At 38.7% G+C, this 57,671-nt stretch carries 56 protein-coding genes; 15 read left to right on the top strand and 41 right to left on the bottom strand.

Going from position 1 to position 57,671, the window contains the following annotated elements; all coding sequences use genetic code 11:
* The first annotated feature begins 225 nt into the window (after window positions 1-225).
* The gene (locus tag BLP44_RS14185) at window positions 226-618 is read left to right on the top strand and encodes a response regulator transcription factor (RefSeq protein WP_091133859.1); all 393 of its coding nucleotides are present in this window, start codon (window positions 226-228) and stop codon (window positions 616-618) included.
* A gap of 9 nt (window positions 619-627) precedes the next feature.
* Here the strand turns inward: BLP44_RS14185 and BLP44_RS14180 are convergent, their stop codons facing one another.
* From BLP44_RS14180 to BLP44_RS14125, 12 genes are all read right to left on the bottom strand, one after another.
* Window positions 628-1,512: a hypothetical protein gene (locus BLP44_RS14180; protein WP_091133857.1), complete on the bottom strand. Its 885-nt coding sequence runs from the start codon at window positions 1,510-1,512 to the stop codon at window positions 628-630.
* Between the two features lie 24 nt (window positions 1,513-1,536).
* Entirely contained in the window at window positions 1,537-2,190 is a 654-nt protein-coding gene (locus BLP44_RS14175) for a hypothetical protein (protein WP_091133855.1), read from the bottom strand.
* A 13-nt stretch (window positions 2,191-2,203) separates the two neighbouring features.
* Complete coding sequence (locus BLP44_RS14170) at window positions 2,204-4,024, bottom strand: ATP-dependent helicase (RefSeq protein WP_091133853.1); 1,821 nt, start codon at window positions 4,022-4,024, stop codon at window positions 2,204-2,206.
* Entirely contained in the window at window positions 4,024-5,952 is a 1,929-nt protein-coding gene (locus BLP44_RS14165) for an ATP-dependent nuclease (protein WP_091134429.1), read from the bottom strand. The genes BLP44_RS14170 and BLP44_RS14165 overlap by 1 nt, the downstream gene beginning before the upstream one ends.
* A gap of 445 nt (window positions 5,953-6,397) precedes the next feature.
* Window positions 6,398-7,201, bottom strand: coding sequence for a PRTRC system ThiF family protein (locus tag BLP44_RS14160; RefSeq protein ID WP_091133851.1), 804 nt, complete (start codon window positions 7,199-7,201; stop codon window positions 6,398-6,400).
* A complete protein-coding gene (locus tag BLP44_RS14155; RefSeq protein WP_091133849.1) occupies window positions 7,201-7,911 on the bottom strand; it encodes a PRTRC system protein B in 711 nt (236 codons plus the stop codon). Before BLP44_RS14155 ends, BLP44_RS14160 begins: the two co-directional genes overlap by 1 nt.
* Window positions 7,912-7,921: 10 nt before the next feature.
* Window positions 7,922-8,827: a hypothetical protein gene (locus BLP44_RS14150; protein WP_244511777.1), complete on the bottom strand. Its 906-nt coding sequence runs from the start codon at window positions 8,825-8,827 to the stop codon at window positions 7,922-7,924.
* Between the two features lie 266 nt (window positions 8,828-9,093).
* On the bottom strand, window positions 9,094-9,312 hold the full coding sequence (locus BLP44_RS14145; protein ID WP_091133845.1) for a PRTRC system protein C: 219 nt from the start codon (window positions 9,310-9,312) through the stop codon (window positions 9,094-9,096).
* Window positions 9,313-9,335: 23 nt separating this feature from the next.
* Window positions 9,336-9,938, bottom strand: a complete 603-nt coding sequence (locus tag BLP44_RS14140) for a PRTRC system protein E (protein WP_091133843.1) — start codon at window positions 9,936-9,938, stop codon at window positions 9,336-9,338.
* 12 nt (window positions 9,939-9,950) lie between these two features.
* Window positions 9,951-10,145 carry a hypothetical protein gene (locus BLP44_RS14135; RefSeq protein ID WP_091133841.1) on the bottom strand — a complete coding sequence of 65 codons (195 nt, stop codon included), beginning with the start codon at window positions 10,143-10,145 and terminating at the stop codon, window positions 9,951-9,953.
* 49 nt (window positions 10,146-10,194) lie between these two features.
* Window positions 10,195-11,268 carry a DUF932 domain-containing protein gene (locus BLP44_RS14130; protein ID WP_091133839.1) on the bottom strand — a complete coding sequence of 358 codons (1,074 nt, stop codon included), beginning with the start codon at window positions 11,266-11,268 and terminating at the stop codon, window positions 10,195-10,197.
* Window positions 11,269-11,312: 44 nt separating this feature from the next.
* Window positions 11,313-11,705, bottom strand: coding sequence for a single-stranded DNA-binding protein (locus BLP44_RS14125; RefSeq protein ID WP_091133837.1), 393 nt, complete (start codon window positions 11,703-11,705; stop codon window positions 11,313-11,315).
* Window positions 11,706-12,425: 720 nt separating this feature from the next.
* Here BLP44_RS14125 and BLP44_RS14120 point away from each other — a divergent pair.
* Window positions 12,426-13,208 carry a hypothetical protein gene (locus BLP44_RS14120; RefSeq protein ID WP_091133834.1) on the top strand — a complete coding sequence of 261 codons (783 nt, stop codon included), beginning with the start codon at window positions 12,426-12,428 and terminating at the stop codon, window positions 13,206-13,208.
* A gap of 100 nt (window positions 13,209-13,308) precedes the next feature.
* Here the strand turns inward: BLP44_RS14120 and BLP44_RS14115 are convergent, their stop codons facing one another.
* The 3 genes from BLP44_RS14115 to BLP44_RS14105 all read right to left on the bottom strand — a co-directional run bounded on the left by BLP44_RS14115 (window position 13,309) and on the right by BLP44_RS14105 (window position 16,829).
* Window positions 13,309-14,451, bottom strand: coding sequence for a tyrosine-type recombinase/integrase (locus BLP44_RS14115; protein WP_091133833.1), 1,143 nt, complete (start codon window positions 14,449-14,451; stop codon window positions 13,309-13,311).
* On the bottom strand, window positions 14,448-15,011 hold the full coding sequence (locus BLP44_RS14110) for a helix-turn-helix domain-containing protein (protein WP_091133831.1): 564 nt from the start codon (window positions 15,009-15,011) through the stop codon (window positions 14,448-14,450). The genes BLP44_RS14115 and BLP44_RS14110 overlap by 4 nt, the downstream gene beginning before the upstream one ends.
* A gap of 789 nt (window positions 15,012-15,800) precedes the next feature.
* On the bottom strand, window positions 15,801-16,829 hold the full coding sequence (locus BLP44_RS14105; protein ID WP_091133829.1) for a rod shape-determining protein: 1,029 nt from the start codon (window positions 16,827-16,829) through the stop codon (window positions 15,801-15,803).
* Between the two features lie 231 nt (window positions 16,830-17,060).
* Between BLP44_RS14105 and BLP44_RS14100 the strand changes: the two genes are divergently transcribed.
* A complete protein-coding gene (locus BLP44_RS14100; RefSeq protein WP_091133827.1) occupies window positions 17,061-17,279 on the top strand; it encodes an OmpA family protein in 219 nt (72 codons plus the stop codon).
* Window positions 17,280-17,366: 87 nt separating this feature from the next.
* Here BLP44_RS14100 and BLP44_RS14095 read toward each other — a convergent pair whose 3' ends face one another.
* The 20 genes from BLP44_RS14095 to BLP44_RS14000 all read right to left on the bottom strand — a co-directional run bounded on the left by BLP44_RS14095 (window position 17,367) and on the right by BLP44_RS14000 (window position 34,373).
* Window positions 17,367-17,750, bottom strand: a complete 384-nt coding sequence (locus tag BLP44_RS14095; protein ID WP_091133825.1) for a hypothetical protein — start codon at window positions 17,748-17,750, stop codon at window positions 17,367-17,369.
* Between the two features lie 174 nt (window positions 17,751-17,924).
* Complete coding sequence (locus tag BLP44_RS14090; RefSeq protein ID WP_091133822.1) at window positions 17,925-18,263, bottom strand: helix-turn-helix domain-containing protein; 339 nt, start codon at window positions 18,261-18,263, stop codon at window positions 17,925-17,927.
* Window positions 18,260-18,577: a hypothetical protein gene (locus BLP44_RS14085; RefSeq protein ID WP_091133820.1), complete on the bottom strand. Its 318-nt coding sequence runs from the start codon at window positions 18,575-18,577 to the stop codon at window positions 18,260-18,262. The genes BLP44_RS14090 and BLP44_RS14085 overlap by 4 nt, the downstream gene beginning before the upstream one ends.
* A gap of 12 nt (window positions 18,578-18,589) precedes the next feature.
* Entirely contained in the window at window positions 18,590-19,726 is a 1,137-nt protein-coding gene (locus tag BLP44_RS14080) for a hypothetical protein (protein WP_170830243.1), read from the bottom strand.
* Window positions 19,727-19,761: 35 nt separating this feature from the next.
* Window positions 19,762-20,604, bottom strand: a complete 843-nt coding sequence (traN, locus tag BLP44_RS14075) for a conjugative transposon protein TraN (RefSeq protein WP_091133818.1) — start codon at window positions 20,602-20,604, stop codon at window positions 19,762-19,764.
* Between the two features lie 12 nt (window positions 20,605-20,616).
* Window positions 20,617-22,161, bottom strand: a complete 1,545-nt coding sequence (gene traM / locus BLP44_RS14070; protein ID WP_317040788.1) for a conjugative transposon protein TraM — start codon at window positions 22,159-22,161, stop codon at window positions 20,617-20,619.
* A 7-nt stretch (window positions 22,162-22,168) separates the two neighbouring features.
* Entirely contained in the window at window positions 22,169-22,789 is a 621-nt protein-coding gene (traK, locus tag BLP44_RS14065) for a conjugative transposon protein TraK (protein WP_091133816.1), read from the bottom strand.
* Between the two features lie 24 nt (window positions 22,790-22,813).
* On the bottom strand, window positions 22,814-24,016 hold the full coding sequence (traJ, locus tag BLP44_RS14060) for a conjugative transposon protein TraJ (RefSeq protein ID WP_170830242.1): 1,203 nt from the start codon (window positions 24,014-24,016) through the stop codon (window positions 22,814-22,816).
* A gap of 3 nt (window positions 24,017-24,019) precedes the next feature.
* Window positions 24,020-24,655: a hypothetical protein gene (locus BLP44_RS14055; protein WP_091133814.1), complete on the bottom strand. Its 636-nt coding sequence runs from the start codon at window positions 24,653-24,655 to the stop codon at window positions 24,020-24,022.
* 11 nt (window positions 24,656-24,666) lie between these two features.
* Window positions 24,667-25,281 (bottom strand): hypothetical protein, encoded by a 615-nt coding sequence (locus tag BLP44_RS14050; RefSeq protein WP_091133813.1) that lies wholly within the window; start codon window positions 25,279-25,281, stop codon window positions 24,667-24,669.
* 13 nt (window positions 25,282-25,294) lie between these two features.
* The gene (locus BLP44_RS14045; RefSeq protein WP_091133811.1) at window positions 25,295-25,978 is read right to left on the bottom strand and encodes a conjugal transfer protein TraI; all 684 of its coding nucleotides are present in this window, start codon (window positions 25,976-25,978) and stop codon (window positions 25,295-25,297) included.
* Between the two features lie 9 nt (window positions 25,979-25,987).
* Complete coding sequence (locus BLP44_RS14040; protein WP_091133809.1) at window positions 25,988-28,459, bottom strand: TraG family conjugative transposon ATPase; 2,472 nt, start codon at window positions 28,457-28,459, stop codon at window positions 25,988-25,990.
* 33 nt (window positions 28,460-28,492) lie between these two features.
* Window positions 28,493-28,807: a DUF4133 domain-containing protein gene (locus BLP44_RS14035; protein ID WP_091133807.1), complete on the bottom strand. Its 315-nt coding sequence runs from the start codon at window positions 28,805-28,807 to the stop codon at window positions 28,493-28,495.
* Window positions 28,807-29,145: a DUF4134 domain-containing protein gene (locus BLP44_RS14030; protein ID WP_091133804.1), complete on the bottom strand. Its 339-nt coding sequence runs from the start codon at window positions 29,143-29,145 to the stop codon at window positions 28,807-28,809. Before BLP44_RS14030 ends, BLP44_RS14035 begins: the two co-directional genes overlap by 1 nt.
* Window positions 29,146-29,275: 130 nt before the next feature.
* Window positions 29,276-29,719 (bottom strand): hypothetical protein, encoded by a 444-nt coding sequence (locus tag BLP44_RS14025; RefSeq protein WP_091133803.1) that lies wholly within the window; start codon window positions 29,717-29,719, stop codon window positions 29,276-29,278.
* A 373-nt stretch (window positions 29,720-30,092) separates the two neighbouring features.
* Entirely contained in the window at window positions 30,093-30,977 is an 885-nt protein-coding gene (locus tag BLP44_RS14020) for an FISUMP domain-containing protein (protein ID WP_091133801.1), read from the bottom strand.
* Window positions 30,978-31,208: 231 nt separating this feature from the next.
* Entirely contained in the window at window positions 31,209-31,409 is a 201-nt protein-coding gene (locus BLP44_RS14015) for a YqaE/Pmp3 family membrane protein (protein ID WP_211516882.1), read from the bottom strand.
* A 114-nt stretch (window positions 31,410-31,523) separates the two neighbouring features.
* Window positions 31,524-32,741, bottom strand: coding sequence for a hypothetical protein (locus BLP44_RS14010; protein ID WP_139159204.1), 1,218 nt, complete (start codon window positions 32,739-32,741; stop codon window positions 31,524-31,526).
* 34 nt (window positions 32,742-32,775) lie between these two features.
* Complete coding sequence (locus BLP44_RS14005; RefSeq protein WP_091133795.1) at window positions 32,776-33,660, bottom strand: helix-turn-helix domain-containing protein; 885 nt, start codon at window positions 33,658-33,660, stop codon at window positions 32,776-32,778.
* Between the two features lie 29 nt (window positions 33,661-33,689).
* On the bottom strand, window positions 33,690-34,373 hold the full coding sequence (locus BLP44_RS14000) for a hypothetical protein (RefSeq protein ID WP_091133792.1): 684 nt from the start codon (window positions 34,371-34,373) through the stop codon (window positions 33,690-33,692).
* Window positions 34,374-34,698: 325 nt separating this feature from the next.
* Between BLP44_RS14000 and BLP44_RS13995 the strand changes: the two genes are divergently transcribed.
* Both BLP44_RS13995 and BLP44_RS13990 read left to right on the top strand, forming a co-directional pair.
* A complete protein-coding gene (locus BLP44_RS13995) occupies window positions 34,699-36,369 on the top strand; it encodes a helix-turn-helix domain-containing protein (protein WP_091133790.1) in 1,671 nt (556 codons plus the stop codon).
* 75 nt (window positions 36,370-36,444) lie between these two features.
* On the top strand, window positions 36,445-36,621 hold the full coding sequence (locus BLP44_RS13990; RefSeq protein WP_091134422.1) for a histone H1: 177 nt from the start codon (window positions 36,445-36,447) through the stop codon (window positions 36,619-36,621).
* A gap of 57 nt (window positions 36,622-36,678) precedes the next feature.
* Here BLP44_RS13990 and BLP44_RS13985 read toward each other — a convergent pair whose 3' ends face one another.
* A complete protein-coding gene (locus BLP44_RS13985) occupies window positions 36,679-36,921 on the bottom strand; it encodes a helix-turn-helix domain-containing protein (protein WP_091133788.1) in 243 nt (80 codons plus the stop codon).
* 521 nt (window positions 36,922-37,442) lie between these two features.
* Here BLP44_RS13985 and BLP44_RS13975 point away from each other — a divergent pair.
* From BLP44_RS13975 to BLP44_RS13965, 3 genes are read left to right on the top strand one after another with little or no spacing between them, the layout of a single operon-like run.
* Window positions 37,443-40,466 (top strand): SusC/RagA family TonB-linked outer membrane protein, encoded by a 3,024-nt coding sequence (locus BLP44_RS13975; RefSeq protein WP_091133784.1) that lies wholly within the window; start codon window positions 37,443-37,445, stop codon window positions 40,464-40,466.
* A gap of 10 nt (window positions 40,467-40,476) precedes the next feature.
* A complete protein-coding gene (locus tag BLP44_RS13970; RefSeq protein ID WP_091133782.1) occupies window positions 40,477-41,859 on the top strand; it encodes a RagB/SusD family nutrient uptake outer membrane protein in 1,383 nt (460 codons plus the stop codon).
* Between the two features lie 12 nt (window positions 41,860-41,871).
* The gene (locus BLP44_RS13965) at window positions 41,872-44,529 is read left to right on the top strand and encodes a prolyl oligopeptidase family serine peptidase (protein WP_091133780.1); all 2,658 of its coding nucleotides are present in this window, start codon (window positions 41,872-41,874) and stop codon (window positions 44,527-44,529) included.
* Window positions 44,530-44,587: 58 nt separating this feature from the next.
* Here the strand turns inward: BLP44_RS13965 and BLP44_RS13960 are convergent, their stop codons facing one another.
* From BLP44_RS13960 to BLP44_RS13940, 5 genes are all read right to left on the bottom strand, one after another.
* The gene (locus BLP44_RS13960) at window positions 44,588-44,863 is read right to left on the bottom strand and encodes a DUF6520 family protein (RefSeq protein ID WP_139159203.1); all 276 of its coding nucleotides are present in this window, start codon (window positions 44,861-44,863) and stop codon (window positions 44,588-44,590) included.
* Window positions 44,864-44,987: 124 nt separating this feature from the next.
* Window positions 44,988-45,257, bottom strand: coding sequence for a DUF6520 family protein (locus BLP44_RS13955; RefSeq protein ID WP_091133775.1), 270 nt, complete (start codon window positions 45,255-45,257; stop codon window positions 44,988-44,990).
* A gap of 87 nt (window positions 45,258-45,344) precedes the next feature.
* On the bottom strand, window positions 45,345-46,877 hold the full coding sequence (locus BLP44_RS13950) for a MauE/DoxX family redox-associated membrane protein (protein ID WP_091133773.1): 1,533 nt from the start codon (window positions 46,875-46,877) through the stop codon (window positions 45,345-45,347).
* A 299-nt stretch (window positions 46,878-47,176) separates the two neighbouring features.
* Window positions 47,177-48,238 carry a DUF932 domain-containing protein gene (locus BLP44_RS13945; protein ID WP_091133771.1) on the bottom strand — a complete coding sequence of 354 codons (1,062 nt, stop codon included), beginning with the start codon at window positions 48,236-48,238 and terminating at the stop codon, window positions 47,177-47,179.
* A 30-nt stretch (window positions 48,239-48,268) separates the two neighbouring features.
* Window positions 48,269-48,691 (bottom strand): single-stranded DNA-binding protein, encoded by a 423-nt coding sequence (locus BLP44_RS13940; protein ID WP_091133769.1) that lies wholly within the window; start codon window positions 48,689-48,691, stop codon window positions 48,269-48,271.
* Window positions 48,692-49,231: 540 nt separating this feature from the next.
* Between BLP44_RS13940 and BLP44_RS13935 the strand changes: the two genes are divergently transcribed.
* From BLP44_RS13935 to BLP44_RS13905, 7 genes are all read left to right on the top strand, one after another.
* Entirely contained in the window at window positions 49,232-49,624 is a 393-nt protein-coding gene (locus BLP44_RS13935) for a plasmid mobilization protein (protein ID WP_091133766.1), read from the top strand.
* Window positions 49,612-50,856: a relaxase/mobilization nuclease domain-containing protein gene (locus BLP44_RS13930; RefSeq protein ID WP_091133764.1), complete on the top strand. Its 1,245-nt coding sequence runs from the start codon at window positions 49,612-49,614 to the stop codon at window positions 50,854-50,856. The genes BLP44_RS13935 and BLP44_RS13930 overlap by 13 nt, the downstream gene beginning before the upstream one ends.
* A 196-nt stretch (window positions 50,857-51,052) precedes the next feature.
* Window positions 51,053-53,053 carry a synaptonemal complex protein 1 gene (locus BLP44_RS13925; RefSeq protein WP_091133762.1) on the top strand — a complete coding sequence of 667 codons (2,001 nt, stop codon included), beginning with the start codon at window positions 51,053-51,055 and terminating at the stop codon, window positions 53,051-53,053.
* Window positions 53,054-53,231: 178 nt separating this feature from the next.
* Window positions 53,232-54,410, top strand: coding sequence for an ATP-binding protein (locus tag BLP44_RS13920; RefSeq protein WP_091133760.1), 1,179 nt, complete (start codon window positions 53,232-53,234; stop codon window positions 54,408-54,410).
* A 201-nt stretch (window positions 54,411-54,611) separates the two neighbouring features.
* Window positions 54,612-54,827 carry a hypothetical protein gene (locus BLP44_RS13915; RefSeq protein WP_091133758.1) on the top strand — a complete coding sequence of 72 codons (216 nt, stop codon included), beginning with the start codon at window positions 54,612-54,614 and terminating at the stop codon, window positions 54,825-54,827.
* Between the two features lie 6 nt (window positions 54,828-54,833).
* Window positions 54,834-55,970, top strand: a complete 1,137-nt coding sequence (locus tag BLP44_RS13910) for a hypothetical protein (protein ID WP_091133756.1) — start codon at window positions 54,834-54,836, stop codon at window positions 55,968-55,970.
* Window positions 55,971-56,319: 349 nt separating this feature from the next.
* Window positions 56,320-57,318 (top strand): hypothetical protein, encoded by a 999-nt coding sequence (locus BLP44_RS13905; protein ID WP_091133754.1) that lies wholly within the window; start codon window positions 56,320-56,322, stop codon window positions 57,316-57,318.
* Window positions 57,319-57,671: the final 353 nt, after the last annotated feature.

Raw genomic sequence — 57,671 nt, 5'->3', positions numbered from 1 at the left:
CTTTGTAGCAACATATAGAAAAATCTTAAAGTGTTTTTACTTTAAGTCCCACATTGAAAACTGGTAATTTTTAGACAACGGGACAATAAGGAAGAACGCTCATGCCATAGGCGTGGGCGCTCGCTTATTCGTTGTCGGGTATACCAGTACCTCAATGTGCGGTAAGTGTAGTTGCCTGCGCTTCTTTTTTGCAGGGCTACATCAACTTTTAAAAAGTATGATGATATGGAAACTGGTACCTCCCGACAAAAAATCGACCTAGCATTTATCAATGATAAAAGCCCAATTTTAGATATTATTTGCAATGACCTCATTGATTCAGGATTTGACGTGTTGTTTCGGACGGAAAATATTGAGGATGGGCTATCCAAATTATCCACTTTAAAAGCTTTTCCTAAAGCCTGTATTATAGATCTTGATTTTTACGACAAGAGCATACTGAAACAGCTACGGAAATTGAGATCAGAATATCCAAAAGTTAAACTTATTGCTCATAGTGATATCGACAATGAGAAGGTAGGAAAAGCTCTTTTGGATATGTGTTTTTCAAGTTTTTTACTTTTAGGTAGTAACACGATTGATTTTAAGAAAGCTATCAAAAAAGTTGTAGGAAGTTAATGGTTATATTTAGTCAATATCTAACCTTTCATGCATTTCATGCCATTCTTTTCCAAATTGTATACTTTCTAATGCCGCTTTTAGATTTTCTTCTGGTAAACAGGCAATACAGGTTGGATACTGAAATCCTTTGTAATGTTGCTTACATTGAGGGCATAGTTCCATTTTTTTGATATCAAAGTTAAAGGCACATTTTCTGCAGGCAGTTATTGCGTCTTTAAATGAAAGATATTTTATACAGTCATTTACATGGAGTAAAAAAGCTTCTTTTTCAATCTGTTCTGTATCCTGATTTTTTGCACGCTCTCTTTGTTGCCAATATCGGATATTAGATAGGTTATTCTTATTTTTCCATTTATCCTTTGAAACAAAACATTTGTCTTGAACTTCGTATGCATCTTCATTTTCATAAAAAATAGAAATGAGTTCATTCGCCGATCTAAAAATTGCTTCATCAAATTCGTGCTTACAATCTGCGCAACGATATTTTGGAGTTTTTCTCACCCTTAAGCTTGGATTTTTGTTATTACAATTTGGACACAGTGGAACGGCGTAATAATCATATTTTTTAAACACATAATCTGTAAAATCAGATTTACTTATTTGCTGATTGGTGTCTATATATTCTTTAGTATATCCTCTTGTAATTTCTCTTAAATAGTCCGAGTATTTTCTTGGATGAGATTGATGTTGTATTGTTAATGTTTCTGAGCTATTGCATATTTCACATTTATCTTTAAGAAATTCCAATCTTCTTTCTTTCCAATCTTTTGTATGCCAAGAGCGTTGTTCTTCTTTGGAGTCATTCCAATACAGTGCCTTTGCAAATTCTAATTGAATTTCACCATTTGCTAATTTGTCCCGCAGACCTATGAGTTCGTTATATGTTAGCATATATTTTTTCTAATTTTAATAGCACTATTTTGGTAAATACTTTTTTTGTAAATAATCTATTCTTTTACTATCTCTTTCACAATCTTTTTGAATGGTCATCGAGTGGCATCTGCTATAGGGCTTTTTACTGTTACAAAAACAATTTTGTGACATACTCCCTCCATAAACCAAAAATGAGTAGTAATAATTGTTTAAATTTTCATATCTGTAATATAAGGTTTCCATATATTTTGGAATTTCAATGTAGTCACCTTTTCTAAAAGCCGTATTAAAAATTTTACTCCTTAACGACGATATTATAATCCAATGATCAACTACCTCATTTTTCGTTTTATTAATTCTTACGTTGTCAATAAATTGTCCTTTATAATTCAATTCTTGTGGAATAAAAAAAGTAAAATCCAAATTTTGTGTACTTGGGGTAATATCTACTAGTTCATCATTAGGTGATTTCCAGACAGCATGTCTTTCTGCTTCCATTAAGAAATCTCCATTTAGGACAGACCAGCCATAAATAATTGTACCTCCGTCAGTTTTTACTTTTTGCTGTACGTTTAGAAAACAATTTCCTGGTTTAGCGTATTTTTCCACCTTAACAGATACAAATAATTCTTTATGATTGCTTCCAATTTTTTCAATAAGTTGTTCTGTATATATTTTTAAGCTATCATCAAACATATCTTAAGTGCTGTTAAATCAATTCTTCTTGTGTCACTATTCTTATTCCTTCACCAAATTTCTCTTTGATATCTATATCTGTTATCGTGTCCGGGAATGCCATTGCTAAAAGATGTCTTGGTCGAGATAAAGCCACATAGATTAATCTTTTAGTCTCGTCGGGAAAAACGTTGTCAATATTTGATATGTTTTCAAATATGATATTATCCTTATGCTTTCTTTCATTGAAAAAAACAAGAATTGAATCCAATGTTTGCCCCTTTACTTGATGTATTGTAGTTATAGGGATATTGAAAGCTGAAAAAGACTTTTTAAAATGTTGGCTCACGCTTTCTGAAAGAGTAGCTTTTTCTAAATATTTTGATTTTCTATTACGTAAATTAAAATCAATATCATAACTAAGTTCTAATTTGTTTTTTAAAAATTCCTGAGTTTCAACTGTCCAATCTTGAATTGTTTTACTAAATTCTGGTAATTCATCTAGAATAGTAATCATCAATGAGTTAAAATGAGGGTCTAAACTCTTTTCTTTCTCAACTTCTTTTAATGTGTGGTAATCTGTTGTATCGGAGTGAACGAGTGGAATACAGATTGCTCTAATTTCTTTTATTGCGTTTTTAATATCACCACTCGTATAAAGATTTTTAGCATAAATAATGCTTTTAGGCAAATCAATCCCCCAAGGCCTCTGTTCTGTTTTTTTTCCCAACAAGGAATCTTTTAATGAATTTCCTCGAACAACAATACAGCTACTGGCGTATTTTTTCAAAGCACAACGATCATCATAATGTTTGATAATCAATTGATGATTGTCGCTAGAATATTTATAAACTAAAATTGACTCTTCAAAATCTTCACAATCTACGCTGTTAATTTTTGTGTCAGCCGGTCGTCTTACTTTTGAGAAAACATCAATTATGCTTTGAGGCGAACGGCGATTATCCGTCATATCATATGATTGCCAAGTATGGTCGCTTTCATATTTCCTTAAAAATTCAGTCGGTTTTGCATCTCTCCACTCATATAAGCTTTGATATGGATCTCCAATCAATTCAATATTATTTAACCCCTGTTTTATTAATTCTTCAAATATGGCATGTTGCATTAATGAATTGTCCTGTGCCTCGTCAATTATGATAAATGGAAATCTTAAACTAAGCCATTCGCAAATTTTAGGATTATTTTTTAACAAGTGAAGAGCAATGAAAGCAGAATCTCCAGTAGATATAAGTCCTTTTCGAAATTGAGTATTCTTAATTAGTTTACAATAGTTTTCAAAGTTGGTTTTATCAACTTTTTCCGATGATGGTTGATTTCCATTAATAGAAAAAGTTCCATTTGGCTCAATTCTTATTTCACTTGGAGGATATAGATGGAAAACACTTCTATTATTTTTTGCTTTATATTCTGTGTTATTCAGAGGTCTTAATAATCCCTCAAGTGTTTTGCCATTCTTTACATATGTAGTCTTCCACATGTCATCCAAGATGGTTGTATGGTCTAGTATCTTTGGCCTATTAAAATCACGATTAAGCAAATTATAAAACGGAAGTGTTATATATTTATTTATAAAACTATCTATTGTCGATACATGGTTAGGAAATTGAAGTGATTTACCACTCAACTTTCTGTACGCTTCATTAATTTCGTCTTTTGCAGAGTTAGTAAATGATAAACAAGCAACTCCAGAATGACCTCCGATTTCTTTCGAAATCTCTAGATTTAATATCTTCTTTGCGATAGTTGTTGTTTTTCCACTACCAGGACAAGCATTTAAAATAACTTTCCCTCTAGCTTGTAAGTAAGCCAGTCTTTCCTCATTTTCAAAATACATTACAATCCGTTTTTTAAATGAGTTAGGGCATTCAGTATATATATCGGAACGATAAATGATGCTTTTGCATCTTCCAAGTTATCAAGTAAATGAATAGAAAAGTCTTGCGCGAATTCAGCTTTAGCAGGTAATACTTTCCATAAAAGAATTGCGACTTTTCTTCTTTCCTCATCTGACATCAGATCATTTGGAAACGTTGACATATATGTAACAATTTTATTGACTTTATCACTTTCTACTATATCAAGATATTTTACTAAAAAGTTGTCCTTAAAAATACTTCTGTCATGACTCACATTATGCAATGCTATTTCATATTCTAAGGTTTTAAATGACTCAAAAATCTTTATATTGTCGGCATTGTTTTTAACAGAATTCAAATTCTTGATTCTTGATACAGCACTACCTTTTTGGATAGAGTCATCTAATGAATCCAATACCGTTGTGTCACTTACCAAATTGTTGAAGCTATACTCAGTTTTTTTTGATTCTGTAAATCTGTCATCATCTGTAATGATAGAAATGGGCTTATTTATTCGCTTTGATATATTGGAGTGGTTGAAAAGATACAGAAAAGGATAAAATGAAGTTCCCTTTACGTTAACAATTTCTGTTCTGTAATCTTCAAGTTTATAGTCCTCCAAAAGAGTAAATGCTGAAATCAAGAGTTCTTCCGATATTCCTTCAATAAATAAAATTGATTTTGCGAATAGAAGCTGTGATTTGGTTACATCGATATACCTCTGAAGTTTCTTCATGCTATTTACAAAATCTGTATCTAACAATTCTCTACTTTTGGTAGTATCTTCGATTATTTTTTCAGATTCCCTATTTTGAAATTGTTCATCAAGTTTTGTTGCTTTTCCACAATCTAACAATATGAGATTTTTTAGAGGAACTTTCGAGGTTAAAGTTGGTGAGTGCGTAGTTATAAATAATTGACTATTTTCGGTAGCATTCGCATTATTTAAAAAGTTATAAAGACTTAGTTGCAATTGTGGATGAAGGTGAGATTCTGGTTCTTCAATCAATAATGCAAAATGTGGTAGACCATTATCTTTAATTTGTTCTTTTATATCACCTAGGACAACAGCAATATAAATTAGATTGTTTAAACCTAAACTGTTTTGCCACAAATGGAAACCCTCATCAACCAAGGTAGTTCTATCATGCGGAAGATAAGGTTTGATTGCGTTGACTATATACTCTGTTTTTGCTTCTTCAATTCTTACACCAATTTTATTGTCAATAACCTTTTTAAAAATACTCTCAAGATTAGTGTTAACACCATCCCGAGTATTTTTAACCTCATCACGATCTAATAATTGTGAATTTGCATCTTTTATAATTTGCTCTATTTGTGATTCAGAATTTTCTCTTTTCACAAATCGTCTTATAACTTTTCCTAAAATATTATTTCTGGTACTCAGTAAATCTTTAGTACTATCTCTTAATGCTCCTAAATAATAGTGTTGAAATAACTCAAACGTTTTATAATCGGCTTTTTGACCGTCGATATTTCCAGTATTGTAAGTGAAATGCGGATATTTTCCGTCCTTATCCTCGTAAGAAATTATGATTTTAGCATAATCTTCTTCAATCTTATTGGGATCGATTACCATATATTCATAAAAAGCCCCTTTTTGTGCAGTTGATAGTCCCTTAAAAATATATGTAATAGTTATTAGGGAAGACTTTTGAACGACTTTACTTCTGCCATTGTCTATAGATTTTTGATGAAAATCATCAAATGAAACGGAAAGTTCCCTAATCGGTTCGCCAATATTATATAATAACCTTATGGCATCAATGATTGCGGATTTACCGCATCCATTTTCACCAATAATTATGTTCAGTTTCGGATCGAATGCTGTTTCAATCACTTCGCTACCTTTATAATTTTCTATTCTGATATATGCTAAATGCATTTGTGTTAATTTGGTTTTATAATAAGACATTAGCTCGAGTCTAGTAATATCCCAATTAAATGAAAAAGTATTTTTAATTTAACTGAAACATATATAGAACTTTAAGGCATAGGCTAATTTAAATAAAAAACGTTAAAGAATAATGGAAGAAAAGGAAATTTAAGCGAGATTTAGAAGTTGCTAATAGCATCAAAAATCTAGTGCTAATTTAGCGACGTTCTTTTGCTTCTTTTCTTTGGTCGCAGATGTGGAAAGAAAAAAAGTTTGGTACGACAAAAAAAGGGATAAAGAATATCCCTGAAAGCTGATCGCAACCTATTTGAGAAAAATAGGGAAATGAAAGAATGAAATGGAAGATTTTTAGCAAAGTGGTTGCACCTTTAAATGCAAAAATGCGTTTCCGACCGTAGCAAGGAATTGCATTTTTGCCGCCCGATTTTGGCTATCAGGCGACTGGAATGGGTTGTGAACGGAAATCTTTCAGATTAAGGAAAAAGCCCCTGTTTTCGGTCAATCCATTGCGGAACAAGCCCCACAATAACGAACTTCCCATTTGAGCCAATGTAGAATTGATAAACAAATCCTGCTTTTCTAATGCTTCTGCCAAACTGCAAGTTGGCGTATCATCTTCCTGCTCGGACTGTTTCAGCAGTTCGCCAAATTCTTCTGTTACCATTGGCAGATTGGCAACGGTTTCAAATCGCTCTGAATTTGGTTGCTTAATATCGCCTATGGTAGATAACAAAACCTGTCCTGTATGCTGGCTGTTGCCATAATCCATCCAATATTTTGGTCTGTTGTGGTGATATTTTCCGTTATCCATTTCATTCAGTATTTCGGCAATACCAAACCTTGCCTGTACACTATCTACACAGGTAATAAAAATCGTAGCCTGTGCGTTTTCAAGTTTGCCTAAACTATCTTTTTCAAACTTCTGTGTTTCGGCTTTCCAATTCGTACCCGAAAAGCGGTTGGCTCGGTTGATTAGGGCAACGGATTTATATAACCCAACTTCGCATTCTGCAAATCGTTGTCTACCCAAATTTGCTTCGGTAATAACGTCATCATCCCAAAGGCGAACCAACAATCCTGTGTGTCCCAATGCAATCAAGCTGTGGTTCATTTCCATCAAGGCGGTCAGAACCTTTGAGCCTGTGCCACCTGCACCGATAAGGTTAACAGATATTGGATTGGTAGGGTTTATCAAACTATTGTCTGTAAAATGGACTTTTGTTTTTTGTGTGTTCATCACAATATATTTTTTAAGGTTACATTACTTTTCGTCAAAACTTCCATTGGAAAGAATTCGCCTGTGGCGATTAGATTTTCCCAAAGGCTTACGCAATTTCCTTTTATTGGATTGTAATCGTGCATTAGGTGACTGAAATAGCTGTTAAAGAAAAAACCTTCCCATTCACTTATAAATCCCTCCAATGAAGCGGTTTTCTTTATCCGTACATCTACCGTTCCCATACATACATTTCCATCCTCATACACATTGAAAAATGGAGCATTGTACAGTTTCGTTTTTTCAGTCGGTCTGCGGTCGCCTTTCAAAGCAAACACCGCTAAACCGTTGCGGTTAGCTATCCATAGCATAGGCGGTACACTTGCAATGCCTTTAGAGATGCCCAAACTTTCTGTAAAATGTAGTTCCCTTTGCATTGCTTTTGTAAACCACACCACCTTATTTGCATTAGGGTCAAAATGTAAAATATGGCTTCCAATAATGCCCTGGGGTTTCAATAAAGGGTCTTTATCCTCTTTTGCAGTATTCAATGCCTTTGCCAGTCGGTTGGCTTCCTGTATGGTCAAAGGATGGGCATTTATCGGCGTACCATTTTTGTCCATATCAAAATGTTCTACATACGTATCGTTGCCCTTTCCTGTGTTCTGATAAAATACCAAAGCCGATTTGGGATAGTATAGCGTTCCGAAATCCTGTGTTATATCTTTCATCGCTTCTGATTTAAAAATTGTTTAAAATGTAGGTCAGTTCGTCAATCATCGATAACAAACGGTTCTCAAATTCCAATGTATTAGCAATTATGTCGCTTCCGTCAAACCGTTTGATAATTATGGGTTCTTCCATCTGTCCGTATTCCTGCAATTCGTTATTAACCGACTGTACCAAATTATCCATCAGCCATCCTTTGCCATCGGCACAGAAAGAAATGTATTTCTGCATTGAAATGATGTTATCCATATCTTCTTCATTTGCTTCTCCGTTCGGTTTTGCATTGCGGAATATGCTTTCACTGGGGTACTTCTGATAAATGGCGTAGGCTTCCTGCGCCACTTTTAAGCAATCAATATCTATTTTATCCTTAACTTTAAAGCGGTCAATACGGTCTTTAAAATGCTTTAGGTTGGCATTATTGTATATTTTCTGTTCCATACGGTCGCCAATCCATTCGGCTTGTGCAAATTCACGGAGATTGTTTTCTGTATCTTCTCCGTAATCATCCTCTGTTACCCAATCCTTGTGCATTTCGTACATCCAGTACAGGTAACTGTTTTCCTGTCTATAATAGGGAATGTCGGCAAGGTGGTACAGGTAACTGCAAACCGACAAGAATAATTGGGCTATCTGTTTGCGCTTCGGGTTTTTAAGCCAACGGTAAAGCGGTATAACTGGTATGTAGTACAGGGTTGAACCTGTACTATACCTTTCCTCACTTGTGAAAAAGGTTTTCTTACTATCCTGTACCAATCGGATCTCTTCCCAATTCCTCACTTTCTGCTTTAGCTGTTCTTCGGCATCTTTTAAAGCCAATGCGATATTATAGGGATACCCTAAAAATTGCGATGGTTTAAGATTGATGTCGTAATGCTCTGCCAGTTTGGAAAGGGAAGTATAAAAATCCCTTTCCATTTTGGCATTTTCCCTGCAAGCTTGTACGATTTCTGTTTCTTTCAATCTTGGTAGGAAGGAAGTTCTTAGAAAATCATTGGCAACATAGCCACTGGTACGGACTGCTGTTTGTCCTTTTTGATTTCGTTTGCGTCCTTGGGTCTCTGCATCCAGTTTGCGAACTCGTTTAACTGGCGGTGCAATTGCCGTTGCTTGGCTTGTTGGGGCATTTTGAATGTGCCCGATATGGTATGTGGTTGCATAAGTCATTGTTTTACTGTTTAGGTTTAACCTTTTGTTCCCATAGCACTTTCAAAACGGTACTGTACGGTATCGTCCTTGATTTGTGGTGCTGATACTTTTGCGGTGGTCAGAATGGGGTATGTGTTGGAATAGAAATTCATTACCGCCTGTGCGCTCCATTTTGGTTCGGGGTCTGTCAGCTTGATTTCCTGCCCTTTGTCGTTCAATATAAAAACTCTCTGTAGTTGCGTTGCTAATAACATATTCTTTGATTTTTAGGTTAACACTATTCTTCCTCGTCCATGTCGGCTATCGGATAATCTTCTATAATTTCTTCCGCTTGTGGCGGTTCGGGTTTCGCTTCTTCCATCGCACCGAAAAGACTCGGTGTGGCGAACTTGTCAGACAAAGAAGTTTTGCGTTTGCGTATCTCGTCTGTTTTTTCCGGAAACTCCGTAATTTCGGGTACTTTCATCCACGCTTCACGGAATTTGCCCTCTTTCTCCAGTTCGTCAGCCTTTGCCATAGCGTCTTTGAATTTCTTGTCTTTGGCATCTTTTTCTTTCTTCTCCTTATCTGTTTTTTCTTTTTCCATAGCCGATTGCTTTTTGGCTTCATCCATCTGCTTTAAGAACTTTTCCATATCTACCATCAAACCTGAAACTTTTTGTACAGGGGTGGTTATCTGCTCAAAAAATCCCTCGTCAAATTCCTGTGGCGTAGCGTTAAATGTCAAAGGGGGAATAGCATTTTTTGCGTTATCTCCGCATTGTTCGTTGTTGAGCAGTACCGTTACGATTAGGTTGCTTTCTATTCCCTTTGAAATGTTCAGTTGCAATACTCCTGTAAAGTCCAACTGCTGTATCTGATTGAAAAAATTGGTATTCATCGTTCTAAAATTTTAATGTGTCGTTACTTGTTCTTTGATTGCTGTCAGTTTCTCGTACATATCCATCCAATAGATTTTTTGTCTTTTATCGAACTCTGAAAAACTTTTGTCCTCGTGCTTGTATTCAGTAAATCGCTTTGCTGTAATGATTGCTTCTTTAAGGTCATTCACTTCGATTGAGAAACCGTTTATATCCGTTACTTTCATAGTTATAATTATAAGACTACCACCGATTAAGGCGGTAGCCTGTGGTTATTTAATTAAGGTTTAGGATTTCCGAACCATCCAAAGCAAATGAGGTACACAATTCAAATGCTTTCTGCGATTTGAGTTGAGCCGTTCCGCCCAATACAATACTCTGTAGTTTAGCTTCGTCATTTTTATAATTTCTTACGTTCTGATAGTAGCCTGTAACAGCGTTATACGCTCCGAAAAGTGTGCCTTTGGTTGTTTCCATCTGCTGTGTATCGCTTACCATAGCGTATGCAAAAGCATCCTCAACGGTATTTTTGAACACGGTAGAAATTTCATCTTCAGCACCTTTTTTCAGTAAATCAAATGTTTCCTTGTTAGGACAAAGTGCCAACTGAATTAGCTTTTTTACTTCTCGGTCTGATATCTTTACTTTTGCCCACTCATTGAAAATACCTTCTAATTGGTTGCTTAATGTATTGGCAAGCCCCATAATCTTGTGGGCGTTTTCGATACGTTGTTTTGCTCCCGAAGTGTGTTTGATGCGTACTACATTGGTCATACTCTTTAATGAAGCGTTAAGAGTATTTTGACAGACTATTCTAACAGGTGTAAATGCGGCTGTTATACTTCCGCTACCATCGTGCGAAGTGGTTAAGAAAATGTACTTTTCGGTTACATCATCGCCATTACCTACACGGATATAGTCGGGCAATTTGGCTGTGATAAAAATGCGTTCTCCGTTGCCTAATGCTCCTGCGGTTTCATATAAAATTCCTTCGCCACCGCCTACAATGGCATCAAAGAAATTAAAGGCTTCACGGTTTTGTACGATATGGTAATCCTTACCAACTACACCCAATACGGCATTGTTATCGGTGCGTATGTTGGCGAAATAGTTAGGTACTTCAATTTCATTATCTTGTAAAACAATACCTTCGGCTATTTGAATAATGCCCGAACCCTTTGTAAATAAAGATGTTTTTACTACTTCATAATCTAAACCTGCGTGTCTAATAGCTTCCTCGCTTGTTGGATATTGCTCTACGATTTGCCCCAAACCGTGCCACGCTTTTTGTTGTACTGAAAAGAAACTATACTTTCCTGTAATCTCGTTGAAATTGATATTATGTGCCATAATGTTTGAAATTTTGATGTTAAAAAATGCTTGAAAACTTGTTATTAAAACGGGAGGTCGTCCTCTGTTCCCTGTTTTGTAGCCTTTTTGTTTTCGGCTTGTGCAGTAGTTTGTGCCGTTTCCGTTTTCCTGCTACCTCCGTGCAGTTTGATTTGTGAGGTATGGAAATTAAGTCCCGCTTTTGGCTCTCCGTCATTTCCTGTCCAAGTTCTTGTGCTTACCCTGCCTGATAATTCTACCAATGTTCCTTTTGTGAGCAGTTTGGCTACGTTTGGAGTAATCCAATAAGAACAGTCGAAATAGGTTGTCTGTTCAATTCGTTCGCCCTGCTTGTTACGATAGCTGTCGTTTGTTGCTACTGAAAAGTTTACTACTTGTTTTTCCTGTGACGTTGTGCGTACTTCAGCATCCCTTGTCAATCTTCCTGTAATGTTCATAATATTCGATTTTTAGTGATTATTTTTTGAAATTTTATTCGGCAATGAGAGGAGGTGCTGTTTTGTTTCATCAAATCCATTTTTAATATTTTACTTTTCATTGCTGACATTTTTTTTATTCGTCTAAAGAGCCGGAGTATGCCATGTTTCGTTTCAGGAGCATAAAAAGGTTAGTGTTTAGCAACAGCAAGGCTTTGACAAAAAATACAACCCGTATGGGTGGAGATTTTTTGTCAAATCTGTAGGACTTGGCCTTGCTGGTGCGTTAAGGGCACGGAAATACCTTTGCTGCTGAAATGAGACAAAAGCATACTGGTTATTGAATTTAAAAATGAAGGGGAAGTAATGAAAGACAAGAAATGAATGTAAGATCAGAACAACTATTCTAATAACTTTTACAACTTCATTTTTGCAATTTATTTATCGTTAAAATTATGGAATCACTCAATTTTAAAATTCTTCATGAGATTCTAATTAAGGATGATTTTGAAATAGGAATCCCTATAAATAGTTATGCAAAAGAAAATCAGTACAAGTAAGTTTGGTGGATTAAAATTTTATTCCTAAAATTGCATTATGCTTGTTGGCAAGCTTGCTCGTTCGTGCAAAGATTTCATCAGCCAATAGTTTAATAATGCTAACCTACCTGCTTATTATCCAAATAAAGATTACGAACGCAAAATATTCAGGGTAATTAAGTTGGTGCAAAAGGAATGTATTATGAAAACTATTGAGTACTTCAAACTTCAAGCAAAAAATCTTCACAAAGATTTTAAAACACAAAAACCTTATTTCGATTCTTCTTTAGGCGACAATCTCTTCGAATATGCGCCAAAATTTTTCGATGTTGATGCGCTGGTCACTGATTTCGACATCGATGAAAAACAGTTCACATTAATGAATGCGCAACATATCATTGCCAGACTGGCAGGATTTGAAAAATGGACTGTGCTACTAAAAGGAAATCCAGATACACTGGAATTATCAAAATTATTGTTCGATAATATGGATAAAATCAGTATTGAAGAATGGGATATTTATATCTCGGGCGAGCAACATGAGAAAGGTTTCTTATTTGATGAAGAGTTTAAACTTGACATTTTTAAAGCGGTTTTTGCTGATGTAGATGGGCACCAAAGTGGTGGTTACGATTATCGTCTAGCTAAAAGAGAAAAGCCATCAATTGAAAATCAAAAAATTAAACCTATGGAAAAGAAATCTACAATTAAAATTACTACTCTGCCATTGACAGGAATAGATCGTAAGGAATTTATTGAAACAGCAAACAGGAAATTCGAGGATGTACTGCAAACGATTGAACCTACACATCCTGAATTAATACGTCAATTATGGAATCCTGAACAATATATTGACGAAGTTTTAAAATCAGATATGTTACCTATCGATCGGGACTACGCACTATCTTTGATTGAGGCGTTCTTAGTCAACAATGTTATTGATCTGGCTGCCGAAACTGATCAGGAGGATTTTAGTCTCAATTAATTTATCCGAATTATTCTCTAATTAAAAAAGGCTGTCTTTTTAGGCAGCCTTTTTTATGTTTAAATTTTTTTAGTATGGATTTCATTTAATGAAATTATGTTCATTTGAACGAAATTTTCCCAGTAGTCTCTCGTTTTTTTTCATCGATGATTTTTGTATAAATCTGAGTTGTCTTTATATTTTTATGGCCCAACATTTTCGAAACTGTAAATATATCGGTTCCTGCAGCCATCTGCAATGTTGCGTACGTGTGTCTGAAGCAATGAAATGTAATATGTTTTTTTATTCCTGCATCATTGATCCATATAGGTACTAATCTGTCTACATCCCATTTTTTTAAGCCACAGAAAACTGTATTCTGTTCAGGATTTTTTTCTCCCAGAAATTCAAATGCTTCCTGTGATATTGGAAGTGTTACTGGTCTGTCTGTTTTCTGCTGTTTAAATCTTATATAGTGTCCTTCCTGTTTGCTGTACTGTACTTCTTCCCATGTAAGTTTGGATAGGTCGGAATAACGCACACCAGTTAACAGAGAAAATAGGCATATTCGTTTTACAATGTCTTTCTTACATGGCGTATTGTACAATCTTAGAGCTTCCTCCATAGTTAAAAAATTCCTTTGGGATTCCTGTTCCTTTATACCTTGTACAGCAGCATTGATATCATTCTGTAATAATCCTTTTTTGTAGGCTTTCTTAAGAGTAGCTTTGATTTTATTGAGGTAGGACAGGGCTGTGTTCTGTGCTAAAATTTTTCCCTTATTTCGTATAGATTTTACCTTTAATAGATAATCTCTAAAGTCCTCTATAATAGTGACATCAATATCGTGCATTTGTATATCTTTATTTCCTAAAAAATTTTCAAAGTGTGTTATTGCATATTTCCAGACTTCTGCATTGTTGCCATTTTTAGTTTCAGCTGTTTCTTTTATATATTTTATAAATGATTTTTCACCTACTTCTTTTAGACGAATCCTCTCAAGTTCAAATGGAGTATAAATTTGTTGTTTGTTGACCTCATTGAATCTGTTTGCAGTAATAAGCTCTGCTTTGTATAGGTTCTCAGAATTTACATTTTTTTCAATGCTGTTTTTTGGCTTTGGTTCCAGATATAAACCTAAGTATTCTCTACGGAAAAATTTCCCGGTTTTTGGGTTATAAACCGGCGGGAAAAAATCAAGGTAAAGGGTAACTCTACCACTTGGCAGCTTTCTCTTTCTTAAGGTTACATTAATATTTTTCATATTCCCGTAGTGTTAAAAATTATATCGATATCCTGCTTGGCGACATAGGTGAATTTTCCAATCGCATATTTAACAATGCCACGTCGCTGAATCAAGAAGTAAAGTGCACCAGAAGAAATTTTGAACTTCTGTTGAATTTCGGTTATTGTGTAGCAATTATCAAAGCCTGGAAATTGCTGTTTCGGTTTAAAAAGCAAATCCTCAACAGGTAATGCAAAAAAAGAATCAAGATCACATCTTCTAATAACTGTTCGTTTACCAAACTTTCCGATGTCCAGTTGTCCTCTGTTAACTAATCTGTAAATAGTACTTCTGCTTATACCAAATAGAAGACCTGCCTGTTTGATACTGAGAAAATCTTTCACCTTTACCGCTTCAAGGATTGGATTTTTGGCAATCTCAGTCTGTTTGTTGCTCTGATCGATTTTGGACTGCCTTGTTCTTGCTTTGTATGCCCTGCTGCTGCATTTTAACGAGCAGTACTGGGTCTTTGTTGTTTTTGCGATGAATTCGTTTTGACAGAATTCGCAAATTCGAGCAATCTTGATGTTTGTACTCATAGAAATGTTTCTTTATGTGTCCCATTGTATCTATGTGTGTCTCATTGTGTCATGATTTGTCCAAAAAAAAATCCAAATGTGGAAAAATATTTTCGTGGTACAATAATGGTACAAAAAGGAACAAACTATCTGTAAATAAAACTAAATAAACAGAAAGAAGAATCCCAGTTAAAATGCTGTTTTAAGACATTTTAACTGGGATTCTTTGTTTTAATTTGTGATGTTTTGTGAAACCTATTTTCCGATGCAGAAATTAACTTTTCTTATTTAATAAGGCTTAAGCAATGTCGAGGTACAAATAAGGTACAAATTTTAAAAAATATAATCTTACAAAAAACATCATTTGTCATGTGTCCGATAATTTGGAAAAATATATAGCTTTTCAGAGAACATTTTAATCTAGTAGTTGAAGCAAATATAAAGTAAATAGTCTTAAAATCATCAAAAACCATTTGAATTTTCTATGCAATTGAAGATTATTAAGCAAGATGATGGCACAGTTTTTTTATAAAAAATGGGAACATCCTGCAAAATGATAATCTAAAAAAATAATGGCATTATTTTCAGAAAAGATCAAATTTTGCTACTAAACCTAAGAAAAAAATCTCAATCTTGAGCGTTAATACCAAGCCTTAAAACGAAACAAAACAAAAGCAAATGCTATTTTTACGCTTCCAATTTTCCCCATTAAAAAACAAGTGGAAATACTCAGATCTGACATAAATAATAGCTTTAAATCTATTCCTCAATTGGCAAGACATTCTCTTGCGATAGATCCATATGCAGCAACTACTTAACCAGTACGCTTTTATATTTGTCTATATTTTTCAAAACGATCCCCGTTCCTCTTACTACTGCTCGCAGGGGATCTTCTGCAATATAGACCGGCAGGTCTGTTTTCTGGGAAATTCTTTTATCAAGACCCCGCAGCATCGCTCCTCCCCCTGCAAGATACAGTCCTGTGTTATAAATATCTGCTGCCAGCTCAGGAGGCGTCACTGAAAGCGTTACCATAATGGCATCTTCAATTCGCAGTATTGATTTGTCTAAAGCTCTTGCAATTTCTCTTGAAGTAATCTGCACCTCTTTGGGCTTTCCGGTAAGCAGATCCCTTCCGCGCACCATCATATCGGCTGGAGCATCTTCAAGCGCTTCAATTGCCGCCCCCACTTCTATTTTTATCTGTTCAGCGGTGGCTTCACCTATATAGAGATTATGATGCGTCCTCATATAATAGAGTATATCTCCGGTAAAAACATCTCCCGCAATTTTTATGGATTTATCGCAGATGATTCCTCCAAGCGCAATTACAGCAATTTCTGTTGTTCCTCCGCCGATATCCACAATGATGTTCCCTTTTGGCTGCATGACATCCAGCCCCATTCCTATAGCAGCAGCCATCGGCTCATGAATCAAGAAGACTTCTTTTCCGTTCATCCTTTCGCAGGACTCTCTTACGGCTCTCATTTCAACTTCCGTAATGCCGCTTGGAATGCAGACCACCATACGCAGTGCGGGCTTAAAAAGATTTTTCTTTATCTCAGGTATATTATTGATAAACCAGCTGATCATTTTTTCCGAAGCATCGAAATCCGCAATGACCCCATCCTTAAGCGGCCGAATAGTTTTAATATTCTCGTGGGTCTTGCCCTGCATTAAACTGGCTTCCTTACCAGCGGCAATGATTTTTCCGTTCCTAATATCTCTTGCCACTATTGAAGGACTGTCGACTACAATCTTTCCTCCGTGAATTATTAAAGTGTTGGCTGTTCCCAAATCCATAGCGATTTCCACTATCATAAAATCAAATAAACCCATAGTATCGTTTTATTAAAAAACGAAGCTACGGGAGTTTTATTCTCTTTTATCTTAAAACACAATGGTTCAATTTATCTATAAATCATATTCACAACAATATTAATATAATGATTTTCAGATTTTTAAAAAACAATAATTAATCTTTTACTTGAAATAATATTTTAACACAGTTGGCTTACCTACAAATGTAAAAGAGATTCGCTTTAACAAAAGGCGTAAAGAAATTTCCCTATTACAGGATATACTTGTAATATAGGAACGGAAGCGCGCAATCTTGAAATTGGAATGAAAAAAGCGCAAGCAGTTTCATATTATTTACAGAATAAAGGAATTGAATCTAATCACGTGCATTTATTTTCGAGAGGTGAAAGCGAATCTTTGGTTCCAAATACTCCAGCAGAAAATAGACCGCTAACAAAAAGAGTTACTCTTCCATTAGTTGACAGATAAATTCTGAAGCCTTTTTATAAAATAATTTTTCCGGTTCTCCAATGCAGACATATATGCACCTTCCATAAAAAAATGGGAATCAGAATGCTATTGTTCCGATTCTCTATTGGCCATTATCTTCTCGGCCCATCCAGGCCTTCCATCACTGTATCTGTCAGACTTGCCCACGCTTAAATGAGTATTGGGATACTGCCGTTTTCTAACCTGTGCATGACGGTGCATGACCAGATAATAAAAATCTCTTTTATGTTCCGGAAGCACTTCCAGCCCTCCCGAAACATGATTATACGGAAATTTTAAATGGATAAGAACCTTTGCCAGCTCCAGAGTGTCATTTTTTCCGATGCACCAGTACAGGAGATTGCCATGTTCCAATAATGTTTTCAATGCCTTATAGCCGCGTGATGTTATACGCAGCCCAGAAGATGCCAGCACATAGGCATCCACTTCCAGTTCTTGTTCCGCTGTCATGTTTTCTGCAATTTAAAACAGCAAAATTAGCTGCAAAACGGAACATAAAACAGCATCCGACTGTTCCAAATCCTAACATTAACATCGAATGCAGAATTATGCTGCTCCATCAGAATCCAATATATCAAAGGCCGCCTGGAATTAAAAACTAAACCCATAAAAAAGCAGGGAAAATCAATCCCTGCTTTTTAGCCGCTGCTCCACTTCCGAGCGCAGTTCTGAAATGGTCTTAACCCTTCCGGACTTTATCCATTCCAAAAGCTCTGACTTTATGAAGTACAGCTTCTTGCCCTGCTTATTGACTGGAATCTCATTTCGGCAAACTTTGGAATAAATGGTCGCCACAGAAAGATTAATCAGTTTTGAAGCCTCAATAACGGTCATCAGGCCAGGATCGGCCTCCGGAGTAATTTTTCCGCTTTTAATTTCCCTTACCATACGCTCAATATTCTCCACCCGCATGGCAAGGGTTCCCAATATGTCGGGCAGATCTTCAAAGGCAAATGGCTTCATAACAATTCAGTTTTAGATATTTCAAAATCATAAAAATAAATCCGGCTGCCCCTTGTTTTCTTAAACGAAGGCTCATACCGAAGATAGCCGTATTCATCCAGCTCGTGAAGGCATTTGTGATAGGTATGGGCCGAAGATATCTTGGCTGCCGGCGCCAGCTCCCTTCTAAACACTTCAACAGGGTTAATAAAACCCTTAACAGATCTGAACTGCAGCAGCGCCGCATAAATGGCAATGTGGGTGCTGCTGATCCGAAAGTCCTTTTCAATAGCGGAAAAGAAATCCGTTAAGGGTTTCAGGTTTTCATCAGCCATCACTATTTAAATTTAAATCGACTGCGATTTCCTTTTCTGCTTCTTCTCTTTCTGTCCCGGCTCCTCTCCGACTTCACTCTCACCGCCAGTTTTCTGTGATTTGGAGACGCTATGCTCTTGGGAGTCTTTCTGCTTTTCATCCCTGCCTACTCTGCCATTGATGCGCTGCATTGAAGCATCATACACTCTGATGGTCTTGAACTGGGGATTGGCTTCAACAAAACGTTTTCTTTCCTCTCCGTTTACCATGACAGTCACCGACTGGATATTCCCTTTTTTAAGCGAATTCATCAGGTCTTCCCTAAACTTCGGGGTCTCGAGCTCTTTTATCGAATGCTTCTCGAGAGCCGCCTCCAGATTATAGCCGTAATTCTGATGGTAGTGGTTCATCTTAAAGTTTCCGTTGCTCTCGGCATCCTTAAAGTCCAAAGAAATCCAAGAATTGTAAATCTCCCCATCTTTAGTGACCAGATCTTTATTTACCGATCTTCCTTCCAGCAGATTAAAAGCTTCCTTCATCGTAAAGTTATTGTCCTTTCCGATGTAGAAAATCTGCTCCAGCGCATGGGGAGCCCCTTCCTTGGACAGCATGGCCTTATAGGAGTTAAAGAAATAGAGATCGCTCTGGTCTGATCTTTTAAAGCTGAGCTCTGATTGGAGAACGCTTTTTCCAAACTCCGCTTCATGGGGAATCATAAATTCTTTCTCCCCCTTTTCCATCTGCTCTTTCAATACAGCGTTGAGGCTTTCCCCGAAACCCGTGTATTTGATCTGATTTTCTAAAAATTCTAAATTCTTCTGATTCATCGTATTTCCTTTTAAGTTATTTTCCAATGCGTTTTCCGTGCCTCTGAGAATCTGGGCAGATGAAGCAAGCTCTAGCGTTTGCTTGCCAGAAATGTCAATTGCGCCCCTTATGACTGTCTTTAAATCATTTATAAGCGAACCTATGGGCATGCTCTTAAAATAATCCGTGTCATGCTGCCCCACAAGACAGTGGTCCTCCGCCCCCATTGATGTTCTGAAAAACTCGATGGCATCGCTGTCAGCCGTCCGGTTCAAAGGATATGCTATATAGCGATAGCCGTAAGAGGCCATTTCTTGGGCAAGCCCCAGCAGCATTTCAGCATCTTCTAAATTTATTTCCATGCTATTTTTTTAAGTTTATAAACAGTATGGCTGGACTATGGGATCAGAGACACTCTGCCGGCCAGATCGCCTCCGATATTGATCTCCAAATGCCGTCCGCCGTTTTTTTCGATCATCTGAAGCGTGAGATACTTATTCTCTGGAATTGTAAATTTCTCCAGCGCATAGACTTTCATTATTGCAGACTGATAGGGAATCGTTGAAGAGATTGAAGTTGCGTACAGAGGCTGGATTTCTATTTCCTGCGATGCCGTGCGTTTTGGCTTTTTCCGGTCTCTAATAAAAAAACGGAACTGGTCAATATCGTAATTAATCATTGATCTGTTTTCAAAAGCCACCCGCAGATATAAAACATCCTCCTGAATAAAAATGCCGTTTACCTCAAGAATGATCTTATTCCTGCTTTTTTTAAAACCGCCGGCCTTTTTCTTTTTGGATAAGGCAAGCGAAGCGCACTGCTCTATTTTTTTCTGATTTTCGTTTTCTAAAGAAAACAGCACTTCCCTAGATGCGGCCACTGCATTGTCCGCTTTAATATTTAAGTCCGGGCAGCCTTCATCATAGTTCAGCACAAACAGATATAATCGGCCCTCAGAAGTTATCACAGTTAGATTGGTCTGGAAAAAGTGCCGCTTAGCCGCTTTTACCAGCAGTATATTCTCCACTCCTTTTGCTTTCTGAACCAGCACATCAGCGCTCCCTTTATCAATGCTCTTGATTGCATAAGGAAAAACAATGCTGGTCGTCTTGGAGAATCCGACCTGCAGATTCTTATACTGGTCTTCGTAAAAGGCGGTTTGCCTTACGTTAGACTGCGGATACGCTGACAAACAAACCAGCATCCAGCTGATTAAAAACAAATGCTTCACTCTTTTCATATTTTTTGTCTTTTAAGGTTTTACATTCTTTTGTTTTTCGTCATACAGCAAAACCTGATACCCTGCCTTCACCACCGCTTTTATGAGCTTTACTTTTTTGCCCATCAAACTTTTGGCCGCCTCGATTCCCATTCCCGCTGCCTGCGCTCCCCAAGAATCCGAAACGCCTGTAAGGCCTAGAGTCTGGATGGAACGGTCCGCGGATGCTTTGGCAACATCCCTATTAACCGCTCCGGGAATATAGATGCCTTCAATGCCATCCATATCATAAACGGCAAGCTCCACCGGAAATAGGGAATTGCTGTACTGGATGCTGGCGATCTTTACCTCGAGCCTTTCTCCTTTTAAAGCTGCGGTTCCGTACAGAAAAGCATTCTTCGGTATCACTGTTCCCTGCAGGAAAATATCATGCGACAGCCTTAATTTAACCACCGATCCATTCACAAGGGTCTGCGTCTGATGAATAACCGCTCCAATAGCATTCTGCATCGCTTCAGAAGGCTGTTCTTCGTCCAGAGAATAAAATGCATTTGTTTTTAATAAGCTCGGCGAATCGGCATTCCGCTCTAGTGAGCTTATGCTGTTCTCTTCCGTTTTTTTCAGTACGGAATATATTTTTCCTTTTTTACTGTCAGAGGACTGTTTAAGCCTTTCCTGCACACGCTTCGGATGCTGGATATCCAGAATATTCTCCAGCATGCCTCCAAGCTGCTGCAGCTCGGGATCAGCTTCAGCAGGAGCATTCAGGGCTGACATCAATCCTTCTAGCTTTTTAATATCCTCCGATTCTCCTTTGGACGAGCCGTAATTTTCAAACTCCCGCATGTCCTGACCGTAACTCGAAGCAGCAGGCTGGCTGATTGCTTTTTCGAGAGCCCTAAGCTTCTCATAAACTTTCTGTTCATTGCGGTCCTGAAAAGACTGCGAATGGAAAGCCGATCTGTTTTTTGGAAGAATTCGGGATTCAAAATCATCTGCGGAAAAAGAATTAGCCTTATCTTCAGAGGCTTTATCATCAAAATAATTAGGATCTTTCTTTATCTGTTCGCGCAGTTTTATTGAATCAGCTGCCGCCTGATCGTAATAGCTCATCTTGTCAAGTGCTGAGTCTTCTTTAAATTTAGGCAGAGGCAGATTAAAATTAAAACCCTTCTTTTGCCCATTCTCTGCTGTTTTAGCTTCCGCTTGTCCTCCTCCCAGGGAATAGAATAAGAATGTTAGAAATGGAAGCGTTATAAGAGGAAGCATTAAAAGCATCTTTCTCTTTTTAGACTCCTTTAGCGGTACTGTTTTCTCTTCCATAGTTTTATTTTTTAAGTTGATTGTCTTAATTGCAGAAGCTGTTGAAACTTCCGCTTCTTTATAAAATGATCTGTATAGATTATAGATCAGAATTCCTGATGTCAAAATCGTAAATAAGACCAATGCCCAGATTAGTTTTCTTTTTGATAGGCCATCCGTGAATTCCTTCATTTTTTCAGCCCATCTTTTCTGCGCCAGCAGATAAAACTTGTGATAAACCACAGGCTCAGTGCGTTTTTCAAATAAAGATTTCATATGAATTTCATTTTCTGGCTTCAGCTGATAAATCCCTGTTATCGATTGTATTAAACCGCTCAATAAGAAACCCGTGCGGATTGTTATCGCTTCTCGAAACGTTTCGAAGGGCACCTTCCGTCAGCAGGCTTCTTTTCAGAATGCTTGTAGTGCGGATAATGTTCTGTCTGGCATAACACCTGAAACGGTAGGGATATTCACGGATATCGATGCTCACACTGTCAATCTGGATGGTCTGGCTGATATTTCCCGATATAATGCCCGAATAAAAATTATTTTCCTTCAGGTCATCATGAATGCGTTTTGCACTGTCGTCTGCCAGATAAAGCGCTTTTGTAATGTTGGTTTTTATGACCTTATCATCGGGATCAAGCGTAAAGAAAAATCTGTGGAAGGTTTTCACATGGTCCCTTGCCTCCACAGCAATATTATCTTTTCTTTCCGAAGCATAAGCTTCCAAAGCTTTGCCGTTGGCCAGTATATAGACCTTATCCTGCATCAGTGCCACGGACTGATGGCTTGTGTAAAGCGCATAGCAGCAGATCGCCACACAGCCGGCAATCACCAGCATGGTGAATCCCCTCACATAGCGGAAAGCGGTATCGATGTTTTTCATTTTGGCAAACATGATTTATATTGTTTTTGAATTTTATCAGGAATTCCCTTTAAGCCTGTCGCGATTGTAATTTCCCTTCTCTTCAAAGTAGGGCGAGTTCGCTGCAGAAGAGGACATGCTCTGAGCCATCCTTCCTGCCGCATTCCCCATAGCATCCAGCGCCATCCCCGCTCCCTGTGATGCGCCTCCTGCCGCTAAAGATGCCGAGCTGCTGAACAGGCTGGTCACCTTCTGCCCCAAGGCTCCTCCACCCGCAGCATGCACGATATAGTTGGCTACCGATGGCACCGTGAAGTACCCGATAATGCCGATCACCATAAAGATCAGATAGGCGGTATCGGTCCTGCTGAAAAAAGTGTCTCCCGAGGACTGCACCTGAGACAGATCGAGTTTGAGCATGAGCTCCTGGATCTTGCCGATGATGCTTCCGAAAATATTGGCAACCGGAAGCCAGAGATAGATATTGATGTACCGCGCGAGCCAGACCGTGAGCGTATGCTGGAAACCGTCAAATACCGCTATTCCAAATACCAGCGGCCCTAAAATGGATAGCACCACCAGCTGGAAAGTCCGAAGGGTGTCGATGCATAAAGCCGCCGCTTCAAACAATACCCTCAAAATCTCGCTCAACCATTCCTTTACAGAATTTCTAAAGCTGTAAGAGGCTTTCTCCATAGCAAACTTTACATCGTTTCCTATGCCCGCCAGCATGCTCTCATCCGAAGGATCGGCTCCGTCATGCGTATATTTATACCATCTGTCCCGGTCTCCCGTTCCTGCCGCACCGACATACATCTTCCATGGATCTGTTTCTTTTATCGCTTTTTCCTTCTCTTTCAAAAGCACTGCAACCGCATTGTTGGAGCCTGTAACCATAGCGGCGGTGGCTGTTACAGTCGGTTTCATAACGCCATTGATAAGTGCCAGAACCGAGGGAAAAATCATAATGCAGAATCCTATTGCAAAGGGACGGAAGAGCGGATAAAAATCAATAGGCTCTGCACTGGCGATATGCCTCCAGACTCTTGAAGCAATGTACCATATCGATCCAAATCCTGCTATTCCCTGCCCTACTGCAATCAGATTAGAACACAAGGGCATCATTTCATCATAAAGCCGGTCTAAAACACCATGAAGGCTGCTCATATCATCACCAAGTCCCTGTGCCAAGATCGGCAACGGAAAGAGCAATACCATAAGAACCACAGACGCTGCTTTTTTATTCAAAAATATCGTCATTGTTTAGTCTTTAAATACGTGTAATGCTCTTGAAGCGTCAGCATCATTTTTCTCCTTCGCTCTCTGAAGAGCCAGCACATTGGATGATGCATTAAAATTTCTTATAAAAAGAAGCTTATCCTGCATCTGCTCATATATACCGTCAACGGCCTTTAGCCTATCGTCATCGGACATTCTCAGCTTATCAGCGGTTATGACCATCGTTAGCTCATCGAGATTTCGAAGGCTCTGGTTAAGCAGATTTCCGTAAACTTTCTCAAAATAATTCAGTTCGGGTCCGCTGAAATTCCCGCTTTTTATAAATCGGTTCATTCCGCTGCGGCTTTCCCTAACTATTGAAATCTGATAATCCACTATCTCTCCCACCCTTTTATACTTCTTTACCGCAGGACTTACCTGCATCAGCGCGTCCAGAAAGGTTTTATGAAGGCTGAAGTTTCCTTCAGTCATATCCTTAACCGTTTTGTATCCTCCGGAAAGCAGCTCATATCCCTTTTTCATGTCACTGAGAATTTTCTTGAACTGGGAAAGCTTTTCAATATTTAAAATCAGCTGCTGGATTTCTGCTGACTGCCCTCTTGAATGGCCAGGAATCAGAAAGATGCAGATAACTGCCATAAACATTAGTATCTTTTTCATCATCGCTTATTTTAAAATCCGTACAATTCATTTGCATCCTTATAATCCTTTCTATCTGCAGATTTTGAAATCGACAGCAGTCTGGCTTCACTGCTGAACGAAAGGCAGAAATTATAATCCTCCAGCATGGTTTTGTGCAGCAGATCAATGCGCTCAATCCTCTGGTCATCCTTTAGTGCCAGCTCTGCATCGGCTGTAACAGCAAGCAGCTCATCGAGAGTCTGGCTGCAGCTCTGAAGCAGCTTCCCAAAAGACCTCTCTATATAATCCAGCTCGCTTCCATGAAACAGATCAGCAGTCTGAAGCTCTGCCAGAGTCTTTCGGCAGAGTTTCATTATTTTAAGCTGCATGGAAATAATCTCAGCTGTTTTATAATAATTCCTGACCTTTGGATTGATCTTTAAAAGCGACGAAAAATAATCTCCATGCAGGCTGACTTCGCCTTTTCTCGCATCCCCGATAAAATTCAGTCCCTTTGGTGCCGCTGAATATCCTTTTTTTGCATAGTCTATATAAACCCGCAGCGCCGCTATCTGCAGCAAAAGTTCCTTTCTCTGCTTTGCCTGCCCAATCATACTATGGCTAAAAACACAGAATACTATTAGAATTGCAGTTATCTTTTTCATATTTTTTATTGGATTATGGAATTCCGTAAAATTGTTTCACTTGGTTTACATCTGCTTCTGTTTTGGCCCTCTGCAGGCTCAGCAGTATGTTCTGCCGGTTAAACATGGTAAGGTCATCGTAGTTTAGATCAATCTGATCGGCAGCCTTATTGATGATTTCAAGACGTTTGAGATCGCTCATTTGGGTGGTAAAAGAATCCAGAATCAAAAAAATCTGGTCGATATTCTTCACACTTTCCTCCAGTATTCCAGTGTAAACCCGATCCATATACTGGATTTCGCTGTCTTTAAAATGGGTATCCTGCTTGAAGAGATTCCAGGCTCTTTCATATTCCTGAACAAGCTGTGTCTGCTTTTTGGCAATTTCTTTTATCCTCTGATAGTGGGTGATAATTGACTTTACTTTTGCCAGCTCTTCATAGTAGCCTTTATAAAGATCTTTCTGTTTCTGGGTCCAGTCCGAGATCTCATCCAGCTTTAATTTGGATAGGACATTTTCCGCCTGCTTCTGTGCGTTCTGAAGCCAGATCGTCTTATTCTGCAGTCTCTGGATTCTAAGATCGATTGCTCTGATTACCTTCTTGGTGACTGCTTTTACAATTTCCAGTATCGGCAGCGCCATGGTTTTCTCGGCAGGTCTTGCCGATGTGCTTACCAAAAGCAGGCAGACCAGACTGATAATTAATTTCTTTTTCATTTTTCCTTTTCATTTGATTCCATTTTTCATATCCTGAGCCATTGCGGCTATTCCTTTCCTGATATCCCCGCCAAACTTCTTGGCATAGGCATTCATTTTCACTTTCTCGCTTTCCTCTGTCGTATAGGCTAAATATTCCTCCAGCGAAACTTCTGTTCGGTAGACTTTTGAGAGCATCCCTCCCAGAGAAATAAACACTTCTTTATATTTTCTGGCTGGATCATTGGCCTTATTTACGGACAGAACAAGTGCCTTTTCCTTCTCTGTAAGTCCCAGCAGCTCCTGAATCTGGCCAAACTTATTCTGATATTTGCTCTGGTCCAGCAGGATCTTGCAGTCGCTGTTGTTGATGATGGCCTGTTTTACCACAGGCGAGGAAATGATATCTTCAACCTCCTGGGTTACCACAATTGCTTCACCGAAAAACTTGCGAACAGTCTTAAAAAGATACTTTATGTACTCCGCAAAACCCTCCTTCATCAGCGCTTTCCATGCCTCTTCAATCAGGATCATTTTACGGATTCCCTTGAGTTTTCTCATCTTATTGATAAACACTTCCATTATAATGATCGTCACCACCGGAAAAAGAATCGGATGGTCTTTGATATTATCCAATTCAAAGACTATTAACCTTTCTTTTAAGAGATTGAGATTTTCTGTGGCATTGAGCAGGTAATCAAACTCCCCGCCTTTGTAATAGGGGCGCAGCACATAGAGAAAATTATCCGCATCAAAGTCTTTTTCTTTTACCTTATCGCTCTCCAGTATTGAAACAAAATCATCCTTCAAAAACTCATAAAAGCTGTTAAAGCAGGGAAAGACAGAAGGCTCAGCATCCAGCTTCTCATAATACAGCTGCAATGCATTGGAAAGCGCCACATACTCGCTTCTATTGAAGGTTTCATCGTCTTTTTTCCAGAGTGCCAAAAGCAGTGTTTTAATGCTCTCTTTTTTCTCCGTATCCAGACTGTCTCCCTCTGAAATGTAAAAGGGATTAAAGCGGATCGGGTTATTCTCGTCATAGGTGAAATAATAGCCTCCTACCATATCGCAGAGCCCTTTGTAGCTGTGCCCGACATCCACCAGCACGATATGCGTTCCCTGCTCGTAATAGCTTCTTACCATATGATTGGTAAAAAATGACTTGCCGCTGCCAGAAGGCCCCAAAATAAACTTATTGCGGTTGGTGCAGATTCCCATTTTAACTGGCTCATCGCTGATATCGACATGAACCGGCTTTCCTGTCAGCCTGTCGCCCAGCCTAATACCGCAGGGACTTAGCGAAGACTTATATCCCGTTTCCATATTCAGAAAACATACCGCCTGTTCCGTAAAAGTGTCAAAGGTGTCATTCATTGGAAAATCTGCGGCATTTCCAGGCATGCCTGCCCAATAAATCTGCGCGGCTCCAACCGTTTCCTGCTTGGCTGCCACATCCATCTGCGCCAGCGCCGAAGACACCTTGTTTTTAATGTCCTTCAGCTCCTCTTTAACAGCACTCCAGGCCAGCACATTAAAATGCGCCTTCACCGGAAGCCTCTGCTGGGATATGGCTTCATTGAGAAAGTCATTGGTCGCATCCCTTGCAATCATATTCTCCCTGCTGTAGGCCGACAGCGACTGCAGGCGGAGCCTTTTGCCCTCCAGCTTTTGGATGGTTTTCTTCGCGTCTTCAATGAACAGATACTGATTATAGATATGGCTGCACGATAAAAGCTGGCCAAGCGTCGATGCAAAACCAACGCTGAACTTGGTCTTATCAGTCGAATAGCGGTCATAATTGATCCGCGAGCCGCACAAAGCCGGCAGGTCTGCCGCATCGCCTAACGTAAATAACTGGCAGTGCTTGTCCCCGACCTGCAGTCCCTCATCAAACCTGATATCCGAAAAGACAAAGGAGTCACCCTGTTCGGCTAAAAAGCAGTACTTCTCCACCAGCCCGATGCTTCTGCTTCCGCTTGCAAGCGAATCATTCTGCAGACGGGTAAGGGAGACAAATCCGCTGTCTTCCATAATCCTCTTAAACTGGCCGCAGGCATCTATAAAATCCTGAAGCAGCTGCGGTTTTAGAGTTTCTTCCGGAACTATAGAACTCCTGAGCAGATTAGAAAATAATGAGGTTGAATTTCTTCTTCCCGCTGGTTTTTTGGTCAGCATAATGTAGCAGGAATGATCCAGAAAAGGCCTTTCATTAAAGAAACGCTCGCTGCTTCTGGTTAGAAAACTGCTGTCTTCACTTGAAAAATCAGCTTTATAAGCACTTTCTAAAAACCAGTCCTGTTTATGAAAAACACAGAACTTCGGCAGCACCTTGATCGCCTTTATCCATGATTGGTGGAAAGCCTCATACTCCTGATCTGACAGTGTAAAAATTTCAGGCAGTTCTGCTTTAAAAACTATTGTAACATCTCCCTGTTTGGACACTATGCAGTTGTGCTCCACTGCCATAATAGGCAGCATTTCTTCTATCCTCTTCTCCATCCCCCTTTCATTATCACAATTAACGTCTTACGACTATATCTTTACAAAAACCGCTCTGCTGTAAACTTTAATGCATTTTGGAAGCTGTCTGGAAGCAATGGCTTTCATCATGCCATGTTCGCCGTAAGTATTGCTCATCCTGTAGATATTAAAAACAAGCAGACCTCCACAGCATCCGATAAAACCCACACAGACCAGAGAAGGAATGCCGATGATATACATAATGGCAAACAGGATCATAAGCGCTACCACTCCGCCGCCTAAATACCAGATATACTGCGCCTTCAATCCCTTGAATTCAATGCTTTGATTAATACCCTTATTGATGCTGTAAACGCTGTTTGCCATCAGACTCCGAAAAAGGATTTAATGACCGTTGCCACCACCACCAGAAATACGCAGCTGCCAAACCAGGCTGCGGCCACTTTCCCCGTATCGGGATCTCCGGCATTCCATTTCTGATAGACTTTAACTGCTCCTATCAGCCCCAGTATGGCTCCTACGGCGTACATCAGTTCGGTGCCCGCATCAAAATAGCTGCGCACCTTCTGATTGGCTTCGTTGATACCCGCCACTCCGTCTTGGCTGTACGCTACGGCGCTGAAAAACAGCAGCACCAATAGCGAGCCATTCAATCTCTTCACCCTTCTCCAAAACGATTTCAATTTCCAATTCCATCTTTTCATCACCTATCATTTAAATTAAACCATCACTTGAAATAAAAGCAGAGAAATGCCGCTGTTACAGCCTCTATTTCCTTGTCACAAACTGCCATACCGCACTAGAGCGAACAGGGGAAATTTCTCTGCCTATTTTTTACTGCTGCTCTTCCCACAGACTGTCCATCTCCGAACTGCTCAAAACAAATTCGGGGTATTTTGCACTTTCTGCAATCGCAAGCGAATTGATTTTTTCGCGAAGACCGGACTGTTTTACGAAGGGATATTCAGAAAGGATGAACCGCAGATAATTTTCAAATTCCGTTTTTGAAATGCCTCGAGCATCACTTTCGGTAAATGCTCCTAAAATCTTATCATATAATTCTTCAGCATCTTCAAGCGTGCTGAAAGATTCTTTGTATTCCGAAAATGTGCCAGCTCTTCCAGCTTGCTTTTCAGCAGAAGATCTGAACAGAAAACCGCCTTTGAAAATAGACTTAGGATTCTTAGAATAATAACGGAATATCAGAAATCCATACCAAAAGAAAAGAAAAACAATAACTGCGGTCATATAAACGCCCCATGAAACATCTGCAAGCATAACTGTTCTATTTAATCATTAAACATCTGTCCAAAAATCAGAATAAGCATTCTGATTTTATTGCCAGACAAAGGAACAATTAGATAAGACCTGCTACAAGTACAACTTTTTGCTGTACCCTTCTGTACCCGTTAATGATTTATTGAGAATCTTAATTTTTATTATTTACCTGATCCAGAAAATAAGCCCCCCTGCCTATTTCAAGTTCTCTAAAAAATCTAAAAAAAAAGATGAGCATTGCTGCTCATCCTTAAAATTGCTCTCTACTAAATATTTATATAAAGCCTTTTTCCTTAAAATAATTTTCCATTTTTTTTAAAAAATTTTCCAAATCAAAGTTTTTAATTTTAGTTTATCATAGATAAAATTTACTCTATTTTAAATCCCGCACAAAACGCACAGAAAAAAACTTTGACTGATAAGCGTGCGACATTTCGACTGTGCCTTTTGCCCTATTGACTATCAGAAATTTTGTTGAGGGATGCTTCTTGCCTCCCAAATCTTTTATTTCCGGTCCTGGAGTAGCAGTCCAAAATGCCGCTAAGCTGTCAAATCCCAATGCATATTTATCGATATCAACAATGCCGGCAAATACGATCTTAAATCCTGACTTTCCTCCAACTAAAGCTTCGTAGGGATTAGCATACATTTTGAGAAGTTTTGCATAATCGTCTTCCGTGGGGATTCTCCAGCCATTGGGAGGGCTGACATAATTAGACTTGTATAAGCGTCCGTATGAAGAAATATTTGCAGGTTTTTTATTTGGCGCATTATTGCCCAGAATGTCTCTCGAATAGTTTTCAGCGAACCATTCAAGATTTCCTATCTTGACAGTTTTATATTCTTTCTGATCGGCAGGATCCTTGAAAATTCCCGGAATGCCTACCGACACATCCGATGGAGCAAGCTGCGGCTTTAATAAAGTCTGTTCATTCTCAGGAGTATGCAATTGGCCTTCCCAGCGCATCGCACCATCTTTCGTTTCCACTAGAATCATATGCTGGCCTGGAAAAATCGTGAATCTTTTAAACTGATTTGCAGCCACTTCACCCAAAAGCTCTCCGTCAACTGTTATGTTGGCATCGTACTCGCATAAAACCATTAAATAAGCTTCCGCTGCAATGGCTGATGTTAATTCGCGCGCATACGGAATATTATTATCTGTTGGACGCGGGCTCCCTAAAGCCGCGGCATTATAATGAACTGATAGCAGGAAAACAGCTGGCAGAACAGAAGAGGTGAATATTGAATAGTTCATAGTTTTCAGTAAGTGTTTTTTTTACAAAAGTTAAACAGTCTGCTAGTTATATTTCTATAATAAATCAATGCAAAATCTCAATATAGGGCATGGAAACCAAGCCAACTTAATCAATTTAAAAAAAACAGCCTTACATTTCATCTTCGATTAAACAACTGTTAATTTTTTCGATATAAATTTATTAAAAAACATTTATAAAGCAATAATTGCTTTAAAACTATTCCATTCCATCTATTTAGATTTTACTACTTTAATAAGTTTTGCATTTCTTCTGTCTGCTCTTGCATTCTGAAGCGAAAGCACCGCCCATACAGCCGCAGGAATCCATCCGATCAGCGTGATCTGCAGTATAAGGCATAAAAGAGCAGTCAGAAGCTTTCCCCTGAGAAGAAAGGACAACGAAGGAAAGAATATGGCAAGTAAGGTCATCATAGCTTTTTGGTTTTAATGATACAGATAAAAGAAAAAGAATTTAAATCTCAAAATCATTAGACACAACTCCACGCATTTTGTTTCAGAAGAATAACAGATAATGCAGTTAAAAATTCAATACGACCGGATCTTCTTAATCATCTTCTCCAAAGTCAGTATGGCAATATTCTTGTCATTCTCCTCTGCATTATAGGATTTGCTGCGCACAGACTGGTACGACAGATCCCTTTTAAAAGCTGTGGACAGATGGGGCACTATCCTCTGAAAGACAAGGCTCATGGATCTGGACTTCACCACACGCGCCTCATCGGCAGCGCGAAGGATAATTCCGATCTGGTCTGCAGAAAGATCACACTCCACCTTATTTTCCACCTTATCCGCCACGGCAGATTCTCTGCCTCCCGAAACTGCCGCAAGCTCGCTCTGCAGATACTCAAGCTCATGCCTGAACCAGTTTCCCATAACCGTTTTAAGATGATGCTGGCCTGCATTAAAAAACAGCTTTTCATTGGAATGGATCTGGCTGAACTCTTTAAAGCATAAGTGAAGCAGACTTAGCTTTTGGGAAAGCGGCTCCTGCATCTGCACCTTTGCTTCAATCCGTTTTATCAGCAGACTGATATAGGAATAGCTGTTAAAGTTCAGCTCTATGAGCTTATGGTCCAGCATCGAGAATAAAGATTGCCCATCCGAATCATCCGAATCATCCGAATCATCCGAATTATCAGAATAATCCATCTCTTCCAAATCCTTAACTACGGTTCTTTCATACAGCAGCTGCCGGTAGGTTACCCTGCTCCTGCCCTGCACCGAAATGCAGCCGGCCAGCTCACCCAATACAGCACTTAAAACCTGTCTCACCTCTTCCCTGCCGACTATACGCTTCTTAATTTTCTTCATTTTGAGCTGCAGTTCCTTTGCTGATACGAGCAGATAGGTAACCGGAACCCTTTCATCCAGACTTAAGTAAACTGAAAACCGCTTCTCCAAAAATGACAGCAGACCGTCCAGACAGCTTATCACAGCTTCTGCAGTTCCCTGCAAAAGTGCTGACTGAAAGACGCTGCTCTTCTGGCTGTCCATCATGGTGTCCAATAGGTAAATCAGAATGGAATGGTACTTTCTGACCTGCAGACGGATCTGCCTCTTTCGTCTCAGAGCAAATATTTCATTCTTGATCCTTACCTGTATGCGGCCCGATTCTTTTAAAACCTGTTCTGAAATAAGGGCGAGCTCAGCTTCTGACAATAGACTTAAATCTGCATGATTGGGATTCAGATGTTCCAGTATCAGCCTATCAAGCCATTCCAAAGGATAATTATTCTTCATCATTTTCATGTTTTTAAATTACAGCCATTAGCAGATGCTAACGGCTTTTAAATCTCTTGACAGCATTTGAACGGTATTCCAAAGGGGAAAGTGAGGTTGATTTTTTAAAATAGGTGCTGAATGAAGAAATGGAATCAAATTCCAGCTCTTCCGCTATTTCAGCAATTGTAAGCTTAGACTCTTTAAGCATGATCAGTGCATCGGCTATAAGGACCTCTGTTATTATTTTCTTTACCGTTTTTCCCGTCACCTCTTTCACTATCCTATTTAAATGCGTAGAAGTGATAAATAATGCTCCTGCATAGAACTTTACATTATGGCAGCTCCGTCTGTGAATCGACAAGACAGTAAAAAAACGCATCACCAGCGCCTGATTACGTCTGACCGGAAATAGCGCCCTAAAATTCTCGTCACTGTGAATAGCGAGAAGCTCGTACAGAAAAATATCAAAGCCAAGACGCCTGAGCGCACCGCTAAAATTTTCAGTCTGTTTATTCTTAATGATGTTATGAATTAATTTATAGGACAGCGATAGCACTGCATAATCTCCTGTTTCCAGACTTGTCTTGAGAGGATGATTCCATGTGAAAAAATAAAACCAATGCGGCGCCTCGCCCTGGTAAATATTTTTCAGTGATGAGACTGAGGGAAAAGAGAGAAGATAAAACTGGAATCCTTCCCCAATTTCAATCACTTTACACAATAATTTTTTCGATATAAGCAGCAGATCATTTTTACGCAATTCATACATGGCGCCACAAAACTGAACAGTCAGAGAACCATTTTTAATCAGAAGGATGGAACAGTTCTCTGTTTCAAAAACAGCCTGTCTAGAATTTTTAAATTCATATTTCTTAATGATATGAACTGCCAGCTCCTCACCGCACTCTTCAAGCTTTCTTTTTAATAGATCCTGCAGCATAAAAATATAACTCGAGATTTCAGACTGAATCAGATCAGACTGCTTAAATAGGCAATTATTAAAACAATCGCTAGGTTATCATCCCCAAAAGAAGCGTTCATGGATCTGCTTCCCGCAGAATGGTCCCAGTCTCTGTCTTTGCGCTCTTCTTCAGAATAGAGCGAATATCTTGAGATCGAAGAAACAGTCAGAAGAGTGTCTTTTTCCTCCTGCATAATGGCTGTGCTGATGATGAGCCCCTGCTCGTAGTCGGCCACAAATGCATAGAGTATGCTGAACTCCTCGTGCCTTTTTGAAAGCAGGCTTTCCAAAAAAGAGATCAAGCTATTCTTTGACTCCACCGTAAGGCCGCTCTGCTCCACAATAGCTATCATCATATTGTCTGGATCTGCCATAATGGATTCCACCAGCTGATCTGTGAATGGAATTATTCCTTTACTGAAGGGGTTGGATTTGGAAATGCTGCCTGAAATAAACTGAAGCTGTCCAGCCATCTGGGCAGATGATTTTGGCATGCCATTATTCTTCTGGTATAAGCATAAATCTTCATAGAACTTTTTTCCTTTATAATCCATGGGATTGAGCGCATTATAACGAAGACGCATTTCTGAATCTGAAATTAGAGAATCTGAAGAGCTTTCAATGATTTGGGATTCCTGCGAACAGGAAAAGATAAAAAAAGACAGGACTGCGAATAATAGATAATTTTTCATGGTTTTAGGTTTATTGCATTACCGAGAATTGCTTCTCAGTCCATTTCACCCGGGTCAGCAGAACTTTTATCAGGCACCTTGCCTCACATTTTGCTTTTGAATTCGAAACAAAGCTATGCGCTCCAAGAAACACCCGCAACACAACTCCAGTGGCATTTCGGAAAATCCGCTATGGATTTTCCGATAATCCACACATAACTTTAACACTATTTTTCCTTTGTTTACAGCAGTTTGCGCTATATTTGGCTATACATTCGCCTTAATCACCCATCTTTTTCCGCACCTCTTCCCTGCCCGATCCAATTGCTAACTTAAACCTGCTTCTATGCGAAATGCTGTTCTCATCTGTCTGCTTATTTCATTTCTCAGCCATGAAATCTCTGCGCAGAAAAAAAGCTTCAAAGTTCCAGATTCTCTAAAAAACAAAAGTTTCGACTACCTCGATGATAGAATCTATAAACTCAGAAAAGATACAGCCGCCGCTTCCATATATCTTTACGCCTACCTTCACAAAGCCAGAAAGCAGAACAGCTTCAAAGAGACCGTCAACGCCTATAAGAATTTTATGCATCAGGCTCCCCCCGAGCTAAAGCTCGCCTACGCTGACAGCATGATCTATGAGGCGCAAAGGTCAAAAAACGATGTTTTGATCGGCTCTGCCTATCTATCAAAGGGAATACTGCATTATAGAAATAAAAAACTAGGTGAAGCCCTCGACAACTATCTTGCCGCCAGCAGCTACATATCCAGAACAGATGACAAGTATCTTACCTATAAGGCTAAATACCATATTGCGCTTGTAAAATTCTACATCGGCTATTATGATGAAGCGGCAGCGCTGTTCCAAGAGTGCATTGCCAACTTTAAAGACCATCCGAGACCCTATTTAAATTCGCTCCACTGTCTTGGCATCACCTACAACAGATCAGGCAATTACGGCATGTGCTCCCAGACCAACGCGCTTGGCCTCGCAGAGTGCGAGAGATTGGATATCCCCGAAATGAAACCATATTTCATCCATTCGGAAGGCATCAACAGCTTCTTTCTGAAAAACTACCGCAAGGCCGCTGCCGAGATCCAATCCAGCCTTCCCGGAATCCAGTCCTATGATGATTTTGCCAATATATCCATCGGAAACTTTTATATAGGCAAAAGCCATGTGGCCCTTGATGAAATGGAAAAAGCGCTTCCCCATTTCATTAAAGTGGATGAGATCTTTAACCTGCACAATTACCTCAGAGCCGATCTCAGGGAAGTCTATGAAATACTGATAAAATATTACAAAGGCAGAAATGATCTTGAAAAGCAGCTCTATTACATTGACCAGCTCCTCAAAGCAGATAAACTTCTTTATGAAACCAATAAGTACCTCATCAGCAAAATCCATAAAGAGTATGATACTGCAGACCTGATAAACCAGAAGAAGCAGATCAGCGAAGAACTACTAAGGGAAAGGCAGAACCGCGCCATATTGATAGCGGCGCTTATTGCGCTTCTTGCCTTTACGCTATTTCTTCTATACCGGCATTATAAGAACCGCACCATCTATAAAAAGAACTTTGATCTGCACATGAAGACTTTTAATACGGATTCTAAAAATAAGGCAAAAATCAAAACTGACCGGCTGCCCATATTAGGCATCAACAGCGATACTGCAGCTGAAATCCTAAAACTGCTGGACAAATTTGAAAATGACAAAAAATTCTTGGTGAAAGACTGGAATCAGGGAACCCTGGCCGCATACCTCAACACCAATGTAAGATACATTGCAGGCATTATAAGCCATTACAGAGACAAGGGATTTAATGAATATATAAACGAGCTTCGGATTGAGTATATCATCTCGCTGCTTCATAAAGATTCCAAATACAGAAAATACAGCAACAATGCCCTAGCGGAAGAAGCCGGATTCAGCACCACCCAGCGTTTTTCATTTGCCTTTAAAGCCAAAACCGGAATGCCTGTAAACTATTTTATCGAACAGCTCACCAAGTAAAATAATTACAAGAATTACTTCTTTTCATTTTAATTAAACTGCTACATTTGCCGTGTAATTAAAAAAATGCAGAAAATGAAAGACCTAATCGCAAAAATCAGTGCCGAGATTGACACCTTCAAAGCAGAATCAGAATCATTAGCTGAGAAAGGCGTTAAAGCTGCCGGAGCAAGAGCACGCAAATCATCTTTAGAGATTGAAAAACTTTTAAAAGAATTCAGAAAAGTTTCTATTGAAGAATCAAAGAAATAATCTATTTGATCTTACTTTATTTAAAAAGCCCTTCAGTTTGAAGGGCTTTTTTATGTACTAATCATCGCTTAAATCAAAGTCGAAATCAAACAATTCTTTAGGTGGAATATCAAGTCCTTTAGCTATAGATATTATAGTTCCCATCGAAGCTCCATGCTCACCTTTCAAAACGCGGTAAACCTGCTTTGGTTCAATTTTTCCAACCGACGCTACCGTCATCACATCTTTATCATGCAATTCCAATAATTTCTTTAGATTCTTCCCAAAAACTACAAAATATTTTTCTCTAATTTCCTTCATGAAGTGAAATTGAAACAATTACAAGGAAAAAAATTGTCAAATTTGACAATTGTGTGATTTTTTTTACTATATTTGATGCATATTAAAATTTAAAGAATCTATAATAGATTTTTTATTAAATTTGCGACTCTTCAATAAAAAATATTTTGAAGCATTCGCTTTGAATCTCGAACAGAAAACTGGCGTTTTTAAAACCACGAGAGGATAAGTAAGATGCTCACGTCTTTGCGGCGTGGGCTCACTTATTGTGGTTGGTGCCGCCAGTACCTCTGTTCGATAAGCTGAGTTCCACGCCTTTTTTAAACAGGAAACTCTCTGTAAATTCTTAGCCAATCCTTCTTCCTTTTTTAAGTTTCGCAACATGCCTAACTTTAAAATATATTCTGCCTATGCATTAATTGTCCATTCTTGTTATATAAAAAGCTTTAGCCTTATATATAGCTAACCCTCTGCTTCAGCGACCAAACTTCAACAGAGGGTTCTAGTCAGTCAAATCCTTTTAACTAACCAATCCCAATATTATGAATAATATTTCATTTTACAAGGATGGAAGAGCTCTTTATTGCCTAATTTTTACAGGCATTCTGCTATCTTTCTCATCCACTTTCGCATCAAATCCTACACGCCTTTTCAAGTCTATCTTTCAACAGCATAAAGTGCAGGGGAATGTCACAGACGGCACTAATCCGCTTTCAGGAGTCACCATTGCTGTAAAAAACAAATCCAATGTTACGGTAATTACAGATTATAATGGACAGTTCGAAATCACATGCGCTCCTTATGATACCTTAACTGTTTCCTATTTGGGTTTCAAAACCGCTTTTATAGCGGTTCAGGGGCGCACTAAAATAGCAGTCAAGCTTCAATACGATACTACAACACTTCAGGAAGTCAAAATAAATGCGGGATACTATTCCGTTAAAGAAAGCGAGCGGACGGGAAGCATAGCCCGAATCTCATCCAAAGAAATAGAGATCCAGCCCGTGACCAATGTTCTGGCAACCATGCAGGGAAGAATGGCCGGAGTAAATGTTGTCCAAACCACAGGTGCGCCCGGCGGAGGTTTCGACATCAAAATCAGGGGACAGAACAGTCTCCGGAGCGATGCCAATATGCCTCTCTATATTATTGACGGAGTGCCCTTTTCTTCGGATCCAATAGGACATTTCCAAACCTCAAGCCCTTTCCCTACTGTTTCAAGCCCATTAAACAGCATTAACCCCGATTCAATAGAAAGCATTGAAGTTCTTAAGGATGCAGATGCCACGTCAATCTACGGATCTCGGGGCGCAAATGGGGTTGTTCTCATCACCACTAAAAAAGGGAAAAAAGGAAAAACTTCCTTCTCTGTCAACAGTTCAACAGGAGCCGGAAAAATAACCAAATTTCCAGACCTCATGAATACAGAACAGTACCTTGCCATGAGAAGGCAGGCCTTTATAAATGATGGCCTTGCGCAATACAATGACTGGGATTATGACATCAATGGAACTTGGGACCAGAACAGATACACCAACTGGCAGAAGGAGCTTCTCGGCGGCACTGCGCAGATCAATGATCTGCAGGGAACCATATCGGGAGGATCAGAACAGACGCAGTTTCTGCTCAGCGGCAACTACCATCAGGAAACAACGGTTTATCCGGGAGACTTTCGCTATAAAAAAGGCGGAATGCAGCTCAATTTGAACCATATTTCTGCAGACGGCAAGTTCCGCATCACGTTCTCAGGCGGCTACAATAGCCAGAATAATAATCTGCCTGCCTATGATCTGAGCTTTGATGCAAGATATCTTCCTCCCAATGCGCCTGCTCTTTACAATCCTGATGGAAGCCTGAACTGGGAAAACGGCACATGGGAGAATCCGCTTCGGAATCTCAATGCGCAATTCCGTTCCCAAACCAGCGGTCTGATAGCCAATACCGTGCTTTCATACGAGATTGCAAAGGATCTCACCATAAAAAGCAGCTTTGGCTTTACTGATCTGAAGAGTTCCGAAACAAGAACCCAGCCTTCCACAATTTACAATCCTGCCTATAATATCACAAGTGCGCGCTCTGCCATATACCTCTATGGCACGGACCGCTCATCATGGATTATCGAGCCGCAGCTAAACTACAGCAGAGCCATTGCAAAGGGAAAACTCGATGCGCTCATTGGAGGCACTTTCCAGAGCCAGACAAACGATATTCTATATCAGACCGCAAACGGATTCAGCTCTAATAGCCTAATCTACAATCTTGCTGCGGCCAAAAACATCACCATATATAGCAACGATCAGACCCAGTATAAGTATCAGGCCTTTTTTGCCCGAATCAACTACAATTGGCAGCAACGGTATATTCTCAATCTGACAGGACGACGGGACGGCTCAAGCAGATTCGGGCCCGGCAACCAATTCGCAGTCTTTGGAGCTGCGGGCGGCGCATGGATTTTCTCACATGAGAATTTCCTAGCGGACAGCTCTTGGCTGAGTTTTGGAAAAATCCGTTCGAGCTACGGCACAACTGGGAATGACCAGATCGGCGATTATCAGTTTCTAAACACCTATACCACATCTGGAATAAATTATGGAGGAATGACGGGACTCCAGCCCTCTAGGCTCTACAATCCGAATTTTGGATGGGAAATCAACAGAAAACTGGAATTTGCCCTTGAGCTTGGCTTTCTGCAGGACAGGATTTTCACTACAGCTTCCTGGTACCGCAACCGATCCTCAAACCAGCTGGTCGGACTTCCCCTTCCCGGTACGACAGGCTTTCCCTCACTGCAAGCCAATCTGGATGCAGAAGTGGAGAACAGAGGGCTCGAACTTACCCTTAGAACTATTAATTTTAACGGTTCAAAGTTTAAATGGTCCACCAGTGCAAACATCTCTTTTGCCCAAAACACTTTGCTGCGCTTCCCTAATCTGGAAAGTTCGACCTACAGCCAGAAGTACCGCATAGGCCAGCCATTAAACATCCAGCTGCTTTATAAATACAAAGGCGTGGATCCCCAAACAGGCATCTATCAGTTTGAGGACCTGAATAAAGACGGCATCATCTCCTTTCCCGATGACAGGCAGACTGCAGTGGATCTCAACCCTGAATTTTATGGCGGTCTGCAGAACCAGCTCAGCTATAAAAAATGGAATCTAGATTTCCTTTTCCAGTTTGTAAAACAGAAAAGCAGAACCTATCCGATGGGGCCTGCCGGAATGATGTCAAACCAGCTGCAGCGCATGAACCAGACATGGACGCAGTCCGACAATATCGCTCCGTACCAGATTGCAACCACAGGATATAACTATGAAGCTGTGATGGGAGATTACTACTATACGTTCAGTGACGGAACGGTGGCTGATGGGTCTTATATCCGCCTTAAAAACATAGCCCTATCATTTGACCTGCCCTTAGGGCTTCAGGAGACGGGCTGCAAAATCATGCTTCAGGGGCAGAATCTGCTTACAATGACCAAATTCAAAGACGGCGATCCTGAATTTGGAGGCGCAGGCTTTCTTCCGCCCCTTAAAATAATCAGTGCGGGCATACAACTAACATTTTAACTATCCGAAGATGAAAAATACAATTATAACACTATTTGCAGCCGCCGCTCTTCTGCTTCAGCTGTCTTCATGCGACTCTTTTGTCGAAACCGATCTTCCAAAATCACAGCTTACCAATAAGGATGTGTTCGAAGATTATGCCACTGCTTCGGCTGCATTAGCCGATATTTATGCTAAAATTCGAGATAAGGGAATGCTTACCGGCGCCTATACCGGCCTATCTCTCCAGCTCGGAAATTACGCAGACGAAACGGTGTCTTATGAAAATGCCTCCAGTTCAGGCGCCGCCTTCTACAACAATAGGTTGCTGCCTTCCACCACGGCACTGCAGGATTATTGGAATGCATCCTACAACCAGATCTATGCCGCAAATGCGCTCATAGAGGGAGTGGAGAAAAGCCAGAATCTTTCCGCTGAGAATAAAAAACAGCTTAAAGGGGAAGCTTTGTTTATTAGGGCGCTAGTGCACTTTTATCTCACGAATCTTTTTGGCTCCATCCCTTACATAACCGGCACAGACTATAGAAAAAACAGCAAGGCGTCGCGCGTGGACATTCAGAAGGCATATGAATATGCAATTGCAGACCTCAGCAGCGCTGCAGAGATGCTTCCCGCTCTTTACAGTCCGGCTGACAGGATACGCGCCAATAAATGGGTGTGCCGAGCCCTGCTATCAAGAGTGTATCTGTATAACCGCCAATTTGCGGAAGCTTCAAATGAAGCATCTGCCCTTCTCAATGAAAACAGCCTATTTTCATTGGAACAGAATATTGACCGCACTTTTCTGCTAAACTCCAAAGAAACCATCTGGCAGCTGCAGTCAGCATTTGCAGGCCAGAATACGCAGGAAGGCGTTGCCTTTATTTTTATCAGCACTCCTCCTTCGGTAGCTTCCCTAAGCCCAGAGCTCTTCCAATCCTTTGCTGCGGATGACCTTCGCAAGTCGCATTGGATCAAATCCCTCTCAAGCGGCTCCTTTGTCTGGCACCATGCATTCAAATACAAGGAAAGGGACAATACGGCGCAGTCAAAGGAATATTCCGTTATCTTCAGACTGGCCGAACAATACCTTATCCGCTCGGAAGCAAGGGCCCTCCAAGGCGATCTAATCGGCGCTAAAGAAGATTTAGACAAAGTCAGGCTGCGTGCCGGACTTGATAAAACCGAAGCGGTAACCGCTGATGAAATCATAAATGCCGTACTGCAGGAGAGAAGATGGGAGCTTTTCACAGAGCAGGGCCACCGTTTTTTCGACCTCAAACGTCTAGGCGGACTTGACAATGCCCTATCGCCAGTGAAGCCCGGATGGAACACTGAAGACAGGCTCTTCCCGATACCTGAAGCTGAACTGAGCACCAATCCAAATCTTCAGCCGCAGAATCCTGGCTATTAATGCAAAAACGCTATGCCTATACAATATTTCCGTTCTGCATATATCGGAACGCCATTTAAGAATTTACCTTTATTTTTAGTTTTTTTATTTGTTTTGCAATTGGAAACCTGTCCCCTATGGGGGCAGGGATTGCAGAAAAAAGAGCTACAGGAGAAAGATTACAGTCTCTGGGCAGAAACCTCCCTTGACCGGTTTTCAGCTGATGGCCATTGGGCGAGCTATTCGGTGCGTTATGAGATTGGTGCCGATACCCTATTTATCAGAAGCACAACTGACAGCACTAAAACCTACTGCATTCCGGCAGCATACAACTCCCTCTTTACCGTCAATCAGTTCTTTTACGCACAGAGCGGAAACAGCCTTCATTCCATAGACCTAAAAAACGGACAGCACGACTCTATACCAGATGTGCTTTCGTATGAATATGCTGAAGCTTATAATCTGATCATTATGCTAAAAAGAGATGCCGAAAAGCAGCAGTCGCTTTTGATCCGGACACCACGCGCAAACACTGTAAAACCACTAGCCCATGCGGCACAATACTCGCTCAATCCCCAAAAGGACCATCTGCTCTTTACAACCACCAGCAATGGCAGACATACCCTTAGCCTTATGAATCTGCGAAAAATGGCCGAAAAACAGATCGCTTCAGGCCCAGACCGATACACTGACTTTTCCTGGAGCAGAGACGGCAGAGCAGCCGCATTTTTTTCCGTATCTGACGATAAAAAGATAAAATCGCTGTTCTTCTACAGAACAGATCAGAAAAAACTCTTTGAATATAATGCCCACTCCGAAGGATTCCTTGAAAAAACGGCAATGGCAACTTCTCCTCCCGATAAAATCTTAATTTCAGAAGATCTCAAGCGCGTGTTTTTCCATATCAGAAAAGAACAGGCCGATGCGCTTTCCCAATCCGCCTTGGAGCCTGAAATCTGGAATGCAAACGACAAGCTGGTGCACTCCTACAGAAATATTGCAGGCAAGCCTGCTGAAATGCTTAAGGTAATGGTATGGAATCCCGAGCAGGGAAAATCTGAAATGGTCAGCACAGAAGATCTCCCGTCAGTATTTTTTAACGGAAATCACAAGTACGCTATACTTTCCGATCCGCTCCAATACGAACCCCAATTCCATCTGGAAGCCCCACGCGACTATTATCTTCTAGATCTTGCCACCATGAAGAAAAAGCAGATACTCGCAAAGGCCTCTTCCTTCTATGAATATTTGACGGCATCTCCAGACGGACGCTATCTGGTTTATTTCAAAGACGGCAGCTGGCGGACTTACGATATAGAAAAAGACCGGCATGCCGACATCACCCGCGGCCTTAAAACGGCTTTTGCGGGAAAAGTGAACAGCCTGGTTTCTATCAGCGCATTTGGCAATCCCGGCTGGAGCAGCGACAATGCCGAACTGCTGCTATACGACCAGTACGATATCTGGGCGGTAAAACCGGATGGCTCTTCGGCAAGGAGGCTTACCCATGGACGCGAAAAAGAAATCGTCTACCGAATTGGCGGCAATCCCGGCATCTCTCCGCTAGTCTTTGAATATGGGAGCCTGAAGCCGGCAGCATACGATCTCACTAAAGAAGTGATTTTAAATGGAAGAGGCGCAGATGAAAAAACAGGCTTTTTTATATGGAAGCAGAATAAAGGGGAAACGCCAATAGCTTATGAAGATGCATACGCCGACCAGCTGCATTATTCGCCCTCAGCGAAAAAGTTTCTATACTGCAGGCAGCGCTTTGATCTTCCGCCCCAGATTGTCCTTCATGAAAAAAACAGGAAAGACAAAATCATTTTCCAGAGCAACCCCCAGCAGGAACAGTACTATTGGGGAAAAAGCGAACTTATACATTTTGAGAATTCAAAACGCCAGAAGCTTAAAGGCGTTTTGTACTACCCTGCCCACTATAATCCAAAAAGGAAATATCCCATGATTGTCCATATCTATGAAATCCAGTCAAGAAAACTGCATCAATACCATATGCCTTCACTGCACAATGAAACCGGATTCAATCCTGCGGTATTCACCTCTAAGGGATATTTTGTTTTCCTTCCCGATATCCTGCTGGAGGAAGAAAATATGGGCCCTTCCGCATTAGACTGCACTGAATCTGGAATCAAAAAAATACTCTCCATGGATATTGCAGATCCCGATTCCATAGCTCTGATGGGACATTCTTTCGGAGGCTATGAAACCGCCTTCATTGCAAACCAGTCCCAGCTCTTTAAAACGGCCATTGCAAGCGGAGCCATTACAGACCTGAGCCGCTTCTATCTGACCATAAACTGGAGGACAGGCAGGCCTGACATTTGGCGCTTCCACGGAGTGCAATGGAATATGAATGGCAAGGATCCTTTTAATAACTCTGAAGATTATAAGCGAAACTCCCCGATCTCTTACATAACTGATCTAAAGATTCCCCTTCTGACATGGAGCGGTAAGGCGGACACGCAGGTGGATTGGCAGCAGAGTGTGGAATACCATTTGGCACTGCGCCGTCTGGGCAAAAAAAATGTGATGCTGCTCTACCCTAATGAGCGCCATGGGCTGGCAGACCATTCCCATCAGGAAGATCTGACGCGCAGAGTGCTGCAATGGTTCGGCTATTTCCTAAAAGAGGAAAGAGATGCCGATTGGATCAGCGCTGCAATGGACTGACTCCCTGCAGCAATAAAAAAGCCGTTCAATCAGAACGGCTTTGCTTTCTTAGGGCTCACTAAAAAGGTCGCCAAAGCGTTTCCACGCATCTGCCCTGCGGATTCTTGCCATAGGCAATTGGGCCGCTTGATCCGCCCAATCTGCAGATAAAAGCGCTGGGAGTGTCATTGCAGGCAACGGCAATGCTGCATTCGCCCTGCGCATCTAAAGTGTACCCTACAGCCGGAGCTCGGCGGTTTTCACTATTCCGATGCGCCGAACAGGCAAAAGCGCCCGTTACGGCAAGCACTACGGCTAAAAGCGGCAGACGTTTTTTTAAAATAATCCTCTTCATAATTTTATCTTTTTTAATTGCGGCATGCAAAATGATGCCGCTGTTTCCAATTAAAAATTCAGATGGTCTTATTTGCAATACCGCTCCGGAAATCCGGAACGGTAGAGCGCCTAACTAAAGGCTGTTACTGCGGGCGCCAAAGCGATTCGACGCACTGCCCCTGAGGATTCTTGCCGTATGCAATCGGTCCCGAGGTGCCTACACGGCAGATAAACAGTGACGGATTGTCGTCACAGGCCACCGCCATATTACACTCGCCCTGGGCATTCAGCGTAAAGCCGACTCTAGGGGCAAAACTCTTTGAAGCATTCTGTGACGAAGTCGCAAAAGCTCCCGTAATTGCTGCAACAACTGCTGCTGCCGCAATTCCATTTTTAAAAAATAGCGTTTTCATAATATAAATATTAGATTAAACTCTGATCTACTTTTTTCTACAGGTTTTCGATCTGTTTCCTGATACTGGCCGGTATATCTTAAAATGTCAGTTCTGCACAAAACCGCCATTTCTAAATTCTTTTTTCAATATGTCCCTAAATCTATAGGCCACAAGACTGTTTCCGATCAGCGCAAAGAAGCGGTCCTTTGTGACGAAAAAGCTGCCCATCTTATGGTCCTGCAGATTATAAATCGGAAAGCTCATCAGATACATGCTTTTTGACATGTCATAAACATCTATTACAGAAGCCTGCTCCCAGAGCTTGCTGTCCTCGAACTTCCCCTTGATCTTTGAATTGATAAAGAGCAGATTCCCGCAGACTGCAGCATTGGCATTTACAATCAGCGGTGGCGCATTCATCGTCCGCTCTTTTTTCCCTTTGAGGTAGGCTACTTTTATCTTTGCTTTTGAAACGGTGTCAATGGTGTTGCCTCTTCTGATGAGCTCTCCGTTTTTAGCGGCTATGATAAATTCGTTTCTGTAAAAATAAACATATACCAGCCTCTGCAGCTGCTCGCTGTAAAGCAGCATCCCGTCGGTATCAAATACCCCATCAATCTGCTTTTGGAGAAGCTCGCCGCTATACTTGACAGGCGGTCTGGCGTTCTCGCTGAAAACGCCTAAAATATGCGCCAGATTCTTCCCGTCATTGGATCTGAATCCGGCCGCAATGCTGTCCATATGCACCAGCTGCGTAAAGTAAGGCATCCCTTTTATCTGATGGTTAATTTTCCAGTCTGAAGTATTTCCCCTGAAAATCGCAGGCACGGTGCCGTCTTTTAGGAAGAAAAAAGATTCCTGCACAGACACTATAGGCTTTTGGAAAGGAATCCCTTTAGCATCAAAAGTGATTTTCTCCGCTTTCAAGCTTAGCAGACGCCCATCTGCCGATTTTAGATGCAGGGGCGCGGTATAATTTCCCAGATAAATCCGTCCGTGCGACTGCCCTGCAAAGTAGTAGGAATTGTATTTTAAGTCCAGCTGGCTCTCAAACATAGCAGGATGCTGGGGATAGCGTCTTATGAAGGGGTTCTCAAAATGCATGATGCTTTCCGAGCATAAAAACAGAATGATTATCATCACTGCGCTGCTTCCGACAGTAAATATCATTTTTAATAGAACTGAAAATGTTTTTTTTCGTGATTTATAGGTCCTGTCTGTATTATGGTTCAACACAATACCCAGCCCTGCCAGCAGAACAAATATCATGTTAAAAATCAGATGGCTTGTCCAGCTCATTTTCTCTAATATTCCTCCGCACGAGCATGGCACAAATGAACTGTAATTTAAAATAATAAAGATATAGACTGTAAAGAGGCTCATTAGGCTGAGCGCCAAAAATAAGGCTGCCATTCTAAATTTTGGAATCATCAATAAAAGAGCAGTTAAAAATTCAAGAGCAAGCACTGAAGGTGCCGCCCATGAAGCAAATGCACTTATTAGCGGGGATTGTCCAAGCTGTATCTGAAAGTTTTCAAAATCAAGCATTTTACTTGACGCTGCATAAACAAAAAGCAGAATATATAAAAGACCGATAACGTCTACTGCGTTTCTTTTTATTTTGTTGTGTGAGATCATAATCTGAAGTTTTATTGCTGCTAGTGACTAACAGAATTAAATATATCTTCAAAATTACATCGTACTTTTCCCACAACAGTTGTAAAAAACAGGCTTCTATTTTGGAAAAACAAATAAGCACTGTTTTCTAAATAGCTGTAGAGCTAAATAAACCAAGGTTGCTAGTCATAACAAAAACTGAAAAATTAACTATAATAACTTTCTAAAATAAAACGCGCTGCAAATCTGCGATTTGCAGCGCAACCGGCATAAGGATACAGGCTGTTCATAACCGCCTGTATCCACAATCTGAAAAAGCCTTAATTCTGCACTATATAGGAGCTAAACCTTTTAACAGCAAAGTCAAGGCATAAGTTAAATGCTGCCTGACCGCGAAGCTGCGCCGTTCCTCCCATTAAAATGGAAGAAAGTTTTGCCTCATCGTCCTTATATTTTCTAACATTCTGAAAATAGCCCGTCACGGCATTGTAGGCGCCAAATACTGTCCCTTTAGTAGTGGCTGTCTGTTGGGTAGGATGAGCCATCGCATATTCGTACGCATTATCCACCATGTTATTGAAACAGGCAGAGAGCTCTTCTTTGCGTCCTTCCTGCAGCTTTTTAAGCACTTCCCTACTGGGAGCCATAGCATGCTGGATCAGTTTTTTAACCTCTTTATCGGATATGCGCGCCTTTGTCCAATAATTGAAAACTGCCTCCAGACTGCTGGACAAGGTGTCCGATATCCCCATAACTTTATGCGCCTGCTCTAAGCGGTCTTTAGCATTTGACGTGTGGCGGATGCGCACCGTATTACTTTTAGACTGCATGGCAGCGTTAAGGGTATTGGCGCATACGATTCGTATCGGCGTAAAAGCTGCCGTAATGCTCCCGCTCCCGTCATGAGAGGTCGTGAGGAAAAGATACTTTTCAATCATATCATCTTTTCCCACGCGGATGTAGTCAGGAAGCTTTGCCGTAATGAAAATTCGCTCACCATTCCCTAAAGCGCCAGCGGTTTCGTATAAAATCCCGTCACCGCCCACTATGCTGTCAAAAAAAGAAAAGGCATCCCTGTTCTGTACGATATGGTAATCCTTGCCCACCACTCCCAGCACAGTATCGGTGTCAGTCCGCACCGTACTGCAGTAATCTGGAATATCCAGCCTGCCCGCATCTATAAAGTCCTGCGTAACAATTGGAGCAGAAGGCGTAAATAGCCTTCTTTTCTCCACCTCGAAATCCAACCCCGCATGCGCTATCGCCTCGGCGCTTGTCGGATACTCCTCCACTGTCTGCCCGAGATTGTGCCACGGCTTTTCCTTTACGCTGAAAAAGCTGTGTCGTCCTGTATTTTCATTGAAATAAATATGATGTGCCATGATTTCTGACTTTTAAAATTAAATGTCTTTTCAAAATGGCACTTCTTCCAATGCCTTATCTTTCCCATTCTTCAAAGCAGTTCTGCCGTTTCCCTTCTGCGCTTTTCCAGCGCTTTCTCCAGCATCCACGTTATTACTGCTTTTTTCTGCAAATGCAGCAAAGCTAATTTTGTCGACATGAAAATCAATGCTCCCGATCGGGTTTCCTTCGCTGTTGATGTACACGTGAATGCCCAGCCTTCCGCTTAAGAGCACGACCGCCCCTTTTTTAACCCACTGGCCCGCCTTCATAGCAATCCAATAGGAGCAGTTAATAAAAGTAGTCACTTCCTTATACTCGGAACTTCCCGAAATCTTATAGCGGTCATTAACCGCTATGGTAAAACTCAAAACCTCTTTCTCTCCCGCTCTTCTTACTGCCGAATCCCTAATAACTCTTCCCGTAATTTCCATAACCTTAAAATTTAATAGTGAATAAATAATTGTCAGCTGGCCAATAATTGATGAATGCTTAATAAAAACTAAATCAATAATACTGCTCCAGCTGCTTCCCTTAACTCCCGCTCCGCCCTTTAAATAAATTTGTTTTCAAAAGAAAAAACGAAAAAAAAGAAAGCACAGATCAAGCACCAGTTAGAGGATGCGGAGTGCTATAAGTCCCGAAGGGCGGATGGAAAGAATGTGGAATCCGTTATGCGCATGCAGCAGACTTGCTGGCGCTATCTTGGCTGCCCTTTTTATCCGTTTCGAATGAAAACGAATCTAAGCTATATCTATTCCGTTTTTAAAATTTGTAAAGTGCCCTAAACCTAATATTATAAAAAGTTACAAGAATATACATAATCAAAATACTAAAAGAAGTTTAAGTCAACCGTAAAGCTAATGGCAAGATGAACGGTTGTTTAACAACCGCCTATCTTGCCACCCATTGCCTCGGAACTCGGCGGTGGAGAATCTTAAAAGCAAAGAGTTTGATAATAATGAAAATGAAAGATGATGAAAAGAGAAAATTCAAACAGAACACGAATCGTGGGACTGCGATTCACTCCTTTGGAGTATGCCGAACTGGAAAAAAGATTCAGAGCAAGCACCTGCCGAAAATTAAGTGAACACATCAGAAAACACTTATTCAACAAACCAATTGTAGCCACTTACAGAAACCAGTCTTTAGACGAACTGATGGAAGAGACAGCTTTGCTTACTTCCGAATTGCGGGCAATCGGCAATAATATTAATCAGATTGCCAGAAAGATAAACACGCTCAAAACAGTTCCCGATTTCAAAGGACACCTTTATCTCTTCGAGATCCAAAGAAAAAGACTTTTTGATAAAATGGAAGAGGTCTCAGGTCACACCCAGAAAATAGCAGAAAAATGGTTGCAGTGATAAAAACAAGCTCGTCCATAAGAGGCATTTTGAATTACAACGAAAATAAAGTTGCGATCGGAAAAGCGGAATGTATAAGTGCTGTGAATTATCCGCTGGAACTGGAAAAACTGAGTTTCACCTCAAAATTAAACCGCTTTCTAAAACTGGCAGAACTCAATACCAATGCGAAGCGAAATACAGTTCATATCTCGCTAAACTTTGATCCTTCGGAGAATCATTCGAAAGAAAAACTGGCTGAAATTGCAGACACTTATATGGAAAAACTGGGATTCGGCAGACAGCCTTATTTGGTATACCAGCATTATGATGCAGGGCATCCGCACTGCCATATCGTGACAAACAACATTCAGAGAGACGGGAAAAGAATCGATTTACATTTGTTAGGTATTAGAAAATCAGAACCTGCCCGAAAAGAAATTGAAGAAATCTTCGGGCTTGTAAAAGCCGAAGGAAGAAAACACGAAGAACAATTTTCGTTAAATCCGATAGATGTCGGCAGAGTCCAATACGGAAAAGCAGAGTCCAGAAAGGCGATCAATTCAGTTTTAAACAAGGTTTTATTTGACTATAAATATTCAAGCCTGCCTGAACTCAATGCGGTTTTAAACCTCTACAATGTGCATGCTGACAGAGGAAGCGAGGAATCGAGAGTTTTTAAAAACAACGGACTGCTTTACAAGATACTTGACCAGAATTCGAAACCGATAGGCGTGCCGATAAAAGCCAGCGAATTCTACAGCAGACCTACCTTAAAATTTCTGGAGGAAAAATTCAGGGTAAATGAATCAAAAAAGCAATACTGTAAAAGCCGTGTAAAAAATGCTTTGAGACAAGCTTTTTTTGATAAAAGAATAACTTCTGTCGAGAGATTATGTAAAAGGCTCAAAGATGAATCCATTCATACTATTTTAAGAAAAAGCAGTGAGGGAAAGCTTTACGGAATTACTTTTATCGACTTTAAAACACAGTCAGTTGTCAATGGAAGCAGTCTCGGAAAGGAATTCAGTGCAAAAGGGATTCAAGAAAGTTGCGCCTTGAACATTCTTGCGCTTGAAAGAAAGCATCAAAACTCAATTTCAGCGAATTTAGAGAACTTTCAAGATCTTGAATTAAGAGTACATGTAAAAGAAAATCTTGCTGATATACTGCTACGTGGAGAAAAAGTAAATAACTCAGTATCAAAAGAGTTTAAGCAAAAAAAGAAAAGAAGAATTTATAAGAATATTTAATTTTTTTTAGATTGTAGAAATATAATCTAAACTTTGTTCACAATTCTTGTTTATAATTCCAGTTACTACTTTAGTGAAACAATTGTTTTTTTATCATATTTTCGTTAATTTAAGAATACTTATCCTCTTAAATCAAAACAGAGAGGATAAACTCGGTATTTTTGATCTAATATAGCGTAACTACCAATCTCACTAAATGAAAAATAAAAACAAAGCAATCACATACAGTTTACTTTCACATATTAGAAATAATGGCTCTTTAGTAAAAGGACCAATTAATATTTTCATACCATTAGTAAAAAAAGCCATATCAAATTTAAATAGTAAAGGTGTTTGTAAGGGAGCTAATATTAGCGAAATAAAAATTGAAGCAGACCTATTGTATTCATTAGATTTCCCTATTCCAGTACTAAGAACAATATTATTTGAAATAAGTAAGGAGGTAAATACGGCAGAAAAAACAGATTTCGTAGTCCATAAAGATGATAGTTTCGTTATTAATTCTTACGTTTTTGAAGATTTTGATTATGTCTTTACAGCTAAGCAAGAGGAAGTTGAAAGAATAGAAAAACTTTACATCCAATTTCTTGAAACAGTTTCAGAAAAAGAAATTCTTCCAGACAACATCTTTAAATTTATTGAAAAGAATAAATTTAATTTATCAAAATATTTTTCTGATAAAAATGACAAAAATGGAGAGGACTTTACTTATGAAGCCCAATTCATCTCTTTCTTTAAATCAATAGCATCTGTTTACGAAACAATACAAGATATATATCTAGGATCTATAATTTCTTGCTTCATTGAGTATCAACCTGAAATTAGCACAAAAGAAGTTGAATTACTCCTTGATACAAATTTTATTGTAGGTCTTTTGGATTTGAATACACCTGAATCAACACACACATGTAGAACTTTGATAAAAGTAGCTCAAGCTAATAATTACACAATCTCTGTATTGAAAGCTACAATTGAAGAAACTGAAAATCTATTAAAAAATAAAGCTCTTAATTTTGACAAATCTTTTCTACAAAAGAAAATTAATCCTGAAGATGTTTATAATGCATGTGATAGACTGAAGATTACAAAAGCTGATTTAGAACGAATTTCAGACAACATAACAAGGGAGCTTACAAAATTTAAAATTAATATACTACATCATCATGATAAAATTACAAACGAGGCTAAATTTACGACTGAATATGAAGAGTTAAAAAAATTTAGAAATTCTGACATATCAGCCTTACATGATGCAACAGCAATTTTATATGTTAGAAAAAAAAGAGTGAAACCAATAAAGGAATTTGAAAAGGCAAACTGTTGGTTTGTTAACAATTCGAGTTCATATTTTGGCGATTCCCTTAATCTAAAAAATGGCTTTCAGTCCACAACAATTAAAGCCGATGATTTACTTAACATTTTATGGTTAAGTAGTCCATCACTTAACAAACAGTTTGATTCTGATGATTTAGTGAATATCGGATTAACATCTACAATATCTCTAACTTTAAACAAAAATCTACCTAAATCACGAGTATTAAAAGAATTAGATGAAAATCTTTGTAAATACGCACAAGAGGAAATTAGTGATGATGATATTGTTAGAATTGCAAAGAGAATAGCAAATAAGCAGTTAACCGACATTGAAGAATTGAATTCATTAGCTAATACAAATAAAGAGGAGTTTATCAAAAAATTAAATGATGAAGCAGATAAACAAAAAGAAATTGAAATAAAAACAGCTAAAAAATTAGATGCAGTTTTTAAAGCTGTAAAAAATCAAACTGATAAATATCTAAATCTCAGAAAAGAGCTTGAAAAGCAAAACCTGAATAGTGATAAAGAATTAGAAAACACTAAAAAAGCCTTAATATCAACCACTTCAGATTTTGAAAATTATAAAAAAGAAATTTTCGTTAAGAGTGAATTAAAAAAATGGCGTAGAAGAACCATTTTTGAATGTATTATATCAAGTTTAGTATTGATTTTAATCATTGTTTATGTTTTGTTTATAAACGAATGGGATATAGAAAAATCTATTGAATATTATAAAAAAAGTTTTATTCTAAATATCATAATTAGTATTGTTTTATTACTAATAAATTGTTTCTATTTTAAGTCTCTTTATGATAAATATAGGAATCACTCTAATATTGAGAACTATAAAAAAAATATAGAAATTCCAAAAAATCTATAGTAAAGCAATTCATTTCTTTAAAGCTTTATGATTTTTAGTATTAAAAATTTCACTTAATTATATACATGTTATTAATCAACAATTTAATACTGTGTCAAAATTAGAATTAATTAGTAAAATTTATATTTTATCATAAAATCAAATAAAATTAACTAACCAAACACTTAAAATATTTTAGATGGAAGCACTAGCAAAAACTAAAGAAGAAAGACTTAGTATTTTATCAAAAGTTTTTTCTCCATCCTCTCCAATCACAACATCAGATTTCTTTTTTGGAAGAATCGAACAATTATCAAATATTTGTGATGCTATTAATGAAAGGGGACAACACGCTATTTTATTTGGAGAGCGAGGAGTTGGAAAAACTTCTTTAGCAAATAAAATGACAGAATCTTTTACCAATTTATTTCCAGTTATAGTAACATGTAACAGAAAAGATACATTCAATAATATTTGGTTACAAGCTTTAGGTAAAGTACAGCATTCTACAACAACTAAAGGAATAGGATTTAAGCCTTCAGAAATTGAACATTTTATAAACTTAGGCACTTATTTAAATCCTAAATCTGAAAATTTTCAATCTGATATTATTAAAATATTGAATAATTACAAACAATATACTTTTCTATTTATATTTGACGAATTTGATAACATTATTAACGACAAAACTAGAGAGGATTTTGCAGATTTAATTAAATCATTTTCAGATAACATTACAAATTCTACAATAGTTTTAGTTGGTATAGCAGATGATATTGAATCTTTGATAGGTAATCATCAAAGTCTAGAAAGATGTTTAAAACAAGTCAAGATGCCTAGGATGTCGAAAAAAGAATGTGAAGAAATTATCGATAATGGTCTAGCAGCTTTAGATATCAAGATATCAATTAAAGTTAAAGAAAAAATCATTGAATTTGCTTCTGGTTTTCCTCATTATGTACATTTAATGTGCAAATATGGCGCACATGAAATAATTAAAAATAATAAATTTGAATTTTCACAAGTTTATTTAAATATTGCAATAAAAAAAGGGATCGAGAATACTAATGAGCAATTAAAATCATCTTACAGAAAAGCGATTGTTGGAACCCAAAAATGGCAAGATATTATTTTTGCATGTGCCCAATCGCCAATAGACAACTACAATTGTATTAATAAAATGGATATAATTAAAAATTATAATATAATTGCGGGTTCAAATGTATCTGGCGGAACAATTTCTTATAATCTAAAGCAATTTTGTAGTACAGACAGAGGGAATGTTTTAACAAAAATCGGAAGTGGAATAAATACACGTTACAGATTTACAAATCCAATGATGAGAGCTTTTGTTAAGCTCAAATTAAACTCTAATTAAGTAGAAAAAGGTTCTTAAGTGTTGTAAAAATGCACATAATAATTAAAAGATTAGATGATAATTTATTTAAATTGTGTTAAATAACATTTTATATATTCATATATTATGTACATTTATATACATTTGCGCGACAATTAAAAACATACTTTTCAACTATTGGTAATTTTAATTGCTAATTATTTTAATCAAAAACTCTAAGAAATGACAAAGCTAAAACTAAATTGGAAAGAAATACTCTTCCCTGTTCTTGAGGATATTAGAATAATAAATAATGAAGCTGAGACTACAAAGGTTTCTTCTAATAATTGGGCTTTAGCAGAAACAGAAAATAATGCTGTCTACAAAAACGTTTTAAAAACAATTAAAGAAAGTCAATCGAATGACGATAACCAGCATAATATTGTTATAATAAAATAACAATATATGGAGGTTTCTATTGGATTTAGTACTCTTATTTTTATTTTGTTTTTTATAGTTTTTCCTGGCTTTATAGCGAGAAGATTCTATTTTAATGGTGAGTTTTCAAAACAAATTACTAGTAGCATAAGTTCTATTCTTAACTTAATTTATTCTTTTTTCATTGGTATTATCTTATCATTAGGTTTTATTTTGATTATTAATTTTTTTCGAAAAAAAAATGTTGATATTGACCAAATTATAGAAAAGTTTTATTCAAACTTCGTTATAGAGCCATCAGATTTAAGTTCAACAAACAAATTTAAAGGGTTTTCTAGTACTGTTTATAATGGTTTCCTTCCCTATATTGGAGGAGTTTATATTTTCGCAGCAGTTATAGGACTTTTTGCCAGTAAAATGATTTTGTTTTTTGGTGTAGACACAAAATGGAAATTTTTTCGCTATGGCAACAATTGGCATTACTTGTTTTCTGGTAAAATATTAAAATTCAAGCATCATTTCTCTTCAGACTTTAATCATAAACTAAAAGTCAAATATACATATCTCGATATTCTTGTGTCTGAAAAAGGAGAAGAGACAACTTTATATTCTGGTTTTTTTGCTGATTACGATATTTGTGCTAATGACATTAGCAAATTGGAAAGAGTTTATTTGCTAAAAGCTACTCGATACAAAAAAACAGAAGAGGGAGTTATTACAAGAAATATACCCGGCAATCTTTTTACTATCATGGGTGACAGGATTTTAAACATAAATTGTACTTACGTTTGTTTTAGCGAAGACGAAAGCAAATATAAGAGTTTTATAAACAGGCGAAATATATTGATATCTGCTCAGATTCTAACAACAATTTCATTTATTGCAATTGCGATTTGCATATTATTTTCTCTTAGACTAACTGATAATATTTATTTCAATAAAATTTTAACATTTTCGTTTTTTGAAAAAATAATAATATTATTTCTTTTGAACATCTTTATAGGCTTGCTAACTCCTTTTAAAATTGATTCTCAAAATCACAAGATAAACTTTAATGGTTTTGAAAATTACCTTACTAAAATCATTATAATACTTTTATTTTCAGGTTTTTATTTTTATGTATTCCCTTTTATTTCCAACATCATAACAAATTATTTCAATTAAGTTATCTTTACTAGATTCTTTTTACTTGGTTTTCCACATAAAAACATTAAGCAATCGTAGAAAAGCTTGAGTTTTGTCCTATTGAGGCTTTTAATGGGGCTTATTATACATTAGAGATGATATTTAAAATTTAATATCTTCTAAAAGATGGTTCGAATTCTGCCCCGTCAAGGTCGCATAAAAAGTGATAAGCTTGCTAATATTAAGAGCATTACTAATTGTTACATCAACTAGATTTTTTTTAATTTATGATTATCCAAAGTGCTACTAATTTTGATTCATTTCCTTTTTGCTACAAAGTTGTATTATGAAATTCTTAACTTAGCCTCAACGACAAAAACATCTTGGTATGGAATTTAAAGCACGAACACTTAATCAGATTGCAAAAATGATCTGTGGAGATATCAAGGATAATCAAATATCATATTTTACTTATCGAAGTAGTTTTTATTTAACGGAATTTTTTGGAGATGCAGATACCGAATTCGTACATGATGGTTCAACAAGACCCAAATGGGTTGCTGAAGTCCTAAGTGAAATATTAAAAGAACCTTCGAACAGTCATGACATGCCTTCTGAAGCTTTCTGTAGAGTTATCCAAGTGCTCATGGATCAATCTAATTCATTTAACGAAGATAAAAAACGATTAAATGCACTGGAAGAGCTTAATAATGCATTATTTAGAGAAAATTTCGAAGCCTTTTACGGAGAGGATAAAAAATGTTATATTAAACATATTCCGTCACAAAAAATTTTAAAACCTTCTGCAAGTCCACATCGACCATTTAGTACAGCAGAAACCAAAAGACGTGAAATACTTATTAAATATCTGGATGAATGTTCAGAAGATAATTTAATTGAAGAGATATTGTTGCCATTATTTCGACAATTGGGTTTTTATAAAATTTCAGTAGCAGGACATAAGGATAAATCTTTAGAATATGGTAAAGATATTTGGATGAAATTTATTCTTCCAACACAGCATTGGTTATACTTTGGAATACAAGTAAAAAAAGGTAAACTTGATGCTGCAGGAATGACTAAGGGTAGCAATGCAAATATTAGTGAAATTCATAATCAGGTTTTAATGATGCTAGGTCACGAAATTTTTGACCCAGAAATTGGTAAAAAAGTATTAGTGGATCATGCTTTTATAGTTGCTGGCGGTGAAATAACCAAATCAGCTAAGAACTGGCTAGGGGGCAAGTTAGACACTTCAAAACGTAGTCAAATTCTATTCATGGATAGAGATGATATTTTAAATCAATTTATTGTTAATAATCTTCCCCTACCAACATCATCACTTCCTCCAGAAAGTTTTATTGAACCTGATGATTTGCCATTTTAAAAAAAATAAATAGAACATTTTTATTGGAAGTATTGTGACCTTTATGGGATTTGAACCAAAAAATTTAATATTGTTTGATATTTATTTTATTTAAATCATCTGTAAAATGGTTCGAGAATTGTCCCGTTAGGGCTCAGAAGAGTTTCTTGTTTTTTAGTAGCGGGAACAGGACTCGAACCAGTTCTTCCAAATCTTATGAAACTATAAGCAATCGAATAACAATAAAATACATCTGCCGGTAAAATCAACCGCACTCTTTTCCCAACTCCACAATTGCCGGCCAAAATCAAAAAAAAAAAAAAAAAAAAACGTTCTCAAAAACTAACTAACTAACTAACTAACTAACTAACTAA

Origin of the sequence: Flavobacterium anhuiense, assembly GCF_900101855.1 — a bacterium.
GTDB lineage: Bacteria > Bacteroidota > Bacteroidia > Flavobacteriales > Flavobacteriaceae > Flavobacterium > Flavobacterium anhuiense.
The sequence above is the reverse complement of the archived record's forward strand: the minus strand, read 5'-3'. Positions and strand labels throughout refer to the sequence as shown.

Bases quoted from the DNA above. Each gene is read 5' to 3' on its own strand.
- BLP44_RS13970 (WP_091133782.1), top strand. From the start codon at position 40,477: ATGAAAAATACAATTATAACACTATTTGCAGCCGCCGCTCTTCTGCTT.
- BLP44_RS13905 (WP_091133754.1), top strand. From the start codon at position 56,320: ATGGAATTTAAAGCACGAACACTTAATCAGATTGCAAAAATGATCTGT.
- BLP44_RS13945 (WP_091133771.1), bottom strand. From the start codon at position 48,238: ATGGCACATCATATTTATTTCAATGAAAATACAGGACGACACAGCTTT.
- BLP44_RS14135 (WP_091133841.1), bottom strand. From the start codon at position 10,145: ATGAAAGTAACGGATATAAACGGTTTCTCAATCGAAGTGAATGACCTT.
- BLP44_RS14080 (WP_170830243.1), bottom strand. From the start codon at position 19,726: ATGGAAATAAATTTAGAAGATGCTGAAATGCTGCTGGGGCTTGCCCAA.
- BLP44_RS14165 (WP_091134429.1), bottom strand. From the start codon at position 5,952: ATGCATTTAGCATATATCAGAATAGAAAATTATAAAGGTAGCGAAGTG.
- BLP44_RS14045 (WP_091133811.1), bottom strand. From the start codon at position 25,978: ATGAAAAAGAAATTAATTATCAGTCTGGTCTGCCTGCTTTTGGTAAGC.
- BLP44_RS13955 (WP_091133775.1), bottom strand. From the start codon at position 45,257: ATGAAAACGCTATTTTTTAAAAATGGAATTGCGGCAGCAGCAGTTGTT.
- BLP44_RS13930 (WP_091133764.1), top strand. From the start codon at position 49,612: ATGGTTGCAGTGATAAAAACAAGCTCGTCCATAAGAGGCATTTTGAAT.
- BLP44_RS13925 (WP_091133762.1), top strand. From the start codon at position 51,053: ATGAAAAATAAAAACAAAGCAATCACATACAGTTTACTTTCACATATT.
- BLP44_RS14015 (WP_211516882.1), bottom strand. From the start codon at position 31,409: ATGATGACCTTACTTGCCATATTCTTTCCTTCGTTGTCCTTTCTTCTC.
- BLP44_RS14120 (WP_091133834.1), top strand. From the start codon at position 12,426: ATGAAAACTATTGAGTACTTCAAACTTCAAGCAAAAAATCTTCACAAA.
- BLP44_RS14090 (WP_091133822.1), bottom strand. From the start codon at position 18,263: ATGAAGCCATTTGCCTTTGAAGATCTGCCCGACATATTGGGAACCCTT.
- BLP44_RS14170 (WP_091133853.1), bottom strand. From the start codon at position 4,024: ATGTATTTTGAAAATGAGGAAAGACTGGCTTACTTACAAGCTAGAGGG.
- BLP44_RS14145 (WP_091133845.1), bottom strand. From the start codon at position 9,312: ATGTTATTAGCAACGCAACTACAGAGAGTTTTTATATTGAACGACAAA.
- BLP44_RS14110 (WP_091133831.1), bottom strand. From the start codon at position 15,011: ATGAGTACAAACATCAAGATTGCTCGAATTTGCGAATTCTGTCAAAAC.
- traM (WP_317040788.1), bottom strand. From the start codon at position 22,161: ATGAAATCTTTATTTGAAAAACGCACTGAGCCTGTGGTTTATCACAAG.
- BLP44_RS14030 (WP_091133804.1), bottom strand. From the start codon at position 29,145: ATGAAAAGATGGAATTGGAAATTGAAATCGTTTTGGAGAAGGGTGAAG.
- BLP44_RS13910 (WP_091133756.1), top strand. From the start codon at position 54,834: ATGGAGGTTTCTATTGGATTTAGTACTCTTATTTTTATTTTGTTTTTT.
- BLP44_RS14155 (WP_091133849.1), bottom strand. From the start codon at position 7,911: ATGAAAGATATAACACAGGATTTCGGAACGCTATACTATCCCAAATCG.
- BLP44_RS14025 (WP_091133803.1), bottom strand. From the start codon at position 29,719: ATGCTTGCAGATGTTTCATGGGGCGTTTATATGACCGCAGTTATTGTT.
- BLP44_RS13915 (WP_091133758.1), top strand. From the start codon at position 54,612: ATGACAAAGCTAAAACTAAATTGGAAAGAAATACTCTTCCCTGTTCTT.
- traN (WP_091133818.1), bottom strand. From the start codon at position 20,604: ATGAAAAGAGTGAAGCATTTGTTTTTAATCAGCTGGATGCTGGTTTGT.
- BLP44_RS14185 (WP_091133859.1), top strand. From the start codon at position 226: ATGGAAACTGGTACCTCCCGACAAAAAATCGACCTAGCATTTATCAAT.
- BLP44_RS14085 (WP_091133820.1), bottom strand. From the start codon at position 18,577: ATGGCTGATGAAAACCTGAAACCCTTAACGGATTTCTTTTCCGCTATT.
- BLP44_RS14035 (WP_091133807.1), bottom strand. From the start codon at position 28,807: ATGGCAAACAGCGTTTACAGCATCAATAAGGGTATTAATCAAAGCATT.
- BLP44_RS13965 (WP_091133780.1), top strand. From the start codon at position 41,872: ATGCCTATACAATATTTCCGTTCTGCATATATCGGAACGCCATTTAAG.
- BLP44_RS14140 (WP_091133843.1), bottom strand. From the start codon at position 9,938: ATGAATACCAATTTTTTCAATCAGATACAGCAGTTGGACTTTACAGGA.
- BLP44_RS14040 (WP_091133809.1), bottom strand. From the start codon at position 28,459: ATGGAGAAGAGGATAGAAGAAATGCTGCCTATTATGGCAGTGGAGCAC.
- BLP44_RS13950 (WP_091133773.1), bottom strand. From the start codon at position 46,877: ATGATCTCACACAACAAAATAAAAAGAAACGCAGTAGACGTTATCGGT.
- BLP44_RS14125 (WP_091133837.1), bottom strand. From the start codon at position 11,705: ATGAACATTACAGGAAGATTGACAAGGGATGCTGAAGTACGCACAACG.
- BLP44_RS14115 (WP_091133833.1), bottom strand. From the start codon at position 14,451: ATGAAAAATATTAATGTAACCTTAAGAAAGAGAAAGCTGCCAAGTGGT.
- BLP44_RS14175 (WP_091133855.1), bottom strand. From the start codon at position 2,190: ATGTTTGATGATAGCTTAAAAATATATACAGAACAACTTATTGAAAAA.
- BLP44_RS14160 (WP_091133851.1), bottom strand. From the start codon at position 7,201: ATGAACACACAAAAAACAAAAGTCCATTTTACAGACAATAGTTTGATA.
- BLP44_RS13960 (WP_139159203.1), bottom strand. From the start codon at position 44,863: ATGAAGAGGATTATTTTAAAAAAACGTCTGCCGCTTTTAGCCGTAGTG.
- BLP44_RS14010 (WP_139159204.1), bottom strand. From the start codon at position 32,741: ATGATGAAGAATAATTATCCTTTGGAATGGCTTGATAGGCTGATACTG.
- BLP44_RS14150 (WP_244511777.1), bottom strand. From the start codon at position 8,827: ATGGAAAGGGATTTTTATACTTCCCTTTCCAAACTGGCAGAGCATTAC.
- traK (WP_091133816.1), bottom strand. From the start codon at position 22,789: ATGTTTGCCAAAATGAAAAACATCGATACCGCTTTCCGCTATGTGAGG.
- BLP44_RS14105 (WP_091133829.1), bottom strand. From the start codon at position 16,829: ATGGGTTTATTTGATTTTATGATAGTGGAAATCGCTATGGATTTGGGA.
- BLP44_RS14180 (WP_091133857.1), bottom strand. From the start codon at position 1,512: ATGCTAACATATAACGAACTCATAGGTCTGCGGGACAAATTAGCAAAT.
- BLP44_RS13975 (WP_091133784.1), top strand. From the start codon at position 37,443: ATGAATAATATTTCATTTTACAAGGATGGAAGAGCTCTTTATTGCCTA.
- BLP44_RS13940 (WP_091133769.1), bottom strand. From the start codon at position 48,691: ATGGAAATTACGGGAAGAGTTATTAGGGATTCGGCAGTAAGAAGAGCG.
- traJ (WP_170830242.1), bottom strand. From the start codon at position 24,016: ATGACGATATTTTTGAATAAAAAAGCAGCGTCTGTGGTTCTTATGGTA.
- BLP44_RS14130 (WP_091133839.1), bottom strand. From the start codon at position 11,268: ATGGCACATAATATCAATTTCAACGAGATTACAGGAAAGTATAGTTTC.
- BLP44_RS13985 (WP_091133788.1), bottom strand. From the start codon at position 36,921: ATGAAGGAAATTAGAGAAAAATATTTTGTAGTTTTTGGGAAGAATCTA.
- BLP44_RS13935 (WP_091133766.1), top strand. From the start codon at position 49,232: ATGATGAAAAGAGAAAATTCAAACAGAACACGAATCGTGGGACTGCGA.
- BLP44_RS14000 (WP_091133792.1), bottom strand. From the start codon at position 34,373: ATGAAAAATTATCTATTATTCGCAGTCCTGTCTTTTTTTATCTTTTCC.
- BLP44_RS14020 (WP_091133801.1), bottom strand. From the start codon at position 30,977: ATGAACTATTCAATATTCACCTCTTCTGTTCTGCCAGCTGTTTTCCTG.
- BLP44_RS14055 (WP_091133814.1), bottom strand. From the start codon at position 24,655: ATGAAAAAGATACTAATGTTTATGGCAGTTATCTGCATCTTTCTGATT.
- BLP44_RS14095 (WP_091133825.1), bottom strand. From the start codon at position 17,750: ATGACAGCGGAACAAGAACTGGAAGTGGATGCCTATGTGCTGGCATCT.
- BLP44_RS14050 (WP_091133813.1), bottom strand. From the start codon at position 25,281: ATGAAAAAGATAACTGCAATTCTAATAGTATTCTGTGTTTTTAGCCAT.
- BLP44_RS13995 (WP_091133790.1), top strand. From the start codon at position 34,699: ATGCGAAATGCTGTTCTCATCTGTCTGCTTATTTCATTTCTCAGCCAT.
- BLP44_RS13990 (WP_091134422.1), top strand. From the start codon at position 36,445: ATGAAAGACCTAATCGCAAAAATCAGTGCCGAGATTGACACCTTCAAA.
- BLP44_RS13920 (WP_091133760.1), top strand. From the start codon at position 53,232: ATGGAAGCACTAGCAAAAACTAAAGAAGAAAGACTTAGTATTTTATCA.
- BLP44_RS14005 (WP_091133795.1), bottom strand. From the start codon at position 33,660: ATGCTGCAGGATCTATTAAAAAGAAAGCTTGAAGAGTGCGGTGAGGAG.